Source organism: Lactobacillus sp. UMNPBX12 (assembly GCF_002553955.1).
In the GTDB taxonomy this organism is placed as follows: Bacteria; Bacillota; Bacilli; order Lactobacillales; family Lactobacillaceae; genus Lactobacillus; species Lactobacillus crispatus.
In genome coordinates this window covers 1-50,008 of sequence record NZ_PCYY01000014.1, presented here as the reverse complement: position 1 = coordinate 50,008, position 50,008 = coordinate 1, and the positions used below count along the sequence as shown (strand labels likewise).

Below are 50,008 nucleotides of genomic sequence, written 5' to 3'. Positions count from 1 at the left end.
GGACTTGAGCTTTTTAATTATTTATTCAACTTACCGCAAAAAATTATACACTTAGCTATTTTTATTTATGGGATGAATAACACTTATTCTTTGCAATCTTTCATGGCAAGAACTAATCTTAGCTTGTAAGCGTTTGTCAATATCAAGCAATCAAGAGGGTGAAAACAATGCCAAAAAACAGTTACTCCCAAGAATCTTTCGTTCATGTCTATTTACTTCTTGGGAATTAATGGGGTAATTGGGTCCGGTGCCTTTTTACTACCTCAAACAATCTATAAAGATATGAACTTGATGAGTGTTTTCGTAACAATTTGTGCTGCTCTTACAGTAAGTATGGTTGCTCTTTGTTATGCTGACTTGTCAAGTCGTTTTACTGGATCAGGCGCAGCTTGGCTTTATTCATATCACGCCTTTGGGCGATTTACTGGCTACGAACTTGGAATATATACTTGTTTTTTAGGATGCTGTACATATGCGGCAGAAATAGTAGCTTTGTTAACTATTTTAAAGACTTTGTCCCCTGTTTTTAGTAATCACGCTGTTTACTACGGGATAGCTATTGGAATAATTGTGCTGTTTACGATTATTAACTTATTTGGTCGGACAATTGTAAAATTAGTCGATAACTTATCCTCTGCTGCCAAAATGATTACTATTCTGATTTTTATCATCATTGGTGCCTTTTTTATTCATAAAATGAACTTTACACCTGTGATTCCTAAAGCAGCAACCTTAGAGGTGTTGGCCCTTACTTCAAACATTTTGGTGCTGCATTTAGTGTTGTGTTCTACATGTTTACTGGATTCTCCTTTATTCCAATTGCTGCAAAACAGATGAATAATCCAGAGAAAAATATTCCCAAAGTATTGATCACAGTGATGATCACTGTGACTATTTTATATGCATTAATGATGTTAGTAGCTATCGGGATTTTAGGATCCAAGATGGTTAATTATAGTACGCCTATTGCTGTAGCCTTTCAAAAGGCCGTTGGTGATTGAGGCTACGTTCTAGTAATTGCAGGGATGCTGATTAGTGTTATCGGCGTTGCTTTTGCAGGATCTTTTAATACTCCATCGTTGATTGCTTCTCTTGCTAATGAGCACGCAATGTTGCCTAAATGGATTGGCAAAAAGAACAAACATGATGCTGCTTGGGTAGCTATTTTACTCAGTGCAATCATCACTATGATTTTAATCACACAATCATACCTCTTCTTGGTATCTTGCATTGTATTGGCTTCATTTATTCAATATGTACCATCTATCTTAGCAGTAATCAAATTCAAGCATACTAATGAATTTCCAAATAACGGTTTTAAACTCCCATTCAGCTATGTTATTCCAGCTTTGGCATTAATTATTTCATGCTACATGGTAACCAATTTCACTTGGAAAACTATTTTGGTCGGAGTAGTCGTAGGGGTATTAGCCGCAGTAGCTTACTTCTTCATTGAAAAAGATGAAAAAGTTGAAGAAAAGCATCAAAAGTATTTGTCAAAAATGCGCAATAAATAATTTTCAAGTTATAAGGACGATGACTATCGAATATCGCCCTTATTTTTTTGATCAATTAAGACTTTTTAGTCTGCTTTTAAATCTATTTTTCAACTTATACATTATGAAAGCCCATCTCCTCTCATAATATTTAGTGCTAAACTGTTAGATAGATTAGTATTAGAAAAGAGCAACAACAAATGAGTAATCATAAAGCTAAAATAAATAACGCTGAAATTAAAACTAGAGTACCCCGCTTCAGACCAAGCCAGTAAAAAACTTAAGTTAACACAAAAGGAAAAACATATGTCTGAAGAGATAATTAACACAGTCACAACAAAAAATGATTTTAAGAGTGCATTGAGAAATGCGGGTATTAAAGATGATGATACCGTATTAGTTCATACTGCACTAAGTAAATTCTATTACGTTCCTAATGGTCCAGAAACCATTGTCGAAGCCTTAAAAGAAGCTGTGCCTAATGGAACAATAATGATGCCCTCACAAGTTTCCACGAATTGTGATCCAGCCACTTGGGAATATCCACCAGTACAAAAATCTTTGATTCAAGTAGTTAAGGATGCTATGCCACCTTATAATCCTACAACATCAATGACAGAAGGCTTAGGGGTTACGCCAGAGTATTTCAGAACTTTGCCAGATGTTGTTCGAAGTACTCATCCTTACTTGCCAATTGCTATTTGGGGCAAAAACAAAGTAAAGATTGCACAGAATCAACCTTTAAATATTCCTTATGGAATCGACAGTCCTTTAGATTATTTGTACCAGAATAATGGCAAAACTATCTTTTTAGGAACTGATTATGAAACGTGTACAGTTTTGCACTATGCAGAATCCACAATTGGTAGAAAAACCGAAACATGTTCTGCTGCAACTAGTCTGGATGAAAGCGGCAAAACTATTTGGACTGAATATCAAAATATTGATATGGATTCATATGATGACTTTAATGAATTAGGGACAGAGTTTGAAGCAAAGCATCCCTCTGCTATCAAAAAGGTTAAGTTAAACAATGGTGTCATCAAAGTAATAAATGTAAAATCGCTAATTGATTTTGCTAGAAAATGGTTTACAAAAAAAGACAATAATCATTCAATTTAATAATAAAAGGAAGAAGTTACTTTCAACTTCTTCCTTTTTCTTTATTTAATCTTTGTTAAAACCTTTGCACCTATATTTAAACCTACACTATGCGATTTACCGCCCCAATCACGTTCATCATAATTATCCATATCAGCTAAAGTATCTGCAGTGAAAAGAAATTGTGCAAAATCAATCTTTCTAAACTGAGCACATGCTGCTAAAGCTGCACATTCCATTTCTACAGTTGACGCGCCTAACTGACGAAATTGTGCCACTTTTTTAGGCGTTTCTCTAAAGAAACCATCTGTTGTCCAAGTCGTTATCTCGTCATATTCTATATTTAGCTCAACTAAAATCTTTTCTACTTCCTTCAAAAATATAGAATCTAGTTCCACAAATTGTCCAGGATTCATATAGTGAAAAGATGTACCTTCATCTCGAATTGCACGTGTTGGAAGTAGCATCGCATTTTCAGGTAAATCTACTAAGGCACCTGCTGTTCCAATGGTTAACACCTTTTCTACTCCATAAGCAATTAGCCATTCAAGCAACTGTACAGCTGCCGGTGCTCCCAAGGGCGCTTGACACAAAGTGAAAAATTCGTTATTAATTTGAACTTCATAAATTTTAGGATTAAAAGAACATGACTCAAATTCACCTAAAGTACGGTGAAAATGGTGATCTAAAAATGCATTAATTTCTTTTTCCGGCACGAATGCGTAAAGCAATCTTGGATGAAAATGAAATGGTTCTTGATCGTGATTTGGTTCAAGAACTGCATGCTTATTTTTGTCAAAGTCTAAAATGAATGGTTGTTTGTTCATGTATACCCTCTCCCTTAATCAATAAATGGATAGTCTTCATTAAAGTAATGATCAATAAAAATTTGATGTTACTTGTTAAAAATCTTGGGTAATTTATCTTTATAAAAATACTTCAGATCAAGAGTTTCAGAGCTAATCTCTTTTGACATTTTTTCTACTAATTCAACAACAAATTCAACAGTTACTGCCTGTGCCACATCTTGATTAGGATAATGCTGGATAAAATTAGTTGAAACGCCTAATAGTGACTTAGTTCTTACTTTTAAGCCAGTTTCTTCTAAAAATTCTCGAACGCATGCTTTTGGGGCTGATTCTCCAAATTCTAAAGCACCACCAGGTAAGCCCCATGCATTAAAATCTGATCTTTTTTGAAGTAAGATTTCATTCTTGCTATTAGCCAAAATTTAGAATAATTGGTTCATGACCAACTTTTTGACGTAAGGTCTTAATATAGTTTTTAACCATCGCTAGTCCTCTACTTGAATATCATTCATCACAATTTCAACTTCATCGTCTAAATTCATCTGACTAGTAAAAGCATACTCGGGAATAAAACCAAGATAATCTTTTTCATTCCACCATGAGCGCATTTTTTCTTCACCAAAAGAATGTTCATGACGAGTTTTATGGCGTTTCATTGTTTCTTCAAACGGAATATCAAAATAATAGGCATAAATTTGATCACCAAAAAGCTGCTGAGATTTTTTGAATAAATCAGCATACCATTTCGCATTCAATATACCTTCTAAAATAGTGTAAGAACAGTGATGATAACCATACTCAAGCAAGTTTTCTAATAATGGCAAAGCAAATGTCTTTTCTCCGTCTTTAACATTCAGCATTTCTCTTCTAACTGTATCTTGTGGAATCAATAGTGTATTGTGTGGCAATCGACGATGAATTTCTTTAGACAGTGTAGTTTTGCCACTGCCAGAGTTTCCTCGAATTATAATTAATTTTGATGTCATCATAGAAATCTTCACTTTCTTAAAACTAGTTCACTGCATCCCTAATTGTTGCAAACTTATCAAATGTATAATCTATACCATGAATTTTAACAATAGGCAGCATTTTCCCTTTTTGCCCCATCAATAATCCTGCAGAGGCGGCTAACATGTCACAGATAGTTTCAACATTAGTTTTATCTTCATGCTGACTTTTTCTTAAACCAGAAATACCATACAATCCAACTGCTACTTGAGTTGCACCTTTTTTATCAATTCTTCCATCGCTATCAGTAATTATAATAGCTACTCTGACTTTTAATTGATCAAAAATATCATCACTAATTCTCTTAGCAATTTCATCACAATTTTTAGGTAAAACTATTGCAGTACCAGCATCAATTTTATCTACACCTGCACTAGTTAAAAACAAACCATTCGGCAGCCACCCGCCAATAAAGTTCTTAGATATCTGCAGCTTCTTACCACTCTTATCACTGGTTTGATCAATGATAATTTGAATTAATCTTGGATCTTTTCGGGGTATTTGCTGATGCAAACGTAAGGCTAATTGACTTGGACTAATAGAATTTAAGTCAACAAACAGACCTTCAGATTTAGAAATCAACTTAGAAGCAATACATAAAACATTATTATTATGTATAGTAAAAGCTTATTTTTGAATTGTTTTAATTATTTCTGCACTTAAATTGCACTTTTTCTCTATCTTTGGAAAATTATGCAATGCTTCAATTGTAATCATGACTATAACCACCAATCAGGAGTTAATTCACCAAGAGTAACAATCTTTTCATTTTCATAATCAAGCATGACTTCAACATCTTGATAGTGTCCCTCCATCAATTGCGCCATAAATTCACGGCAGGCTCCGCATGGTGCACCAGTTTTACCATCTGGCATAATTGCCAATACGCGTGTGATATTTGACTCACCATTAGTAACCATATTAAAAAGTGCATTGCGTTCAGCGCATACTCCTAAAGTACTCGCAGTATCAACACAAACCCCGGTATAGGTTCTACCTGAATCAGATAAGACTGCAGCTGCAACTCCACCAGCTTCCATATGGCTTGATATTTCACGAAATCCTTGAACTGCTTTAGCTTTTTGATACATTTTTTGCCATGTTTTGTCTAACATCTTTGTTCTCCTTTATTAATGGTATGGTTAATAAAACAATTCCAAAATATATTGCTGATACAAAGAACATCACATTTAGATTTTCAAATACTTTCATAATACTATTACTTATGAACAATGAAACACTAACCAAGATCTCTGCAATAAATGAAATAGTCGAAAGCATAGTTGACTTATTGCTTTCCCCATAAATAGCCTCATTACTAGTAGCTGAAATTTGTCCCGACATCATTCCCATCAATAGTTCAATTAATAGAAAAAGACAAAACAGTATATATTTATTTTCTAGAGTTCCACTTAATACAAATGCACCAATCATGCACACAGTATTCAATAAAGTAAGATTCTTTGAATTAACAGAAGTAGAAATTTTACTAAATAAAACTGATCCTAGAATTAATGCATACATAAATAACGTGTAAACCAGTGAAAGATTAAAACCTAATTTTTCAACATAAATAATTGACCAATAGATAAGGATAAATTGCGTTCTTCAATCATAGCCTACATTCAGCAACAGTAATATCCAGAAGTTTCTTTTCCTAAAAAAACTAACAATATTTTTAGCGCTACATTCAACTTGTTTTTTATTAGAAGCTCTATTATCTGAAAAGGATAGGATACTTATCATAAACCAAATAAGGGCTGGATATAACGCAAGTCCAAGCATTGCGAACCATATCGGTGCAGTATCTTTAATTCCAAATAGCCAGTCCCAATATTTCCACCGATTAATGTGGTTAAATTCAAAATAATTATTTGCATCCCCATTAGTTTGCTACTAGGGGCAATTTTATTTTGTTCCTGTAAGTCAGTTACATAGGCAAGTAAAGTACCTGAATTAAGAGCTAAGCCAATACCATATAAAAGCTCTGCCATTGAAAAGAAAAAGAAGTTTCTAAATAGAATTAGAATGAAAAAAACTCGTGGCGATAACTAAAGATGATAAAGCTAGAACTTTCAGTCTTCCAATTCTATCAGCTAAATATCCTGCTGGAAGAAGACCAAATATAATACCGATATTTTGAAAAGATTTTATTGAACTAATATTTGCATCCGGGATTCCATTTTTAGCATAAAATAATGAAAAAATTCCTGACATTGATGATCGGAAAAGTGTAAAAACTGCTGTAAAAACTAAAAATAAAACTGCAATTTTAAAACTTACACTCTTTAACCTCATGATCATCAACTCCTATTGTTTTTTCTTAAAAATCTATAACCTCTTCAACTATTTCTGCAATTTTCTTTGGATATTCAAAATGAATATAATGTGAATCACCCATAACTACAACTTTAGATTGCGAATTATTTGAAACGTATTCTGACCGCATATATTCATTTTCACGATACTTCTCTGTAATAACAACACTTGGTGTTTTATCACTTATCCTGGTAGTATTTTTCCAAAACGAATCATTTTCGTAGGCTGCTTGTGCTTTTAAATTATCCTTTTCATCAAATTTCTTCGCATTTTGCTCTGTAGTTGTCCAAAACTTTTTATTTTCTTCTGGAGTAAAAATTTCTCTAAGATCAGCTTCAATTTTTTCTTGAAGTTTTGCCATGTTTTTATTTTTCTCAATATAAGCCGGTTCCTTTGGAGGATTTAACATGATTTCTCTAGTAGTTGGCTCAATTCCTACAAAAGCCTTCAAATTATTGATTTTATCTTTCATTTGCATAGCATACACACCGCCAATGCTATGAGCCAAAATTATAACTTTTTTTGCATTAAAATCGTTAATAATTTTAGCTAATTTAGTAGCTTCGTCTGATACTGTATAGTCCTTTAAAGACTTGCCACTAAAGCCACTATTCAAATAATCTGATGCAAAATAGCCATACTTATTGGGCAAAGCTTCAATTACTTTTGAAAAAGATTGTGCTGTATCAAAACTACCAAAGCCATTCAAAAAAACAACTAATGGATCTCCCTTTCGATAGGCAAAATTAATCTTGCCTAATTCAGTTTCAATATCGCTTCTTTGCATAAATTTCTCCCTTTATTAAAACTTTGAAGTCGTTATATTTTAATTATTTCTTAGCACAAATACCTTATGCCCATTTTCATCATCTTTTAAATACACGAAACTACTTCGCTTAGCTACATTCTGACTAGCGGAATTCTTAGGATGAGTTCTTAAAATCAAATAATCAAGCTTCAACTGTTCAAATGCGTATTTCTTAAGAAATTCGACAGATTCAGTCATAATTCCTAAATGTTGAAAATCATTAGAAAGCCAATATCCTACTTCGCCAGATTCATGATTCAAATTATGTAAGTCAATCATGCCAGCTGGCTGTCCATCAACTAAAATAACTAGGTTGAATGCTGTACCATCAACCATTTTTTGTTGAAACATTTTAATTGAATCGGCTTCTTTTTGAACAGAATCAATTTTGTTGGCCCAAACTAACCATTTAGAAAACTCAGTAAGATTTTTTTGAAGTTGATCAAATAAGTCTTTTGCTTGCCAAGTCTCTGGAAGAACTAATTCGATTTCTTTATTTTTAGTTAGAAATTTATGTAAAACAAAAGCAGTATGACACATTTCGAGTGCCTCCTTTCCTCCAAAATACGTTGTATTAAATATTACTTAAATAAATTTAATATTTCAAGAGGATATTTATAATATTTTCACACGTAAAAAACCAGGAAGATAGTTTTTCTCCCTGGTTTCTCCAGCATATTCTTAAATTAAATGATTTTCTTTATACCAACTAATAAAATTGGCCAAAAAATAAGCAGAGACCTCTAAAATCTCTGCCTATTAGCCACAAATTTTTCATAGCCAAAAATAATTATACTTAATTACCAGCTGGTGTTACGTTTACCGTTACTGTCTTTATATCAGACCATGGACCAACTATATTACTGTTGAGGCCACGGACACGTATCTCATATGTCTTACCTTTTTCGAAATAGCAAATACTATTTTTATCAGAGCTGGATGTAATTTCATCACCATTACTTGATGATGATAAGAAACTTTGCCATTCACTCTGATCTTTTAAGCGATATTGAACTTCATAACTACTAATATTTTTATTAACCGGCCATTTAATATCGATGTATGGTTCATCACTACCATTATCATCATAATAGCTGACATCAACTGGGATTTTATCTGGCACATTCTTATTATCCGTTACAGCATGATAATCGATCGTCTTTGCATCAGAAAGTTCACCATTAATATCAAATCCGTTCGCACGATTGATAGGTAAAACAGCGACTTGATATGTCTTACCATTAACAAGGCTCTTATATGGAATTACCGTGCTTAATGATTCACTTGCTTTAATTCTTGGCACAGCAGCAGGAATATAGCCACTGCCACTATTTATATAGATGACATATTCAGTCGCACCTTCAGACTTAGTAAAATCAACTTGCAATCCGTCTTTTACTGGTGTCAACTTTGTAACTTCATTTTTGACTGGTACTTGGTCAGTATTTTCACCTGTTATTTTGAAATTAAATAAACCACGAGTTTGAATGTTTAATTTGTACTCACCTTTTGCGACATACCAAGTTATCTTTTTATTATCTTGTCTACCATTGAACATTGAAGATGGCAGGTAATAACTAAAGCCATTCTTACTTTGCATAGTAATGATTGTTCTATGACCATTGTAATAAACCGGCATCGAGTTCATGCCCATAGTTAATTTTTGTGACTTATCAACTTTTAATGTGTAACTATGATACGTGCTATTTTTATAGCTACTAAACATGTCAGAAAATCCCTTTACCTTTTGTCCTAATGAAATTTCAGGACTATAAGTATAGCTGTTTGTAGTGCGGTAAATTGGATAATCATCTAACTGTTTTCTAAGTTTAGTCAATTTAGTATAACTAATTCTAATTTTTCTTGATCCCGGATTCTTAGCAACTACTTTGTAATTTCCGGATCTAAGATAATACTCTTTAGTATTTTTCTTATCGGTTGAATAAGGAATGGCCTCCCAATCAATACTATTGTAGATTCTGATCTTGGCATTTGTATTAACTGTTACTCTACCAGCTTCTTTTAAATGAAGCTTATAAGTGTTGCCTTTGCGTACATAACTTGTGCCTTGAGTCGGAATTTGGATCGTAGCAGCTTGAACAGTAGAAGAATTTGTATTTAAAAATAGTACAAATGCTCCTGCCAATGAAGTTGCAATCAGATATTTATTAATTTTCATAATTGTTGTCCTTTCATAAGCTATTATAATGCTTTATTGATTTTATACCCTAACTAAAAATATCCCACCTATATTCCTTGCTTACATCTTCTAGCAGACTCAGGCCAGCAATACTATTACCAACTTCATCAAGTGGTGGACTAAAAATGCCAATCCCAGCTTTATTAGGTACTGAAGAAACAAGCCCACCTCCAACACCACTCTTAGTAGGAATACCAATTTTAGCAGAGTATATTCCTGATGCATTATACAAGCCTGTTGTCATCATTAAAGACTTAGCAAAAGTCGCGGCAGTACCTGAAACGATTCGCTCATTGTCCCATGGCTTAATTCCATCATTGGCTAAAACAGCACCAAAATTAGCTAAGCTGCGCGCCGTTACCATCATTGAACATTGTTTGAAGTAAGTAGTTAAACTGTCTTCAACATCGGCTTTCAAAATTTCCTTAGCTTTCATGTAATAAGCTAAAGATTGATTCATATCGCCTGTCTTTTGTTCAGACTTAAAGATCTCTTCATTCAATTTAATTAGAGGATCATTGCAAATTTCTTTAGTAAAATTAGAGTCAAAGCTAAATCCTGTTTGTCTTGCACCGACAACTGAGTTAACAAAATCTAAACCCAAAGTTTCAATTGAATAAAGTAATGTAATGACTTTGGAGATGCTTTCAATTGCAAAGTAAGTTTCACTATCACCAGCTACTGAAATTTTTCCATCGTTCAAATTATAAATTGCTATTCCAAGTTGTTCTGGTTCTACTTCCGCCAATGCTGGAATGTACGTTGCAACATGACCATTCACTACTTGTGGTAAATTTTTAGTTACTAAGTTTGCTAAATCAGTCATACTCTGCATCCCCTTTCATTCTTATTTTACAAAAAAGACAGATTTCTCCATAAGAATCTGCCTCACGTTCAATATTTAATCTTCAAACTTGTCTAAATTTTAATTCCATGACATTATTTCTCTAAATAAAGTTCGCGTAATTTATCTTCTAATTCAGAAGTCACATTTAAAACATCCCTCACATAGGTTTCAAAATCTCCATACTCTTTCTCAATAGTCAAAAGAATTGTGTCAAAAAGTGAATCCGACGCTGAACTTAAAACCCGCATATTAGCTCTAAAGGTTAAACCTTTACCAGCTTCTTGGAATTCCTTATCCCTAGCTGCGCGATATTCAGTCAAAATTTCATTTGATGCCAGATAATCCTGTCGTATTACTTCTAAGTCAACGCCTAAAATATATAAAACAAATAAGGCAACAAAGCCTGTCCGATCTTTTCCTTCAGTACAGTGAAAAATAACTGCTCCTTTTTCAGTTTCAGACAATATTTTCAATACTTGACGAACAGTTTCTTGATCATGTGCTGCAATAACATGATCTCTATAATGATCACACATCATTTTAAATGCAGCATGTGGATTTTCATTATATGACTTTGCTTCTTGTTTTAAGTTATTTTCTCCCCCTAATGTTCCTTCTTCACTGGAAAGAGGCAGAGAAATATTTTGAATGCCATCAATTTGAGGATCAGGATGAGAAATGCTTTCTGATTTTGAACGTAGGTCAATAATTTTAACAACACCGTAATCCTTTAGAAGTTGCCTGTCTTTTAGCGACATTTTACTAAGATCGCCTGTTCTAAGCAGACGATGCATCTGTATTTTACGATTATTAAGACCAGTTAATCCACCTAGTTCACGCGGATTAATGGCTGTTGTGATTGGTAATAGATTTGAGTACATATTGTTCCTCTGCTATTTGCTATGCTTTAAAACTGCCAGCCAAATTAGATAACAGATTAAAATGATTAATCCAAATACTCCCCAGATAATTAAAGTAATATTTCTCATTTCAGGTGTTTGTACTACACCTGCTCCGTCAACTTTTCTAACGCAAAGAAATATACTAATCACTATAAATAAGATCAATACAATACTGCCACTAATTTTCCATACTTTCATTTATTTTCCCTTTATAACTTTTTCAACAGCCGGTGCAACCAGACTCTCTTCCAATTTCATATCAACTGGCTTATAGCCCATATCGATACATTCATCCCAATATTCAAGATGTTTCTTATCAATATAGCTTTCTGATTCTTCGACGGCATTTCCGCCTTCTCCTTGAACCGAATACCAGTAAAAATATGTATATCCATCTGGATTTTCTTCTTTAAAAACGCTCTCCACGTACATCTTTTCACCAGCCATTGTCGCTACAGTATCATCGTGATGTTCATTTAGAAAGTCCATCCACTCTTGCGCTTTAGCTTCTTTTCCTTTTCTAATTCTAAAACGCGTTAATTCTACCTTAGTCATCATTGATTATCTTCTTTCCATTAATGTATTTTCGCTTTGCATTAATCGCCATTTTCTTAACAATATCTTCTCCTAGATCACTGCCAAGCATTTCAGAAATTCCTAACAGAAAAATAGCTATATCAGCAAGTTCTTCATCGATGTTTTCTTGATCTTCTTTTAGACAAGCTTGAAACAGTTCATTTACTTCACCATACAATAATAGCAGTTCAAACTTAATATCAGTCGTATTAAAATTATGCTTTTTCTTGTTCTCAATAACTGCTTTTTGTAATTTTTCCGTATCTATAATCATAGTTTCAATCCTCAATATTCACTATTAAACTTTTTCTCTACTATTTCTTTCACATTAAGATCAAGCAATGAAATAGAATTTAATTTTACATATATATCTTGTAATAATGACTTCAGATTATTAAATCGATAATATTCTAAAAGTTCATCTGAATAAGGATCAAAAGCAAACGATTTTATCCAATTAACAAAAATATCTGAATTTATCTTATGTGCTTTAAATCCATTTACAAAAACATCGGCTAAACGATATTCTTCCCCGTCAATAAAACGTCCATCAACCTTATTCAACATTTCTTTAGTCGCTAATAAAAAATCGGCTACCATTCTTTGATCAAAATCATCACATAGTATACTATCTGCCAGTGCGTCCGAACAATGCGCAACTGCATGAACCCAACCATATTCCTTGGAAAAGCCAGTAAAATCATGCTCATTGGCTAAATAATGAATTAAGTTTTTAAAAATCTGCTTTTCTTTATTCTTATCTAAGATTTGATAATACTGAGATTTTTTATCATTATTTGTTCGAATAATTAAATCCCACAACAAGCACGTAAAAGACCTTGTTAATGTAGCTTCCCCATTTTCTTGAATTCTATAGAATAAAAGATTTCTTTCTTCAAGTTGATTTATCAAAAATAAAACTTGCTTATTGGTAAATTTTTCTTCGAAAAAGCCAGCACCCAAGCTATTGCATACTAAGTCATCTCGAATTTCACTTTTAGAATTGCCAATATTTTCTAAAAGCCAATTTACTTCTTCATCTAAATATTGAGCGTTAGAATTATTCAATTTTTGTTTTAAGATTTTTAAATCCATTTGCTCACCTTAATTCTTATTGTACCTTGTGCAACACTAAACTATTTATGATTAAAACAAAGTTTTCATATATTCCTATTTACATTAATAAAAATCTTATTTATTATTAATGTACCATAATTTTATAGCTTTTCAATAAACAAATGGAGATGAGCAAATGAAAAAGAAAATCAAATACACTCTTGCACTTATCGCATCCATCAGCTGTGTTGCTTTACTAAGTTTTGCGTCATATTTACAAATTCATGAACATATCTATAAAGGTCTTTTTTGGAATGTTTTATTGATCCTTTTCTTACTTTTTAGTTCATCAATATATCTAAAACAATTAATAAAGGGTCCTAATGATAACCAAGATGATGGTAATGATGCAGAAACAGTTCGTCTTGAGCAAAATGCCAAAGTAAAAACGATGACTATAATAGAAAATATTACTTTTTGGTGTGGCATGATTTTAATGGTTTATGCTTCCAGTCAACTAAAAGAAAATCCACAATTTTCATATGTTCTATTTGCAATTGCTGGCACTTTAACTTTAATTTGGCTATTAAGCTTTGTGATTGAGATTTTTTATATTTGCAAATCTGGAAAGCAACCAGACAAAAGAGAGGATTAAATAATGCTAAATCTGGAAAATTTTAACTCTTCATACTTAAAAGATATTTGGAAAGATGGATTCAAAGCAAACAATCCAGAATGGACTAAATGGAATGCGCCATATTTTAACGATTACATTCCCTATCAGTCTTTTTCTGACTTTAAAGAAAGTCCCATTTCTACCTATCTACTGAGTAAATCATGCAAAGCCATTATTAGTAATGACCAAGCAATAGGGATGGTTTCAAAAAACTGGATTGATAAAACAAACCTTTGGCTTGAAATTGGAATAGTTATTTATAATCCCAATTATTGGCATGGTGGCCTTGGAACAATAGCTTTAGAAAAATGGATTACTGATATATTTTCTGAATATCCTGATTTAGAACACATTGGTTTAACAACCTGGAGCGGCAATGTAAGAATGATGCATTTAGCTGAAAAAATTGGACTAAAAAAAGAAGCTCAAATTCGCAAAGTTCGCTATTTCCAAGGCTCTTATTATGACAGTGTAAAATATGGCATTTTAAGATCTGAATGGAAAAAATGCAAAAACAAATAAGGATGATATCTTGACAATTTACTGCCAGTTATCATCCTTATTTCAATTTGTATCAAATATTAAAAGTCATTCCTAGCAAAATAAGCAGTACAATTGCCCAAACAAATCCTGCAATCAATCCCAAAATCCAGGCTAACCACCGCTTCATCTTCTTACTCAATATTATTGCAGTCAGAACAAACATCGCGCTTTCAGAGATAATTACTGGATAAGTAACCCAAGATCTTAGATTAAAAATTGGTAAAAGAAAACTAATAATTGTGGCAGTAGCAACTATAATAGCCGGTACCCTTATAGAAATATTTTCATTAAATGAAACTGCAAAGCCAATAACAATTGCAATAAATAATGGTGAGATATTAATAAACGGCATCATACTTTCTTGCATAAGCATCCCCTCTAAATCTTTTTATTAAAATAATATCTAATACTATTTTAATTTTCAACAAAATATGCTATATTATTTTCATCAAAGAAGAAACGACTTAAAATAAGTCACTTTGATGGGGTCTAGAAAGGTATATTTATGTCACTGAAGTTTGCTAACAAAAAGAAGCTAGCACTTTATGTCTTTTTAGCCTGCATAAGTGCTTGTGGTAATGTCGTTATCGCTTATGTCACGAAGATCATGCTTAATAGCGCCCAATATCATCGTGGCTCATTAAAGCAATTAATTTTTATCGCTGCATTAGGAGCAGCATCACTAATCATTATCATGTTTCTCAACTTTGCTTATAGATACTTGCGCTCCGATATTACGCGTGATATTAACTTGAAGTTAAAAGAGAAAACTATTACTTATTTAATTGCTCAACAAAATGACTCGCAAAAAGATGGTCTAAATTTAATGACCAATGACCTAAAGCAAATTGAAACACTTAAAATTACAAATGAATTAATGATTATTTCCGAATTTTCTGCTTTTACAATCTCAATTTTTGTCGGTTTAATCAATTCTTGGCTTCTAACAATAATCTTCGTTATTGCTACGGTCATCCCGGGATTTATCCAAAAAATTTTCATTAAAGATATTCAAAACAAATCTGCTGTCTGGGAAAAGCAAAACGCTGAATATACTCAAGCTACTGTTGATGCTATTAACGGATCAAAAACTGCTATGCTATATGACGCACAGATTCTCGTTGTTTCTTATGTAATTAATCGGGCAAAAGAAATGGAAGATGCCTTGAGAGCATTAAACTACACCCAAGGTGCGATTTCTACATTAATTATTACCATTGCTGATATTTTCAGCTTTATCATTCCATTCCTAATCGGTGCAATTTTGATGTTCAATGGGCAAATTGGTGCTGGTACTTTAGTAATGATTGTTCAGCTTTCAAATGACTTCATTAATCCAATTACAATGATTTTTGACCAGCTCAATCAAATTCGCTCAACTAAACCAATTTGGGATAAAGTCGAACAAGCTCTTAAGTTTAAAGGATCTCCTACTTCAACTGAATCAGCTTCTACTTTTAATGAATTAAAAGTTAAAGACTTATCATACTCAGTAAACAATAAAAACATTTTAAACAAGGTTAACTTTAACGTTAAAGCTGGTGAAAAAATACTACTGATGGCACCAAGTGGTTTTGGCAAAACTACCCTCTTAAAGCTTTTAGCTGGACAATTATCTCCAAGTACTGGTTCAATTATCATTGACCAAAACAATTTAACTAGCAATTGGCAAAAATCTCATGAATACTTTGGCTACATCAATCAAAAGCCATTCATGTTTGATCGCAGTCTGTTCTTCAATTTAACTCTGGGCCAAAAATATTCCAACAATGAGTTACAAAATGCAATTAAATCAGCTGGATTAGCAGAGCTTGTTAAGGAGAAAGGCCTCGATTATCAAATTGGTCAAAATGGTAATAATCTATCCGGTGGTCAAATTCAAAGAGTTGAAATAGCTCGTGCAATCTTAGCAAAACGTCCAGTTTTACTAGCAGACGAAGCTACAAGTGCTTTAGATAATGATTTATCTTTGCAAATTCACAAAACTCTACTGGAAAACCCTAATTTTGCAGTAATTGAAGTTGCTCATAAAATTTCCAAACAAGAAAGAGCAATGTTTGATCGAATTATTAACTTAGACAACTAAAATTTAAAAATGACATTGACTGCAAATCATCGTCAATGTCATTTTTTATTATCAGTATTACTTTACATAATTTATATTATTGTTTAACTACAAAGATAGTTTTTTCTTTAGTTTACTGTTAAAATTACATTTGCAATAAACAAAAAATAAGAGGAGTTTTTATGATTTTAACCTGGGATATTATTCGCAGAACAATCGAGATTTTATGGATTATCAATATCGCCTTTGCAGTCTGGACTGTTTTTCGCAGTCATCGTAGCGTTGTTTCTACTTGGGCTTGGATGTTAGTATTAACTATTTTGCCCGGCATTGGCTTTATTCTATATCTTTTCTTTGGGCGTCAACTTTCACATGACGAAATTTTTGCTATTCAAAGTGCTCAAAAAGAGACGCGTAATCGTTATCTCAAAAAACAAAAAGCTATGTTGGCAGAACATGATCTTTTACCCGAAAAAGAGCGCAAACCACGTGCCCGCATGTTATCAGAGCTGAATTTAAACAACGATGATGCTATTTTAACTTTTGCCAATAAAGTTAAGGTTTTCACCAGTGGACCCGAGTTGTTTGACCAAATAATTGCTGATCTTAAGCAAGCTAAAACATCAATTAGTTTAGAGTTCTACACTTTTTATAATGATAATCTAGGAAAGCGTGTCTTACGGGCCTTAGAAGAGGCTTCTGCTAAAGGAGTAAAAGTCAGAGTTATTTATGATGTCTCTGGCTCACGTGGTACTAAACCTGCTTTTTTTAATCATTTAAGAGAGCTTGGTGGCGAAGCACAGCCTTTCATTTCTACTTCTAAAAAGCATTGGTTTACTACACCACGACTAAATTATCATTTACACCGCAAATTAATCGTAATCGACCATCATATTGGCTATATTGGTGGCTTTAACATCGGTGATCAGTACGTTAATCAATCTAAAAAATTTGGTCATTGGCGCGATACACATTTACGTGTTGTGGGTCAATCACCTATCCTAATGGAGACACGCTTTGCCATGGATTGGAATACTTCTATCAGACGAACTGCATTACCTAAATTTGATCTAAGCGAATTACATGCTTTTACTGTCGAACGTAAAGATCTTGACAACGATGATAACGTAGCAATGCAAATCGTTTCTTCAGGTCCCGATAACCAACATTATGGCATTCGCCGAGGATATGAGGGCATCATTGCTGGGGCTAAAAACTATATCTATATTCAAACACCCTATTTAATTCCTGAAGAATCCATTTTAGAAGCATTAATTATTGCTGCTAATAGCGGTGTTGATGTACGCATCATGATCCCTTGCATGCCAGATCATCCCTTTGTTTACCGAGCTACCGAATATTATGCAAAATATTTAGTTGCTCATGGCGTTAAAATTTACAAATATAATGATGGCTTCATCCATGCCAAAACAATGGTTTCTGGCTCCAATATCTCATCTGTTGGTTCAGCCAATCAAGACTTCAGAAGTTATACCTTAAACTTCGAGGTTAACGCTTTTAATTACAATCTTCAATTAACTCAAGAACTTAAACAAATTTTTGAAAAGGACCTAGCTAGTTGCAGTCTTCTAACTAATGAATACTTTAATCAGCAATCTAAATGGCTTAAGTTTAAACAATACTTTTCACGTCTGTTGGCACCTATTTTTTAGAAATAATAAAACCACGAAGCAAAAACTTCGTGGTATTTTTTTACAGATTATTATAAAGATCCTGCATTTCATCATCTTCTGGAGCTAACTTAAGATATCTTTCTAGCAGTTGTTTTGTTATTTCATCATTATTTTGTACATTGAAAAAGATTATCATTTGGCGCAAAAAGTCTGGATTATCCTTGAAATCCGGATAAGCTAGTAAAAATTCGCTCTGTGCTTTCTGAATATCATCCAAATCCTCATATGATAATGCCATATTCCAATGTGCCTGTGGCTCCACGCTTTCCTCATCTAAGTTACTAAATAAGGCAATATTCTCCTTAGCCTGGTGTTCATGAACATATAGGTTAGATAGCTGCATACGTAAATCACTATTGTCTGGCGCTACTTTTAACCCCTTTTCAAGTAAGTCACGAGCTGTATCCAATTCATTCAAATTAGCTGCTGCACGTGCTCCCATTGAATAAAGTGTTTCATCCAGTTCATTGTACGCTAATCCTGCTTGAGCAGTCCTCAATACTTGTTCATTGTCATGCTGATGATCATAAGCTTGTGCTAATAATGGATACGCATTTACATAGTCAGGACTTTGCTCAATCACTTCATCTAAGAACTTAATTGCCTGCTTATCATCACCTACAGATAAGAGAACTAATCCTGCTTCATACTTAGAATCAATATCTAAAATACTATTTGCATGTTCACGAATAACTTTGGCAGCTTCTTCATAATTACCTAATTTGGCAAAAGTCGCAAATAATCTTTGGTACAGATTTACTTCACTAAAAGTACTTTGACGTTTGATTAAATCTTGATATAACTCAAGTGCTTGTTCATAATTACCACTTAAATATTCAATCTCTGCTAAACCAAATTTAATAGCATCTTCTTCTGGAGCTAATTGTAGTGCTCGTATTAATTTGTCCTTAGCTGTTTCTATTAAGCCGTTAGTTTGGTAATAATCAGCTTGTACTAATAGACTATCCAAATAAGCTGAAGAGCTCTCAGGGACATTATATAAAAGCGACAGACCATCGTCATCATCGCCATCATTTAACATAATCTCTGCCAAGTAAACTTTAAATAAATCTTCTTTAGGAAATTTAGCTATTAAAGCTCGATATATTTCTTTTGCTAAATCTGTAAAACCTAAGCCAGTTAGGTTTTCTGCTAAAGATGACAAGACCTCGGGATCATCATTATCTAAAGCTTCTTTTAAAAGGTGTTTGTTTTGTGAAAAATCATGATTTTGAATTGCATCTAGTAATTGTTCAGAATAACTCATAATACCTCCAATCAAGTTACCATTGTACTAAAAAAAGACGCCGGAACAAAGTCCAACGTCCTATCACATTAGTTAAGCTATTACTTAACGGCATCCTTAAGAGCTTTACCTGGCTTAAATGCAGGTACTTCACTAGCTGGGATTTCGATTTCATCACCAGTTTGTGGGTTACGGCCCTTACGAGCAGCACGGTGACGTACTTCAAAAGTACCAAAACCGATTAATTGTACCTTTTCACCCTTAGCAAGGTTTTCTTGAATTGAATCAAGGATAGCATCAACAGTATTTGCAACTTGCTTCTTAGTTAACTTAGTTTTTGAAGCAACTTCTGAAACTAATTCAGCCTTATTTGCCATGAATAATTCACCTCCTGAATTTGAACCTAATGTTCAAAAAATTTTTCTTTGTTTAAGCTAAACAAGGAAAAATGATCACAACTAATCATGTTCCCTAAAAACAAAAATATCACAAAAACCTTATAACAACAAGGTCTTTGTGATATTTTGCTTATCTTTTATTTACGTTTACGTGGCAAAATCTTGATTGGTGTACCCGTAAAATCAAAGTTTTGTCGTAATTGATTAATCAAAAATCGTTCATATGAGAAGTGCATCAGTTCTGGGTCATTCACAAATACAACAAAAGTCGGTGGATTCGTACTTACTTGGGTCATGTAATAAACACGCAATCTCTTACCCTTCACCATTGGAGTTGGAACTAACTTACTTGCTTCAAGCAACAAGTCATTTAAGACACTAGATTGAATTCTTTGATTTTGATTATCATAGACTTCTTTAACCATATTAGGAATTTGATCTAATCTTTGACCTGTCTTGGCAGAAACAAAAAGAATAGGAGCATAGTCCAAATATTGAAATTCATCTCTAATTTCACGTTCAAATTCTTTAGCGCTTGTACTATTCTTTTTCGGCAAATCCCATTTGTTAACGACAATGATGATTCCACGACCCGCCTCGTGAGCATATCCAGCCACATGCTTGTCTTGTTCCCTAATGCCTGTACTTGCATCGAGGACAAGTAAAACCACGTCTGAGCGCTCAATAGCACTCATAGCGCGCATTACAGAGTACTTTTCTGTCTTCTCATACACTTTGCCTCGTCTTCTGATTCCGGCAGTATCAACGACCTTAAATTTTACACCATCATGGGTAAACGGCGTATCGACAGCATCACGAGTTGTTCCTTCTTCATTAGCAACAATTACCCGATCTTCACCAAGTAATTTGTTAACAATTGAAGACTTACCTACATTTGGTCGACCAATCACGCTAAAAGAAATAACATCATCAGCTTCAGTATCTTTATCGTCAGGAAAATCATTAACAATCTGATCAAGCAAATCACCAATACCAGTACCATGACTACTTGAAACAGGAATCGGATCCCCCAATCCTAAACTATAGAAATCATAAATATCGCTTCGCTGTTCAGGATTATCAGCTTTATTTACAGCTAAAATAACTGGCTTTTTAGTACGGTAAAGAAGATGAGCTATTCTTTCGTCTAAATCTGTCACGTGATTTACCACATTGGTTAACATCACGATAACATCTGCTTCTTCAATTGCAATTTCTGCTTGAGCTCTGATTTCTTCTTCGATCTTGCCACCTTCCCAGGTAATACCACCAGTATCGATCAAATCAAACTTATGCCCCATCCATTCGGCTTGAGCATAATTACGATCTCGGGTAACACCCGGTTTGTCCTCAACAATAGCTAAACGTTGATTAATTATTCTATTGAAAAGTGTTGATTTACCAACATTGGGTTGACCAACAATTGCAACAACTGGTAAAACCATTTCTCGCCCTCCTTTACTAATCTAAACATAAATAAAAAAGCCGACTCAAGTCGGCTTTTTTATAAAATGACTACTTACGGTCCTTTAATTGGTCACCAATGATGTCACCTAATGCAAAGCCGTTGTCGTTATCACTCATGTACTTCTTGTTTACTGAATTTTCGTTACGTGAACGACGTGGACGAGAATTATGATTTTCTGAAGAAGCGTTTGAGTCAGCAGCCTTGATTGAAAGTGAAATTCTCCTATCACTTGGGTCAATGTTCAAAACCTTAACCTTAACACTTTGACCAACCTTTAAAACATCGCTTGGCTTGTCAACATGCTTGTTTGAGATTTCTGAAACGTGTACCAAACCTTGAATACCATCAGCAACTTCAACGAAAGCACCAAAGTTAGTTAATGACTTTACTTCACCTTCAAAAATATCGCCTTCGTTTAAGTCAGCTGTAGCTTGTTCAAATGGAGAAGGTTCAGTTTGCTTAATAGACAGGGAAATACGATGTCTGTCATTGTCGATACCAATGACCTTAACCTTAACATCTTGACCAACCTTTAAAACATCGCTTGGCTTGTCAACGTGCTTGTAAGAAATTTCTGAAATATGAACTAAACCGTCAACACCACCAACATCGATGAATGCACCGAAGTTAGTCAAACGTGAAACCTTACCTTCAACAACGTCACCAACAACTAATTGTGATGCAACCTTGTCAAATGCTTCTTCACGTTCTTCTTCAACTAAATCCTTGTGTGAAAGGATTAAGCGGTTCTTGTTAGGATCAATTTCGGTAATCTTAAGTTTCATAGTCTTACCAATGTAAGGCTTAAGATCTGAAACGTAACGGTTTGAAATTAATGAAGCTGGTAAGAAACCACGTGTACCAACATCAACAATTAAACCACCACGAACTGATGAAGTTACAGTACCTTCGACAGCATTTCCGTCTTCGAAGTCTTTTTGTAACTTGTCGTAGGCTTCTCTTTCCTTTAAGCGGGTAACTGAGAAGAAGAATTCACCATTTTCCTTGTCGCCACCGGCTCTTCTTAATACTAAGGCCTTAAACTTGTCACCAGGCTTAACTAAATCACGTAAGTCTGCGTTACGGTCTGAAGTGTATTCACGACGAGTAATGACACCTTCAACACCAGCGTTTTCAACACCAACATCGATTTGGCCGTCTTCAATGTCTAATACTTCGACATCGACAATATCTCCGACCTCAACTCCTTGCATTTGCTTTAATGCGTCTAAAAATTGATTACTGTTTTCTGACATATGTACCTCCCAATATCATGTCCCATTTTATAGGAAACCGAGATATTTTTCTACTATTTTGTGCTATTTTTTCTAATTTTTTTGTTTTTTTTCGATTTGAGCTAAAATTGCCTCTACAACTTCGTCAATCGACATGTTTGTGGTGTCAATTTCAATTGCATCATCTGCCTTTTTTAGCGGTGAAATTTTGCGGTGAGAATCTTTATAATCTCTTGCTGCAATATCTTTTTCAATTTCATCAACTGTTTGGTCAGATTTAATACCACGCTCTTTAAAATCTAATAAACGACGTTCAGCACGTGATCTTGCTGAAGCAACTAAAAAGATCTTAACTTCAGCGTTAGGTAAAACAGTCGTACCAATATCGCGACCATCCATAATGACATTTGTCTTGCCTGCCATTTCACGTTGCAGACTTACCATTTTTTCTCGTACTTTCGGCAAAGCGGATACTTCCGAAACATTAGCTGAAATTTCAGGCGTTCTAATTTCTTTAGAAACGTCCTTTCCAGCTACATATACTTTTTGCTCACCATTTTCAGATTTCAATTCAATTCCATCTTCATCAATGGCATTCAAGATACCCGCTTCATCACCATAATCTAAGTTATGATTACGAGCAATCACTGTACATGCACGATACATTGCCCCTGTGTCTATATAGACAAAGGATAATTTACTTGCAATGATTTTAGCAACTGTACTTTTACCTGCTGATGCAGGACCATCTACTGCTACTTGCATTCTAATAAAAAAGAGATCTTATCATCGACCCCTTTTATCCTTTCTGAAAGATTATTTCAACTTAAGTGTCTGACCTGCTTCAATATTTGAAGAGTCTTTAAGATTATTTAATCTGGCTAATTCATCAACAGTCAAGCCATTCTTTTCTGCTATTTCATTTAAGGTATCTCCACTTTGGACTAAATAAGTCTTAGGAGTAGCAGAACTACTAGATGAGCTTGAACTAGCCTTTTCAGACTTTTTCTTGCTAAAAGAAGATGATGAGGTTTTCTTAGTCTTAACAGACTTGGATGATTTAGAAGAAACCTTCTTAACTGTTTGAACTTCTTCAGCTTTTTCTGAATGGCTTGAAGCCAAACGATGAACAACTGGGATAAGTGCAATTAAAATAACCGCTAAAATTATAATAACTGCTATCCAACGTGCTGATCCACTAGGCTGACTATCTTGTGAGCTTCGCTTTTCAGTAGGTCGTTCATAGTGCTGATATGGCCCGGTTGACTTTTTATCCATCAAAAATTCCTCCATTCACTTAACGGATTAATTTTAGCATATTTTAGGATGCTTTGAATATGAAAAATCCCATCAACTTAAAAAATTGATGGGATGATAACTTAATTCAAATTAAATCTCTTACGAACGAATGGCTTAATTGTTTTCAAGGTAGCTTCAAACAATAAGTAAACAGCCACAGCGTTAATTAATCCTTTTAACAAGTTAAAGGGCATGATAATACTAAAAATGTAGGTTGACATTGATGGTAAATGCAATAACTGACCCAAGTAAACTTTCTCAGTAAAGCTTAACAAGGCACTATAGCTATTAATAGCAGGCAAGTTTGGTACCGCTGTTACTGCGTAAATAGGAGTCAAAACGAAGGCATTAGCCAATGACATCACTGCTGCCATTGCGATAATCCCAATTACCAAACCACAAATTGGTTTAACTCTGCCCATCATTGTCTTGCGGTTATCCGCACTCACATTTTTACTTAATAAATAAAATGGAACTGCAAATGACATTGAAGCTAAGAATGCTGCTAGATTTCCAACAAGGCTTGGTAATGCAAAACCACTAAAAATTAAACTAAGCAACATTCGAATTAAAGCAATAATAACTCCCGGTACAATGCCAAAAATAAACATTCCAATTGTAATAATGACATCTGAAAAATCAAACTTTAAGAAGGCAACTCCAGGCATGATTGGAAATTCAAATTTCATAACTACAAAAGCAATACAGCCAATTAAAGCATATGCAATCACATTAGTTAAACTACTATTCTTGGATTTAGCTTGATCCATAACTTACTTTCCTTTCCCAAAACAAAAGGTCTATTGCTTCAGCAACAGACCTTAAAAAGTGTAGTAAGTTTTTTTAGCCTGTCTTCTTCCATCTAGACTTTAACTATCGGTATCTAACGATTCAACCACTGACGTGGGTCGCGGACTTTCACCGCCGGTCGGGACTTTCACCCTGCCCTGAAGACAATAACCTTGAATATTTAATTACAGTTATAATTTAGTTCAATTGCATTAATTTGTCAACTTCATGCTTCGATAATTCCCGATATTGTCCTGATGTAAGCGAATCCAGAGTTAAAAAGGCATATTTTTCACGAGCAAGCTTATCAACTAAGTGACCTACTGCTTTAAACATTCGCTTAACTTGATGATAATGTCCCTCATGAATTGTAATTTGGACAATTTGTGTGTCTTTCTTATGATCAGTTTTCAATACTTTGACCTTGGCAGGCGCAGCCTTAAAATGATCCAACTTTACTCCTTGAGTCAAGGTTTTAATTTCATCAGGAGTTAAAATCCCTTTAATCTTGGCTACATAGACCTTAGCCACTTCATTTTTAGGGTGCATCAATAAATTTGCTAATTTGCCATCGTTAGTCATTAGCAATAAACCTGACGTATCATAATCTAATCTTCCTACTGGATACAAACGATATGGTAAATCTTCGAAATAATCAACTACAGTTTTTCTACCACGATCGTCTTCTGCAGTCGAAACAACGCCGCGAGGCTTATAAAACAAATACGTGTGTAGGCTTTCCCGCTCAATTGGTTCATCATCGACTGTAATATTACTAAAAGTATCGACTTTAGTACCTAGCTTAGTAACAACATGCCCATCTACTTTAACTCGACCGGCTACAATCATTTTTTCAGCTTTTCTTCTTGAAGCGATTCCTGCTTCCGCAATTACTTTTTGTAATCGTTCTGCCATTTTCTATCCCTCTTTTTCTAAATGTTTGTCTGCGCTACCTTTTGAATCGAATAAGTCAATCTCCTCACCATCAGTTGTATCCTCAAAGTCTTCGATTAACGGTAAATCAGCCAAACTTTGATAATTAAAATATTGTAAAAAATAATCAGTTGTAACATACAACTTAGGATGACCTGGAGCATCTTTTTTGCCGTCTTGTTTAATTAATCCTCGCCAAATCAATGTCTGTAAAGCTCCTGATGAATTTACTCCACGAATATCATCAATTTCTATTCTAGTAATTGGTTGTCGATAAGCAATAATTGAGAGAATTTCAAGTGCTGATTGACTCAAATTCTTAGTTAAATCTTTTTGAAAATACTTTTCAATTATCTTAGCTGTCTGTTGACTAGTTGTCATCTTATAAGTATTTGCAATATGAATTATTTGCATTCCCGAGTCTGGATCAGCCTTCATTTTTTGCTGCAAACGAGTGACTAACTGACCTAGCTCTTCACCATCAACTTCAAGTAGTTCAATTAGATTTTGCTCCTCAAGCCCATTGTCACCTGCGACATACAAAAGAGCTTCTAAATTTGCTAGTTTACTTGCCATTCGTATCAATTCTTTCTAAATTTAAATCACCGAATTCACGTGCTTGTGTAATCTGAATTAATTGTTTTTTACACAATTCTAGTGTCGCTAAAAATAAGCCAATAACATCTGAGATATTCTGCATTTTGTCCGCGCAAGCAAAGAAACTAACTTGCCTTTTTCGTTTCAATTGTCCATGCAAAAAATCCATCATCTCATTGATCGGCGTTTCTGCTACTCTAATTGAAGCGGTATCTGGTTGCTGCAACTTCAAACGATGTAAGACCATCGTAAAAGTCGTCGCTAATTCTTGTGCAGTTATCTGACCCTTAGGCAGCGGTTGAACTTTAGCAGTGGTTGATACACTAGCTTCTTTAGCAACTGTAATCGGTACTTCTTCATTACGTTCTTTAAAATAAGCAGATATTTTCTTAAACACAGAATATTGTACCAATTGTTGCACTAATTCGTCTCTTGGATCTTCATCAGGTTGAATATCATCTACAAAATCGTTTTGAGGCAACAAATACTGTGATTTAATTCGCAATAAAGTTGATGACATGACAAAATACTCGCCTGCAATTTGTAAATTTAAGCTTTGCATTTGGCGCAAGTATTCTAAATATTGACTAGTTATTTGGGCAATTGGGATATCATAAATATCAATTTTTTGCGATTGGATCAAATGCAGTAATAAATCAAGTGGTCCTTCAAAATTCGGTAATTCTAAAGTTAAGTTACTTTTGTCCATTATCTTCTTCTACCGTTTTTAATAAATTTGTATATTCTGGTACAGCAGTTATTCGTTTATCTGGATATTCGTGCTTTAGTTCATCAACAATTTTCCGTTCATAACTAATCTCACGAAAACCAGGAGCTAAAGACAAATATCTAATAATTACAAACTGATTAGATACTTGGGTTCCTATTACGCCCACCATATTATTTTGACTATTACGATAAAGATACAAAATAAAGTCATTTTCATCCTGATTAAGCGTGATTTCTTCTTTTAAGTTTTCGATATTTTTAAAATCAGGTAAATAGGATAGTAATCCCATTGCTATCTTCTCATAATCTTTTTTATATTGTATTAGCATTTAATCACCTAAAGACGAGGATGTGTCTTCTGATAAACATTTAAAATTTGCTTTTGTGATAAATTGGTATAGATCTGTGTCGTGCTAATATCAGAATGTCCTAATATTTCTTGCACTACTCGCAAATCTGCGCCGTTTTCTAGCAAATGTGTTGCAAACGTATGACGTAAAGTGTGTGGCGTGACATCTTTAGTAATTGCCGCCATTTGACAATACTTTTTGATCATCTGCCAAATAGCCTGTCGTGTAATCTTTTTTCCTCGATTATTTAAAAAAATATGTTCATCGCTTTTCCCTACTTGTAAAATTAGCGGATCACGAACTTCATTTTCATATTTTTTTATCCAATCAAGAGCAACAGGACTAATTGGAATCAATCGTTCTTTTTCGCCTTTACCAAGAACCCGAACTAAGCCTAAATTGTCATGTAAATCCTGCAACTCCAAATTAATTAATTCGCTTACTCTCATTCCCGTGGCATATAATGTCTCTAAGATAGCACGATCACGTATACCTAACTTTCGTTTAGTATTTGGCTGCTCAAGTAGCCTATTCATTTCAGCTTGAGAGAGAGCTGTCGGCAAACGACGTTCTTTTTTAGGCAAATCGATTTCCAACATTGGATTTAACTTTTGAATATTTTGCCGAGCTAACCATTGATAAAATTTACGCATGCTAGAAATAAGTCGACTAATTGAGCTGGTTGCTTTGTTCAAATCACGCTGCCGAGCTAAAAACGCATCCACATCGCTTGCTTCAGTTGGCCATGAAGCCATACCTTCATTTTCTACAAAAGTTCGAAATTCTTCTAAATCTTGACGATAAGCATTAATTGTATTATCACTTAATCCTCGTTCAACTTGACTGTAGCGTAAATAATCATCAATTTGATCTTTTAAATTATTCTTCTCCATTATCGTTCTCTTCTGGATCCTTAATTAAAGTAATCGTACCTGCTGTTTTATCTTCTTCAATTAATCCAGCCTTGAGCAAATGACCGACCGCACGTTTAAAAGCTGATTTTGAAATACCAAAGTATGATTTAATTTCTTGTGCACCTGATTTGTCATAGAAAGGTAGAGTCTTGGTTTCTCTTCTCCGCAAACTCATCAAAATCATTTGCGCATCATCATCAATTTCTTCAAAAGCACGAGGCAAAGCACTCAAATTCAAACGTCCATATTGACTGACACCGACTACTCTACCCTTGAATTGCTCACCTAGTCTCATAGGACGTGGCATCTGCGATTCATGTACAAAGCCAAGATAATAATCACTAGTTAAAACAAATGCTCCTATCTCTCGTGTAGCATAAACCGTTGCAAAGACATTTTCATTATTCATTCCACGTGGAAAGTTAGCAGCTAATTGGTCAAAAATATTTTCATCTGCTAGCTTAGCCCAAATACGATCTTTTTCGTCAGTTTCTAATCTTACTAAAAGTCGATCATCACGTCGAGGCCATCTTTCTTTTTCTCTAGGAAGATCATCCATTGATAAAACAACGTCTTTATCAGGTAGACCTACATCAACAAAGACGCCTAAGCCTGGACGTACCTCGGTTACTTTTCCCCAACCATATTGATCGGGTTGCGCGAATGGCAAAAATTGTGTCATTTCTCGATCATGACTTTTATTATCATAAATAAAACCTTCGACTTCATCTCCAATTTTAGGAATATCATCTTGCGTAATCTCGATCTTCTTCAATTCATAAGTCAGTCCATCAATTTGAACATAATAAGCTTTATCGTTTTCGTCAGTAATTTTTCCTTTACGAACTGTTCCAAGCATTTAAAAATCTCCTACTTTACATATTCTTACATATAAGTATAAGAGATTTTTATGCAAAATAAAATAGCCAGCACTTAAGCTGGCTATTTTTTGATTAGCTAATCTATCTAAATTATATTCTTAAAATTAAAGGTTTGAGATTTCGCCTTGGTAGATAGCACCACGACGAGCGTCAACAGTAATAGTTGAACCATCAGAAATCTTGTCAGTAGCGTCAGTAGCACCAACAACAACTGGGATACCTAATGATAAACCGATAACTGCGGCATGTGAAGTTAAACCTGAAGCTTCAACAACTAAACCTGAAGCCTTCTTGATAGCTGGGTTGTAGTCTGGGTCAGTAGTCTTAGCAACTAAGATGTCGCCTTCCTTAACCTTGCTGTTTGCTTCTTCAGCTGAGTTAGCTACAACAGCCTTGCCGATAACTGAACCGTTACCAACACCTAAGCCTTGAACTAACTTGTTACCGATGATTTGTAACTTCATTAAGTTAGTTGTACCTGAGTCACCAAGTGGAGTACCTGCAACGATAATTACAAGGTCGCCATCCTTTACGTAACCCTTTTCCTTAGCTACCTTAGCAGCCATTTCAAACATGTCATCAGTTGACTTAGGCTTTTCAGTCAATACTGGTTGTACACCCCAAACGATACCCAATGAGTGTTGAATCTTTTCGTCAAAGGTCATAGCAATAATGTCAGCATTTGGACGGTACTTAGAAATCATACGTGCAGTGTAACCTGAGTTAGTTGCAGTAATGATAGTCTTAACACCTAATTCTTGAGCAGTACGTACAACTGATTCACCGATAGCTTCAGTTACGTTTGAACCCTTGTAGGCTTCGAATCTTTGAAGAGCTAAAGTATTACGCTTAAGCATTTGCTTTTCAGTACGTTCGTCAATTTCAGCCATAGCCTTAACAGCCTTAACTGGGTAAAGACCATTTGCTGATTCACCTGAAAGCATAGTTGCGTCAGTACCATCAAGAACAGCGTTAGCAACGTCTGAAACTTCGGCACGAGTTGGACGTGGGTTTTCTTGCATTGAGTCAAGCATTTGAGTAGCAGTAATAACTGGCTTACCAAGTGCGTTAGCCTTGCGGATTAGGCTCTTTTGTACAAATGGAACTTCCATAAATGGAATTTCAACACCCATGTCACCACGAGCAACCATTAAACCATCTGAAACTTGCAAAATTTCGTCTGCGTTGTCGATACCTTCTTGAGATTCAATCTTTGGGAAGATCTTAACGTAGTCTGCACCTGCTTCTTCACAAAGCTTACGGATGTCTAAGATATCTTGAGCCTTACGTGCAAATGAAGCAGTAATGAAGTTAATACCATAGTTCAAACCAAACTTAATGTCATCAGTATCCTTTTCAGTAATACCTGGAAGGCGAATTTCAACACCAGGAGCGTTAACACCCTTCTTTGAACCGATTACACCAGTGTTTTGAGCTTCACAAACAAGTTCTCTCTTTGAGTCGTCCTTTTCCTTGATCAAAAGGTCAACCAAACCATCATCGATTAATACGTGACCACCAACGTGAGTATCATCGTATAAACCGTCGTAGGTAACGTGGATCATGTCCTTGTTACCCTTCTTAGTGGCATCCATTGATACACGGATCATGTCACCAGTATTAATAGTGAACTTACCACCTTCTTGTTCAGTGGTTCTGATTTCAGCACCCTTAGTGTCAAGGTCGATACCAAGAAGTAAACCAGTATCCTTTTCCACTTGACGAACCATCTTCATACGAGCAAGGTGTTCTGGGTGGTCACCGTGTGAGAAGTTGAAACGGAATACGTTTGCACCAGCCTTAGCTAAAGCAGTAATAGTTTCAATATCGTTTGAAGCTGGCCCTAAAGTACTAACAATCTTAGTTTTCTTCATTATTAAAAAAATCCTCTCCAAAAATCAACTAAATTAATATTTAGTCATTTCTTCATTTACATCCAATAACGCATAATCACCTTGGTGTTTACCGTCAAACAAATCAAGAATGTCGTGGGTATTAAGTTCACCATTCTCCATGCCGACAGCTAAACCGCCCTTCCCATCGAGAAGTAACTTAACAGCATAATTACCCATCTTAGTAGCATTAACTCTATCTGTAACAGTAGGTGAGCCACCACGTTGCATATGCGCAAGGACATTAGCACGAGCATCAAAGTCACCATATTTAAGGAGTTCGTCCTTAAACTTATCAGCAGCCATAACGCCTTCTGCTAAAACAATGATACCATGATCTTTGCCATCTGCAAAACCACGAGTAAGAGTTTCTGCAATTTCCTTAACATCGTATGAACGTTCAGGAATTACAATTGCGTCTGCTCCACTTGCTACACCGACACGCATAGCGATATCACCACATTCACGACCCATTACATTAACAACGAATACGCGGTGGTGACTGCTTGCAGTATCACGAATTTTATCGATAGCATCCATAGCAGTACGACAAGCAGAATCAAAGCCGATCGTGTAGTCAGTATAAGGAATATCATTATCGATAGTTCCTGGCAAACCAACTGAGTTTACGCCGTGGCGAGTCAAGGCTAAAGCACCATGGTATGAACCGTCACCGCCAATTACGATAACCGCATCAATACCATGTTTCTTTAATTGCTCAACACCCTTTTGTTGCACTTCTTCTTGTGCAAATTCAGGGAAACGAGCACTGTACAAGAAAGTACCGCCTTCACTAATCTTGTGGTCAACATTTTCCGTGGTAAGCGGAACAAAGTCACCTGCAACCAAACCAGCGAAACCATAACGAATTCCAAAGACTTCAAGCCCATGATGGATAGCAGTCTTTGTCACAGCTCTAATTGCTGCATTCATACCAGGGGCGTCTCCGCCACTAGTTAAAATACCAATCCGTTTCATGAATTCACCTCATCATGATTATTTTGTGTAATTTCTCACATCACATAAATATTAACATTTTTTAGGCAAAAAAGCTCACAAAAATTGGGCTAATTTATGCTTTCTTTCCGTATTTAAGTTTGTTAGCACTTACACCCATCGTCAAAGATAGCTTTGTAATTTGAACTTTATTCTTTAAAATTAACTTTTCGCAAATTGGTTAAGAAATACTGTTTTTTATTTTGGTCAAATCGATCACCTTGAACCTTGACTCCTAGTAAATAAATATCTCCTTCTTTTAAAATAGAGCCAAATTTTTCATAAGCCGGTGGAAAAATAATAATTTCTTGTTCGCTAGATGTATCAGCAAAACTAGCAAAAGCCATTGTTTTTCCATTTTTGGTCCTAATTTGCTTTAACTTCATTAATTTACCCACGCTAATACCACTATCATTTAACTGAAATTGATTCAATGGTCTAGCGTTAAATTTTTGTGCATATTTTTGTACAGCTATTAGAGGAGTAGTTGTTGTAGTAAAGCCTAAAGCTTTCTCTTCCATTTCTGCTTTTTGGGCAGCAGTCGGTGGCTCAGCAGGCTTAAGTGGTGCATCCCCCAGAATCTCAGATAAAGACATATTTTGTCCCGTTAATTGCACATTAGCAATTACATCTTTGCAGTTAAGCAATAACTCATTGCGATTATCTTCGATTGAGTCAAATGCTCCAGCCATAATCAATGCTTCAATTGCGTCTACTTGTAAGAACTTAGCATCGATTCTACGCAAAAAATCATTAAAAGACTTATACGGTTTAGTATTGGCAGCTATTTCCTTATCAAAATCAAGACGTAATCCTTTAATTGCTTTTAAACCAACTAAAATCTTGCCATCTTGTAAAGTATAGTCTAATTGGCTGTGATTGATATCAGGCGGCAAAATACGAACTCCAGCTTCCTGAGCTTGCATCGAATAGCTTTGCGCTTTAGCAGACGTTGATGAATTGAGCATCGCTGTGTAAAACGCAGCAGGATAATGAACCTTCAAATAAGCTAGCCAAAAGGCAATCTTGGTATATGCCACCGCGTGTGAACGGTTAAAACCATAGTTAGCAAATTGCTCTATATAATGATAAACTCGCTCACCTACTTCTTTAGGATGACCTTTTTTGACTGTACCAGCAATAAATTTTCCACGTTCTTGCTCAATGACATTCTGATTCTTTTTAGACATCGCACGTCGTAAAATATCGGCTTCACCCAATGAAAATCCTGCCAGGATTTGAGCTGTTTGCATGACTTGTTCCTGATAAACCAAAATTCCATAAGTTGATTGTAAAATTTGCTTTAAACTGGGATCAGGATAATGCACAGTAGCCGTACCATTTTTTCTTGCAACAAATGCGTCAATATTTTGCATTGGACCTGGACGGTATAAAGCGTTCACCGCTACTAGGTCCTCAAAATTGTCGGGATGCAATTTACGCAAAACACCACGAATCCCACCAGATTCAAATTGGAAGACTGCATCTGTTTTACCTTGTTGAAACAGTTCCATTGTTTTGGGATCATTTAACGGAATTGTATTAGGATCTAGCTTTACACCTTGCTGCCGCACTAAAGCTAAAATATTGCCTAAAACTGTCAAATTGCGCAATCCCAAAAAGTCGATCTTTAGCAAACCTAATGATTCAACATATTTTTTGGTTTGCTGAGTTACAGGAATGCCGAAAGGACCAGCCTGCAATCCCGAAATGCCAGCAATCGAATCATCACTAATCACCAATCCAGCCGCATGAATAGAATAATGCCTTGGCAATCCCTCAAGTCCTAAAGCAGTCTTAAATAACAATTTATTCTCAGGCGTTGCATCAACCAATAATCTTAGTTCTCTAGACTCTTGATATGCTTTTTTTAATTCCATTTTATCTTTAGAGTACGGGATTGCGTGAGTCCACTTAGTGATTTCTGGTCCTGTTAAGCCAAAAACCCGGCCAACGTCTCTTAATACTTGTTTAGCAGCCATTGTACCAAAAGTCAAAATTTGAGCAGCATGATCCATGCCATACTTTTGATACATATACTTAATTACTGTATTCCGTTGAATATCAGGAATGTCCAGATCAATATCAGGCATCTCATGACGAGCCGGATTTAAAAAACGCTCAAACAGTAAATTATATTGGATGGGATCAACTTCAGTGATACGCAAAGAGTATGAAACCAGTGAACCACAAGCTGAACCACGTCCTGGACCAGTAGTAATTTTTACTCGGTGACAATAGTTAATTACATCCCATACAATCAAAAAATAATCATCGAACCCCATCTGATTGATGACTCGTAATTCATAATTTAATCTTTTCTGATACTCGGCTGGAATACTTTTTTGACCAAAGCGCGCTTGTAAACCAGTTTGAGCCAAATAACGCAAATATTCTTCTGAAGTCGGGAACTTATCTTGATGATATTTAGGTAAGACCGGTTTTTGAAAGATCACTTCAGCATTACATTTCTGAGCAATTTTCCAAGTATTATTAATTGCATCATCCAAGTCATATTGATGATAGCGTTCTAAAACATTTTGTGCAGAATCCAAATAATGCGAACCAGCTTGCTTAGCTAGTGGCAATATATCTTGCAATTTATCTCCCTTAGCAATCGCACGCAAAGTTTTTTGTAAAAATTGCTCACGTGGCCGTAAATATTGACTATCTTCCACTGCAACTAAAGATAATTCAAATTGCTTAGCTAATCCACGGACATAATCAATGTAATCTATACTTGCTTTTGAAGCATATACACCCAAATAAAGATCAGACGTTAACTTCTTTAGTTGGCGAACATAATCACTGCCTAATGCCTGATTTGTATCATGCAGCGCCATTAATTCACTTTTTAGATTAGCTGGTACGATAATCAACAAATCATCTAAATATTTGGTTAATTCATTCAGCGTTAAGACCTTATCGTTTTGCCCATTTTCCGTTAACAAATTTACCGCGCTAGAAAGTCGCAATAAATTATGATAGCCCTTATTTGTTTTGGCAAAAACTAGCAAATCATATTTTTGGGTGCTATCAACCAAACCATTTAAACGCAGTTGCATCCCAAGAAGTGGTTTAATTCCCGCCTTTTTAGCCAACTCATAAAAACTGACCAAACCATAAGTCACGTTCACGTCGGCTAAACCAACCACAGGATAGCCCTTCTCTTTAGCGTCTTTTATCAAATCACTTACCTTGGTTGGACTACTTAAAAGCGTAAAGGAGCTTATGTTTTGAAGTGCTGCTACTTGCATAAATTAACCACCTTTCGTCATTACAAACATTAAATTAAGTATACCAAATTGAACCAATCAGGTTTGAATTTGCACTTCATTTTTGATAAAATCTTACACGAAAGAAGGAATCATTATGGGTCGTTATATCATCATAACTGTATGGAGCGTAATCTACATGTTAGTTGTAGGCTTTATTGCTGGTCCTTTAACCCGAAGTGCTTCATTCAACGGCACAGATTTAAGAAATTGTGTAATCGTTGGGATCATTTTTGGTATTCTTTTCTCAGCAATTATTGCGACTATTACTGCTCGTTCACACAAAGATAATAGTAAATACAGTAAGTTAAAATAATTATTCAATCTATTCAAAAAAGACGTGAGATGTTTTTATTCTCACGTCTTTTTCGTTTGGTTTAGTAAAACTTATAATTCTTTTTTGTATCTACTTCGACTGGTCCATGAGTCAAATATTCGCTAAACATTTGTACATAGTCCTTATCCAAAGTGGTTTCAATTTTGTCCATACTATATTCAGGATAAAATCCCCCACCCATAGCACGATAGTTGTTAACTGCTAAATGATAAATCTGATCATCTTTGATTGGCTTACCGTGCAAAGTTAGTTTAGTCAGCCGTTCACCTACTGGTCTGGATAAATCCGCTTCATATTCGACTGGATAAAAGACGTCAAAATGATACAACATTGGCTTAGGCTTAATCCATCGATCAATAAAGCCAATGTTTCCTGCTTCATCTTTCTTCAAAAAGCCAGCAGAGTGCTCAATAATATGACGTAATTCTTTACCAGTCAGCTTCACACGACACAACTGATTAGCATACGGATAATTTAACAAAACATCTCTCATAGTAATGGTCTTATCAAATCCCTTAGCTGTCTCACTCATCACTGCAGTTGCCGAAACATCAGCTTTAGTAAACCATAATTGCATTTGCTGGATTAAATTAATAAATGGCGCGCCTTCTATTCTGCCTTTCATTGCATTTTCAATTCGAGCAGGTTTATCTAAATGTGCAATTGGTTGATCTAGCCATTTTTGTGTTCTTTTATCCAAGTCAGATACAATATCAACAATTACAGGATCAGGATCATAATCTTTAGTGTCAATCAACTTAGTGGACATTGATTTGATTTTCTTAGTATCATCATCAATATCAAGAACCACTTCAGCTACAGCTTCACCGCGATAACCTGGTTGAACAATAGCAGTATCGCGTGTAACCAAATTTAAGCGCCGATGCTGGTGACCTGTCAATAGGACATCAACTTCTGGAATTTTGGTTAAAATCTGATAACCTTCATTTTCACCACGATTAGGTTCAGTCGCCTTACCAGTTTCAGGATCGCTTTCAAAGCCACCATGATACATCACAGCTAAAATATCAACCTGAGGGCGTAATATTTTGGCATAATGCTTAATTTTTTCGTAAGCAGAGGCAAACTTTAAGCCTTTTACATTTTCTTTAGGTTCCCAATGTGGGATATATTGCGTTGTAATCCCCAATAAACCAATCTTTAAGCCATTTCTCTTGATAATAGTGTATTCTCTACCAAAAAATGGAACTTCTGTTTCTGCATCCAGTACATTATCATTAATGATTGGTGCCTCATTGTTATCAACATAGTAGCTTAAATAATCTAATCCAAAGTTAAAATCATGGTTACCTAAACAGCGAGCATCATACCCCACTGCATTATAAGCTTGCGTAAAAATACGTAAATCACTATAATCACCAGTTGAATGAGCATAGGAAGCAAGTGGTGAGCCTTGCAAACAATCACCTGCATCGGTAACTACAACATTGTTATCACCATACTTTTTCTTTTCAGATTTAATAACTGAGCTAACTCTACTCAAACTAAAAGGAGCCTGATAGTCGGTTTTATTTTGGTAATCAGTTGGCAACAAAAATCCATGTGTATCACTAGAATGTAAAAATACTAACTTCATTATTTGTTTTTCCTTTTTCTAGGTATAAAAAAAGACACCATATCAAAGGTGTCCTTTAACTAGTTATTGCTGTTGTCGTTGTTATTTACAACTTGACGACCCTTGTAATAACCCTTTGGTGAAACACGGTGGCTTAAGCGGTATTCACCAGTAGTTGCATCATAGTGCATTGCTGGAACACTCAACTTAATGTGACCACGACGTGAACGTTTCTTTTGTTTAGAAGTATGTCTTGCAGGAACTGCCATTTAATTTGATCTCCTTTATTGTAGTCTTAAGCTTCAGGGTCATATAACCCCGAATCACTCACGTAGTTCAATCATACTATTCAATTGCTAATAAATCAAGATTTATTCTATTTTCTTCTCTTTTTTATTGAAGAAAGTGACCTTGTGATCCGTTTTTTCCTTAGTATCTCGTCCAAAGAACCAAGCAATAATCATCCCGATAATCACCATTACCACTAACACAACAATTAGTGGTAACCTCACCTTAAAAAAGCCAAAATTAATTGCGACAGGTGATGTATTTAAAACAACAAAAATTACTGCAATTAAAGCCACAACTGATCCAATAATTAAATTTCTTTGTTTTTCCATCTTTTTTTACTTTCTAGAAGCAAACTTTAAGGAAATCTCATCACCAATCGATGGAAATAGATTATACAATTTAGCCGCTACAGCTAAACTAAGTGGTAAATTTAATTCACGTTTATCACTGCCAAAGAAGTGAACTACTTGCCAAGCAACATCATCTGGATCCAACATAAATTCTTGAACATTTTTGACATAATTTCCAGTCTTATCTGCTACATTAAGGAAATTAGTATAAACTGGTCCTGGGTTTACAGTCATTACCTTGACACCAAATGGCTTTAATTCTAGCCGTAAGACATTTGAAAATTGAATTACGGCAGCCTTAGATGCACTGTAAGCGGCTGACTTGGTAGTTGGTACCTTGCCAGCAATTGAGCCAAAATTAATAATTTGACCAGTCTTTTGTTCCATCATGACCCTACCTACTAAACGAGTAAAGTACATCAAACCTAAAACATTAACTTGGAACATATTGGTAACGTCTTGCATTTTTTGGTCCATAAATTCTTCGAATTTACCAAAACCAGCACAATTAACTAAAAAGTCAATGTGTTTTACTTGTTTAGTAATTGCATTAAAGGTTTGTTCAATTTCTTCCGGCTTACCCATATCTGTTGGAAAAACATATGCTTCAGCACCGGATAGTTCTTTAGCTTCTGCTGCAATTTCATCTAATTGGTTCTTTCTTCTAGCAATTAAAATTACAGTAGCACCACGACCAGCACTTTCAAGGGCAATGGAACGTCCAATCCCACTTGAAGCACCTGTAATTACAACAACTTTATTTCTTAATGAGTCTTTCATTTTTCTGAGCCTTTCATTGGAATATTAATCTGATCAAAATCATTAACTAATACTGTATTAGAAAATACTTTTTTAGCCTGTTTTTCGAGTTTTTTCGCTTTAGCACCCATATAACGAGCAGAAATATGATTTAGACATAATAATTTAACATTATCTTTCCGAGCAATTTTGGCTGCTTCAACCGAAGTAGAATGATAATAATCATGCGCCAGTTTTTGTTCATCCCCTGCAAAAGTTGATTCATGGACTAAAACATCTGCATCTTTAGCCAAACGAGCAATACTTGGCGTGGAACGTGTGTCATAGATGACCGTCACAATTCTTCCCGATTTAGTAGGTCCTAAGAAATTTTTACCATCCAAAACAGTACCATCAGCTAAAGTTACTTTTTCGCCATTTTTTAATTTCCCCAAAAGTGGCCCATTAGGAACATTATACTGTGCTAACTTGTCAATTAATAATTCGCCTGGATGTGAAGCCTCCACTACTCTAAAACCAAAACTAGGTATCCGGTGGTCTAGTTGCTCCGTATACACTCGAAAGCCCTTATCCTCACAGATTAACCCTGATTTAGCTAATTCAACAAACCTTATAGAATATGAAATTTTAGTCCGAGATACCTTAAGAGCTGTTCTAACAAATTCTTCAATACCACTGGGACCATAAATAGTAATAGGACCAACATCACCTTGAAAAGAACGAGTTGACAATAACCCTGGTAACCCAAAAATGTGATCACCGTGATTATGTGATATAAAAATTTTGGTAACTTTTCGTAATTTAATATTTGTTCTTAAAATTTGATGCTGAGTTGCTTCACCTACGTCAAAAAGCCAGATTTCATTCAATTCATCCAGCAACTTAAGTGCAACACTAGAAACATTGCGTTGCTTTGAAGGTTGCCCAGCACCAGTACCTAAAAATTGTAATTCCATGAAAATCCTATTCTAATCTAAAATTTTGAATGCTTAACAATTGTTTTGGTAACTAATGCACTATAGTATTTTGAGCCCTCTAAATTAGGGTGAGTATGATCACCGTAGAACCAGTCAGGATGATTCTTCGAGTATGAATACCAATCAATTATTATAAGATTATGATACCGTTTTGCACCTTGCTTTAGCAAATTATTCACTGAATTTTGCCAATCTCTAGTTGGAACGTGAACATTGATCCAGAAAACTTTTCTCTTAGGTCCAGCCTGATGCATTATTCGATCAAGATCTTCCATTGAGAAAGGTCCATTAGTTCCTAACCCTATTAAGATATTATCTGCTAAAACTCCTTGACTTTGATAACTATCTAATAAGCCAAAAGCAACATTCAATTGTCTTGAAACAGCAGCATCAATTAACGCTTTAGGCATTAATTGTTTTAAATCGTTGCTCGAACCGGCCATTACCGAGTCGCCAATCGCAGTTACTTGAACATGTTGAGCCAATTGCAAATCTAACTGGGAAATACCATATTTAACAAAAGATTTGTTAATAGGATGCTTTTTAGTTTGAAGCTCAGCTTCACGAATAATTTTAGATTTTTTTTCTTTTTTCTTTTTTTCTTTTTTTAACTTTTCAATTAATTTAGCATTATCCTTTTTTTGTTTTTTAGAATTCTGATTAATTCGCTGTGCTAATTGGCTTTTATTAAAGTCTTCTGCTTTTACTCCTGGTGAAATAGCAATAGCTGCTGATCCTAAGATTAAAATCAAAGCTGCTAAGGCTGCTTGACCTTTCTTAAAGTAATCTTTTGTTTCAAAATTAAAAATTCGAGCAAAATATTGTTTCGTTTTATCCCAGGTAATCCTACCCATTGGTCTTTCAATCAAACGATAAGTAATTTCTGTAATCACTAAAATTAAAATCACTTCAATAAGGTGATACAGCATTGGATTATCACCAATATTTACCTTATCTTCAAAAAAGATCATTACTGGAAATTGATACAGATAGATGCCATAGCTTCGTGAGCCAATCCAATCAAATAACTTATTAGTTAGGATTTGATTCCAATGACTACCAGGATGAGCAATTACAGCTACTAAAATACATACATCTAAAGTAAATAACAACATCCCGCCAGAGTAAGTAAAGGCTTGTTGTGGATTCATCCACTTAGAGAAGAACATTGCTAACATTAAAGCAAATGAAGCAAGGCCCACCAAGTCCAGTATCCAGCCTACTTTTCGTTCAACTTGCTGATTTAAACTCTCTATCGGCCAAACAACTGCTAATGCTGCTCCTAATCCTAAAGAAAAGAAACGAGTATCAGTTCCGTAATAAATCCGATTAATATCAGCCTTTAAAAAGTATAGGATTGCCATTTCTAATGCAGAAACAGCTGATAGACCAACTAAAATCCAGAAAATATTTTTTTTCTTTTTAACCAATTTAACTAGTAAATAAATGACAATTGGCCAAACAATATAAAATTGGCCTTCAATTGACATCGTCCATAAATTAGTAAATGGTGATTCATTAGCTGCAAAACGCTCAAAATAGCTTTGACCATTATGAATTTGCCAAAAATTAAATACATTTAATAGATTTGCAAGTACAACCTGATTTAATTTAGCCAGTAAATTTCGTTGAAAGATAAAGATATAGGCTGCACTTAACCATAAAACAGTAATTAATTGTGGATATAACTTTTTTATTCGACTCAAATAAAAATGACGATTATTATATGATCCTGTTTTATCATATGAATTAAGCATATGATCTGTCACCAAATATCCTGAGAGCACGAAAAAAATCGGCACTCCCAGATATCCTCCCATAAAGGAATTAGGATCCAAATGATAAAGAATTACTCCGATAACTGCTAAGGCTCTAAGGCCAGAATACCCCGTAATAAACCTATTTTTTTTCATACCCTATCTCTACTCTTATTGTACGAATTCAAAGACAAACTTGCCAATAGCCACATCATCACCATTAACAGCTCCTTTTTCACGTAGTGCGTCATCAACGCCTAAACGCTTAAGCTTTCTTGCTAAACGCATAATACCGTCTTGGTGATCCAAGTTGGTCATTTGAACTAATCTTTCTAATTGTTCACCCTTAACGATAAATTCATGTTCGCCAACTTGCTCAACTGTAAATTCATTCTTTTGTGGTGCCTGATACTTATATTCTTTAATCTTTTGTGCTAGCTTAGGTTGTTCTTCAGCCTGTTCTTGTTCAACTTCAGTTACTAAGTTGGCAGTATCTGACATCAACTTATCTACGCCTTTATGAGTTACACTTGAGATTTCATAAATAGGTTCATTATTTCCTTCTGCTTTTAATGCTTTTTTAAACTCAGCTAGTTTTTCCTCAGCACCAGGAATATCCATTTGTGAAGCTACAATCAATTCTCGCTTCTTTGATAAATCTGTTTCGTAATTTTTGAGTTCTTTTTTAATGGTATGGTAATCATCAATTGCCTCACGACCATTATTAGGATCCATTGAAACTAGATGTAGAATTACTTTGGTTCTTTCAACGTGACGTAAAAATTGAATTCCTAAGCCTACGCCTTGACTAGCTCCTTCAATTAATCCTGGCAAATCCGCCATTGAAAAGTCACGACCATCTGGCAAGATAACCATTCCCAAATTAGGAGTTAAAGTCGTGAATTGATAAGCAGCAATTTTGGGCTTGGCCTTAGTTGTTACTGATAACAGTGTTGATTTACCAACTGACGGAAAACCAACTAAGCCGACATCAGCCAATAATTTTAATTCTAAACGCAAAACGCGATCTTCACCTGGTTCACCATTTTCAGCAATTTCTGGTGCAGTATTAACACTAGTTGCAAAATGGATATTACCGCGACCGCCGCGACCGCCTTTAGCAACGACTAGTTCTTGGCCCTTTTCAGTTAAATCACCAATCAATTCATTAGTGTCATAATCATATACAGTAGTACCAACTGGAACTTTTAAATAAAGATCCTTAGCTGCACGGCCATATTGTGATTTAATACGACCGTTTTCACCACTATCCGCCTTAAACTTACGCCGATAGCGAAAATCCATCAAAGTTCTTAAGCCGCTGTCAGCAACAAAAATAATACTGCCGCCACGGCCACCATCACCACCGGCTGGACCGCCATTAGGGACGTATTTTTCATGGCGGAAAGCCACCATGCCATCGCCGCCTTTTCCGGCTTGTACTTCGATTTTAGTTTGATCAACAAATGTAGGCATGTATATCTCTTCCTTCCGTCTTAATCTAGCTTTTAATACTATACCACAGAAATACGCATGATATCGCGTTTTCTCGGATTACAATGTTAATTTTACCGTTTGTGCTTGAGTAAGCGTTAATCCTGCTCTACGCAAGTCATCAATTGAAGCTTCTTTAATTTTCTTCAATGAACCAAATTCGCGCAATAATTTGTTACGACTTTTAGGACCAATTCCCTTAATCGAATCTAAACGACTGGACAAAGCATTTTTAGCATGGCGTCTTCTATGAAAAGTAATCGCAAAGCGGTGCACTTCGTCTTGAATGCGCGTCATTAAATAAAAGCCCTCTGATTTGGGATTAAGGGGAATCAGTTTCAAAGGAATACCGTTGATGGGATCGCCAAATAATAAATGGTTTGTTCTGTGCTTATCATCTTTAACCATCCCCGCAACTGGGATATTCAAATTTAATTCATTTCGTAAAACATCTAAACAAGCATCGACCTGAATTTGACCACCATCCATCAAAATCAAATCAGGCATTCTTTTATGCTCGCGCAACAGTCTACCATATCTTCGGCGGACAACTTCCCTCGTGTTGCGTACTTCGTCGCCACCATTTTGATGTTCAACCTCACCTTTTAGCTTATATTTACGATAAGCTGTTTTTTCGGGTTCACCATCTTTAAAAACGACTAAAGCAGAGACTGGGTCAGCACCTTGAATATGGGAGTGATCAAAACTTTCAATAAAGTGTCCATATGGTAAGCCTAAAGCATCAAAAATTTCTTTTTGAGCGCCTTTAGTTTTTCGATTACCTAGTTCTAATAATCTAAACTTATCATCTAGCTTTAACTTAGCATTATCCTTCGCCATGTCTAGCAATGACTTTTTCTGCCCTCGTTGCGGTGTTCTAACAGGTACCTTCAAGACCTCAGCTAAAGTAGCATTATCAAATCCTTCAGGAATCAGAATTTCTTTAGGCAAAACCCTATTTCTTTGCTCATAAAATTGCACAATAAAAGAAGTGAAAGCATCTTCTGGATCTGTGGCATCTGTCAAAGGAAACATTCTAGTTTCTCTACGCAATAACTTTGCTTGCCGTAAAAAGAAGATTTGAACAGAAATCCAAGACTTGTCAACGTAATAATTAAAAATATCACGCTGCGTATTATCATTGGAAATAATTTTTTGTTTTTCAACCGTTTCTTCAATATATTTCAATTGGTCGCGAATTTCGGCTGCTCGTTCAAATTCAAGATTGCTAGCTGCTTGAGCCATTTTTTCGGTCAAACTCTGTTTAACACTAGCAATATCTCCATTCAAAAAGCTCTTGATCTTTTTAATTTGCTCTTCGTATTCTTTTTGTGGCACTTTTTTAAAGCATGCACCTAAGCACTGCCCCATATGATAGTAAAGACAAGGTCTGCCTTGATAACCATGACAGCGCCTTAGTGGAAAAACTTTTTGAATAAACTTCAAAGTGGCCTGGGCAGCATATACATTAGGATAGGGACCAAAATAGTAGCCACCATCCTTATGAACGATACTAGTTAACCGAGTTTGCGGATCGTGTTCACGCGTGATTTCTATGTAAGGATATCCCGTACCCTGCTTTAATTGAACATTATAATAAGGTTGATACTTTTTTATTAATGTAATTTCAAGTAAAAAAGCTTCCTTATCAGTTGATACAGTAATGATGTCATAATCTCGAATTTCACGAACTAATTCAGCACGACGTCCAACCTGTTTACTCTTAAAATATGAGCGAACCCGATTTTTTAAATTTTTAGATTTACCAACATATATAACCGTACCGTTAATATCTTTCATCAAATAACAGCCGGGGTTTTCTGGTAAAAGTTTTAGTTTATTCTCAATTAATTGTGTTGCCATTATCTCATCTCACTGAAAAAATTTGCATTTAATAGTTTAACACAGACTGTTTAAGAAGATCTTAACTTTGCTTATAGAAATAGCTATTCGGTACAAAAGTTGATATATTAAAAGAAATAAAATTTGAGGAGAACTTTTGATGACTAATCTAGTTTTTGACTTAATTAACCAATTTGGCTACCTAGCCATCAGTTTGCTAATTGCAATCGAAAACATCTTTCCCCCTATTCCATCCGAAGTAATTCTATCGTTCGCTGGCTTTGCAACCCATCATTCTCAAATGAATGTCTTCGGTGTAATTATTGCTTCAACAATCGGCGCGGTAGTTGGTGCACTAGTTTTATATTGGATTGGCACTTTACTTAATCCAGATCGATTAGAAAAGTTGTTCGATCATAAGTTATTCAAACTACTTGGCTTTAAAAAGGGTGATGTACAAAAGGCTATCAGATGGTTTGATAAATACGGTACCGGTGCAATCTTCTATGGTCGGTGCATCCCTGTAGTTCGTAGCTTAATTTCAATTCCAGCTGGAATAGCCAAAGTTAAATTACCTAAGTTCCTTATTTACACTAGCTTAGGCAGCTTACTCTGGAATGCTATTCTAGTTGGTCTTGGTTCCTATATGGGTGAAAATTGGGAACAAATTGTGTTAATTTTTGAAGAATACTCATTAATCATTGGAGGACTTATTCTAATTGCTTTAATATATTTCTCCTGTAAATGGTATAAGCAAAAAATTAAAGCTGATTAATTCAAACGCTCTATAAAAAATATAGAGCGTTTTCTTCTTTTAAAAATTAAAAATATCATGTAAAATTAATCTAATCTATAATAAGGGAAGTTTGCGAATGAAATTTAATATTTTTAGGAAACAAAATGTTGAGAGCTATCTCGGTAAAGACATTAAGTTCTCCAAAACAATGAACGCCGTTGATTTAATGTCTCTTGGCGTAGGAGCTGTCATCGGGACCGGTATTTTCATCTTACCCGGAACTGTTGCAGCCACATTAGCTGGACCTGGCGTTAGTTTATCCTTTGTTGTTGCAGCAATTGTTTGTGCTTTAGCTGGAATGTGTTATGCAGAATTTGCTTCAGCGATCCCAGTAGCTGGTTCTGCCTATTCATATGGGAATATCGTTTATGGCGAATTTACAGGCTGGATTATCGGTTGGGCACTGATTCTGGAATACATGCTATCTGTAGCCACTGTGGCAGCAGGTTGGTCATCATACTTCAGTTCTTTCATTGCACCATTTGGTCTAAAAATTCCACACGCTATTTCTGGTCCTATGAATCTTAACAATGGCGTTTATTTTGACTTGGTTTCTGTTTTAATCATTTTACTTATCAGTATCCTGTTGTCACGAGGGATGAAGAACTCAATTAAAATTAATGTCGTAGCTGTTTTTATTAAAATCGCCATTATTTTAATTTTTATTTTTGTAGGCTTACAGTTCATTAAACCTAACAACTATCATCCGTTCTTGCCATATCATTTTTCAGGAGTCATCAAAGGAGCAACCACAGTCTTCTTTGCCTTTCTTGGCTTTGATGTTGTTTCATCATCAGCCGCCGAGGTTAAAAATCCTAAGAAAAATATGCCCCTAGGAATTATTGGCACTTTAGCTATTGCAGCTGTACTTTATTTTGGCGTTTCAATCGTTTTAACGGGTATGGTTAATTATACCAAGCTAAACGTATCTAATCCCGTTGCTTTTGCATTGCAATATGTTCATCAAAACTGGGTAGCAGAGTTATTATCATTTGGTGCTATGCTAGGAATGGCTACCATGATGCTGACAATGATCTATTCAAGCTCTCGCTTAATCTATGCTATGGCACGTGATGGGCTATTGCCTAGTGCATTCAGTAAATTAGATAAAAAACATAACTCTCCTCAAAATGCCTTAGTCGCTGTCACTATTATTATTGCAGCAGGTGCAGCATTCTTCTCCGTTGATCAACTAGCCAATTTGGTCAACTTTGGTACACTTTTTGCCTTTACTCTTGTTTCCTTTGGAATTCTAAAATTAAGAAAAAGAACAGATATTGTTAACGATGGCTTTAAAGTTCCCGGATACCCATATTTGCCAATCATTTCTGGTTTAATTTGTATCTTTATGATTTGCCATTTAAGTTCAGAAGTTTACTTAATGGCAGCTATTTGGTTAATCATCGGTGCTGTAATTTACTTTGTTTATGGCTACCACCATAGTCAGCTTGATCATGATTAACATCAGTAAAAATTATGTAAAGAAAAAGACGATTTGCATGAATCGTCTTTTTTAGCTCTGTTTGAACTAGTTAATTTGATTAATTGCCTGACCATCTTTAAAGAAAGACAAAACATTATTCGCAACTTCTTTAGACAAATTAAATCTAGCAATGTGAGTAGCTGAACCAACGTGAGGCGTCATGATCACATTATCCATTTCAACCAATTCAGGTCTTGGATGCGGTTCGTTTTCGAAAACATCTAAGGCGGCGCCTGCAATTGAACCATTCTTTAACGCAGCAATTAATGCATCCCCGTCAATCAACGATCCACGAGCAACATTAATTAAAAACGCTGTGTCTTTCATTTTCTTTAAAAAGTCTGAATTAACCAGATGATATGTTTCAGCTGTAGCAGGAGTATGTAAACTCACAAAATCAGCTTCTTTTGCCAAAGTATCTAAGTCAACATATTTAGCATCTAATTCTGCTGCAATTTGATCATCTACTTGATGACGATTATGATAAATAATTGTCATACCAAATGCTTTAGCGAACCTAGCAACTTGTTGACCAATTCGACCCATACCTACAATTCCTAAGGTCTTTCCTTCAATAGAGTACCCTTGGTTGTCGTACTCATCGGCATTTAAAAAGACGCCTTCACGCAAAGCATGGTCATAATAATGCAATCTACGAGCTGATGCCATAATCATTGTCCAGGCAAGTTCCGCCGTTGGACGCAACACACTCTTAGGGCAATTTGAAACAACTATTCCTTTTTCTTTAGCGTATTCAACATCAACGTGGTCAAAGCCAACGCCATAAGTTGAAATTATTTTTAAATTTTTCGCAGCATCAATCATTTCTCGATCAAAAGCCATCTTTGCTACGATCACACCATCATATTCTGCAATATGATCAAGCACCCACTCACGATCATCTTCTGGTCGATGTCCTACTGGACCGATATCAACTTGACAAATATTTTTTAAATCAGTTAAGGCATCATCTCTTATGCCACCTAAAACTAAAACTTTTGCTTTATTCATTATTTTTAGACCTCTATTCAATTTTCATCTTAAAGTAAAAATACCACTATTTGAAAGAGAAAACATCTACTTTAATATTTTATTGATTGCAACTGCAACACCGTCGTGGTCACAATCAGCCGTAACTTCGTCAGCATGTTGCTTTGTATATTCAACAGCATTTCCCATTGCGATACCTAATCCAGCATAAGTTAACATCGGCATGTCGTTTGCTTGATCGCCTAGGGCCATCACATTACTTCGATCTATTTTTAAGTAGTCACATAGTCTTTTCAGGCCAGTCCCCTTATCGACACCGGCAGCGGTTGCTTCATAATAAAAAGGCTCAGTCTTTGAAAATACAACTCGATCTTTCATCATTTCAAATAAAGGAGATTCTATTTTCTCATCTAAATAGTCTGGATCATCAACATACATACATTTGATGATTGGTATCTGCTTCATTTCTTCTTGTGTACGATATGAGACTTCTAATTTTACGACCCGTGAATTATAAATTGTATAATGTCCCAAATCACGGTTAGCTGTATAAATTCGATCTAACGATACGCTATGAAAATGTAAGTTTAGCTTTCGCGCAATTGTCTCTAAATCTACATAATCTTCATATTTTAGCCCCTGTTTGAAAATAACCTGCCCCGCGGTTGATTCTACAACTGCACCATTAAAACTAACTACATACTGATTTTCTTGGCCATTAAGCCCTAATTCATCTAAATAACGTTGAGCACCTGACAAAGGCCGACCTGTGCAAATTACGATTTGCTTGCCTTGTTTTTGAGCAGTTAAAATTGCTTTTTTAACTGCTGGTGTAATCTCCTTCTTAGAATTAACTAAGGTTCCATCAATATCTATCGCGATTAGTTTAATTTCTTCCATTACCTTTTCCCTTAAAACAAAGAAAGCACCGCTTATGCGATGCTTCTATTAAACAGCCATGGTCTGCGTATTTTCTTTTAACTTGACCAAATCAGCCATATCATCAGCACTGATTTCAAAATCGATGTTCAAGTTTTCCTGCATTTCTTTAACATTATCACTCTTCGGCAAAACAATACAACCTAGCTGTAAGTCAAATGATAACATTAATTGAGCTGGACTAACATGATACTTTTCAGCGTAAGTCCTGATTCTTGGATCCTTTAACAAACGACCATGTGCAAGTGGAGAATATGCTTCAATCTGAATTCCTAAATTTTTACAGTATTTCATCAAATCAGTTGGCACATTTCCTATATGAACTTCGATTTGATTAACTACTGGCTTAATTGAGCTGTTATTAACAATGTTAGCTACGTCTTCTTGTAAAAAATTTGAAACACCAATTGATCTAACTTTACCGGCTTTAAGTGCTTCTTCCATTGCTCTCCAGTTTTCCAGATTGCCTTCAAAGTGACGATCATTAATTCTATTCACTTCAATCCAAGGTTGTGGTGAATGAATTAACAACATATCAATATATTCCAAACTAAATCGATCTAAAGCGTCATCAATTGCTTTTTTTGTACCTTCATAGTCTTTAATCGAAGTTGGTAATTTAGTTGTTAAAAAAATATCACTACGCTCAACATCAGAGTTCTAAATACCTTTTCCCACACCACTTTCATTGCCATAGTCTTTAGCAGTATCGAAAGCGCGGTAACCAACATTAATCGCTTGACGAATTACTTTTCGTACATCATCGTTATTAATTAGCCAAGTTCCTAGTTGAATTCAAGGAACCTCTACTCCGTTATTGAGCATTAAAGTTTTATCAGAGTACATATATACACTTCTACATTTTACTAATATGTCTCTGTTTCTTAATTCCTGTATTTGTATAGCTAATAATAATTATTAAACAATAATTGTTTTTTTCAGCTATCTGTTAATAGCATACAACAAAATTGTTGCAAATCCTATACATACATTTTATTTTTTGTGGTTCTGTTATATTTTCTAATTAAAATAGTAGCATCAATCAATGCTGCTGGGTTTATAAAGATTATCAAATAATTTATTTTATTATTCTATACAAAATTAATATTTTCGTATAAAAAAAGAAAGGGCTGATGATGTCCTATCAACTCTTTCTCTTCAGTCTCTTAATTCCCAACACCTATAATACCAGCATTTATCATTTAAACAAGGATAAAAAACATCTTTTACTTACTAAATATTATTTTTAGTTTTCACATTATAGTTTTCATCACATTTTTAAAAAGCCTAGATGTTATATTACAAAATGATTACA

At 35.1% G+C, this 50,008-nt stretch carries 51 protein-coding genes, 3 pseudogenes and 1 riboswitch; of the genes and pseudogenes, 9 read left to right on the top strand and 45 right to left on the bottom strand.

From position 1 onward, the window contains the following. Positions 1–204 precede the first annotated feature (204 nt). Together CP363_RS10975 and CP363_RS06945 are read left to right on the top strand one after the other, a co-directional pair. Positions 205–1,517 (top strand): annotated as a pseudogene (locus CP363_RS10975) (APC family permease). A 285-nt stretch (positions 1,518–1,802) separates the two neighbouring features. After that, on the top strand, positions 1,803–2,618 hold the full coding sequence (locus tag CP363_RS06945; RefSeq protein WP_065990798.1) for an aminoglycoside N(3)-acetyltransferase: 816 nt from the start codon (positions 1,803–1,805) through the stop codon (positions 2,616–2,618). Positions 2,619–2,659: 41 nt separating this feature from the next. Here the strand turns inward: CP363_RS06945 and CP363_RS06940 are convergent, their stop codons facing one another. From CP363_RS06940 to CP363_RS06865, 17 genes and pseudogenes are all read right to left on the bottom strand, one after another. After that, the gene (locus CP363_RS06940) at positions 2,660–3,424 is read right to left on the bottom strand and encodes a nucleoside phosphorylase (RefSeq protein ID WP_098036042.1); all 765 of its coding nucleotides are present in this window, start codon (positions 3,422–3,424) and stop codon (positions 2,660–2,662) included. Positions 3,425–3,492: 68 nt separating this feature from the next. Next, positions 3,493–3,825 (bottom strand): NUDIX domain-containing protein, encoded by a 333-nt coding sequence (locus CP363_RS06935; RefSeq protein WP_304441054.1) that lies wholly within the window; start codon positions 3,823–3,825, stop codon positions 3,493–3,495. A gap of 66 nt (positions 3,826–3,891) precedes the next feature. Further along, positions 3,892–4,392, bottom strand: a complete 501-nt coding sequence (locus CP363_RS06930) for a kinase (protein WP_057726938.1) — start codon at positions 4,390–4,392, stop codon at positions 3,892–3,894. Between the two features lie 25 nt (positions 4,393–4,417). Then, positions 4,418–5,131: pseudogene (locus tag CP363_RS06925) on the bottom strand (coenzyme F420-0:L-glutamate ligase). A 2-nt stretch (positions 5,132–5,133) separates the two neighbouring features. Beyond that, the gene (locus CP363_RS06920) at positions 5,134–5,529 is read right to left on the bottom strand and encodes a cytidine deaminase (protein ID WP_057726934.1); all 396 of its coding nucleotides are present in this window, start codon (positions 5,527–5,529) and stop codon (positions 5,134–5,136) included. Beyond that, the gene (locus CP363_RS10970) at positions 5,489–5,848 is read right to left on the bottom strand and encodes a hypothetical protein (RefSeq protein ID WP_233187146.1); all 360 of its coding nucleotides are present in this window, start codon (positions 5,846–5,848) and stop codon (positions 5,489–5,491) included. Before CP363_RS10970 ends, CP363_RS06920 begins: the two co-directional genes overlap by 41 nt. Before the next feature lie 308 nt (positions 5,849–6,156). Next, positions 6,157–6,408: a hypothetical protein gene (locus CP363_RS10965; RefSeq protein ID WP_013086303.1), complete on the bottom strand. Its 252-nt coding sequence runs from the start codon at positions 6,406–6,408 to the stop codon at positions 6,157–6,159. A gap of 19 nt (positions 6,409–6,427) precedes the next feature. Continuing rightward, on the bottom strand, positions 6,428–6,712 hold the full coding sequence (locus tag CP363_RS10960; protein WP_233187145.1) for a hypothetical protein: 285 nt from the start codon (positions 6,710–6,712) through the stop codon (positions 6,428–6,430). 25 nt (positions 6,713–6,737) lie between these two features. Next, complete coding sequence (locus CP363_RS06905; protein ID WP_098036041.1) at positions 6,738–7,520, bottom strand: alpha/beta fold hydrolase; 783 nt, start codon at positions 7,518–7,520, stop codon at positions 6,738–6,740. A 39-nt stretch (positions 7,521–7,559) separates the two neighbouring features. Next, complete coding sequence (locus tag CP363_RS06900) at positions 7,560–8,081, bottom strand: GNAT family N-acetyltransferase (protein ID WP_005729577.1); 522 nt, start codon at positions 8,079–8,081, stop codon at positions 7,560–7,562. 256 nt (positions 8,082–8,337) lie between these two features. Continuing rightward, the gene (locus tag CP363_RS06895; protein WP_098036040.1) at positions 8,338–9,720 is read right to left on the bottom strand and encodes a fibronectin type III domain-containing protein; all 1,383 of its coding nucleotides are present in this window, start codon (positions 9,718–9,720) and stop codon (positions 8,338–8,340) included. Positions 9,721–9,769: 49 nt separating this feature from the next. Further along, positions 9,770–10,567 carry a glutaminase gene (locus CP363_RS06890; RefSeq protein ID WP_098036039.1) on the bottom strand — a complete coding sequence of 266 codons (798 nt, stop codon included), beginning with the start codon at positions 10,565–10,567 and terminating at the stop codon, positions 9,770–9,772. Positions 10,568–10,680: 113 nt separating this feature from the next. Then, positions 10,681–11,469: a tyrosine-protein phosphatase gene (locus tag CP363_RS06885; protein WP_061204678.1), complete on the bottom strand. Its 789-nt coding sequence runs from the start codon at positions 11,467–11,469 to the stop codon at positions 10,681–10,683. A gap of 12 nt (positions 11,470–11,481) precedes the next feature. Next, complete coding sequence (locus tag CP363_RS06880) at positions 11,482–11,688, bottom strand: DUF3923 family protein (RefSeq protein WP_061204677.1); 207 nt, start codon at positions 11,686–11,688, stop codon at positions 11,482–11,484. Beyond that, a complete protein-coding gene (locus tag CP363_RS06875) occupies positions 11,689–12,045 on the bottom strand; it encodes a DUF6176 family protein (RefSeq protein WP_061204676.1) in 357 nt (118 codons plus the stop codon). Further along, complete coding sequence (locus CP363_RS06870; RefSeq protein WP_098036038.1) at positions 12,038–12,340, bottom strand: MazG-like family protein; 303 nt, start codon at positions 12,338–12,340, stop codon at positions 12,038–12,040. Before CP363_RS06870 ends, CP363_RS06875 begins: the two co-directional genes overlap by 8 nt. Positions 12,341–12,351: 11 nt before the next feature. Then, positions 12,352–13,161: a DUF2785 domain-containing protein gene (locus tag CP363_RS06865; RefSeq protein ID WP_098036037.1), complete on the bottom strand. Its 810-nt coding sequence runs from the start codon at positions 13,159–13,161 to the stop codon at positions 12,352–12,354. A gap of 157 nt (positions 13,162–13,318) precedes the next feature. Between CP363_RS06865 and CP363_RS06860 the strand changes: the two genes are divergently transcribed. Then, entirely contained in the window at positions 13,319–13,777 is a 459-nt protein-coding gene (locus tag CP363_RS06860; RefSeq protein ID WP_013086295.1) for a hypothetical protein, read from the top strand. Positions 13,778–13,780: 3 nt separating this feature from the next. Then, positions 13,781–14,320, top strand: a complete 540-nt coding sequence (locus CP363_RS06855; protein ID WP_098036036.1) for a GNAT family N-acetyltransferase — start codon at positions 13,781–13,783, stop codon at positions 14,318–14,320. Between the two features lie 52 nt (positions 14,321–14,372). Here CP363_RS06855 and CP363_RS06850 read toward each other — a convergent pair whose 3' ends face one another. Next, on the bottom strand, positions 14,373–14,708 hold the full coding sequence (locus tag CP363_RS06850; protein WP_013086293.1) for a hypothetical protein: 336 nt from the start codon (positions 14,706–14,708) through the stop codon (positions 14,373–14,375). 138 nt (positions 14,709–14,846) lie between these two features. Between CP363_RS06850 and CP363_RS06845 the strand changes: the two genes are divergently transcribed. Further along, on the top strand, positions 14,847–16,427 hold the full coding sequence (locus CP363_RS06845) for an ABC transporter ATP-binding protein (RefSeq protein WP_098036035.1): 1,581 nt from the start codon (positions 14,847–14,849) through the stop codon (positions 16,425–16,427). 161 nt (positions 16,428–16,588) lie between these two features. Beyond that, a complete protein-coding gene (gene cls / locus CP363_RS06840; RefSeq protein WP_013086291.1) occupies positions 16,589–18,079 on the top strand; it encodes a cardiolipin synthase in 1,491 nt (496 codons plus the stop codon). A gap of 40 nt (positions 18,080–18,119) precedes the next feature. Here the strand turns inward: cls and CP363_RS06835 are convergent, their stop codons facing one another. From CP363_RS06835 to CP363_RS06760, 16 genes are all read right to left on the bottom strand, one after another. Beyond that, positions 18,120–19,367 (bottom strand): lipopolysaccharide assembly protein LapB, encoded by a 1,248-nt coding sequence (locus tag CP363_RS06835; protein ID WP_023488845.1) that lies wholly within the window; start codon positions 19,365–19,367, stop codon positions 18,120–18,122. Positions 19,368–19,447: 80 nt separating this feature from the next. Next, complete coding sequence (locus tag CP363_RS06830) at positions 19,448–19,723, bottom strand: HU family DNA-binding protein (RefSeq protein ID WP_005720183.1); 276 nt, start codon at positions 19,721–19,723, stop codon at positions 19,448–19,450. Positions 19,724–19,881: 158 nt separating this feature from the next. Further along, positions 19,882–21,189 (bottom strand): ribosome biogenesis GTPase Der, encoded by a 1,308-nt coding sequence (der, locus tag CP363_RS06825; RefSeq protein ID WP_005720181.1) that lies wholly within the window; start codon positions 21,187–21,189, stop codon positions 19,882–19,884. Between the two features lie 70 nt (positions 21,190–21,259). Further along, positions 21,260–22,468, bottom strand: a complete 1,209-nt coding sequence (gene rpsA / locus CP363_RS06820; protein ID WP_005720179.1) for a 30S ribosomal protein S1 — start codon at positions 22,466–22,468, stop codon at positions 21,260–21,262. Between the two features lie 72 nt (positions 22,469–22,540). Next, the gene (gene cmk, locus CP363_RS06815) at positions 22,541–23,212 is read right to left on the bottom strand and encodes a (d)CMP kinase (RefSeq protein ID WP_005729574.1); all 672 of its coding nucleotides are present in this window, start codon (positions 23,210–23,212) and stop codon (positions 22,541–22,543) included. Positions 23,213–23,263: 51 nt separating this feature from the next. Next, a complete protein-coding gene (locus CP363_RS06810) occupies positions 23,264–23,725 on the bottom strand; it encodes an SAG1386/EF1546 family surface-associated protein (RefSeq protein WP_005725874.1) in 462 nt (153 codons plus the stop codon). Positions 23,726–23,826: 101 nt separating this feature from the next. Continuing rightward, positions 23,827–24,516, bottom strand: a complete 690-nt coding sequence (locus CP363_RS06805; protein ID WP_005720173.1) for an ECF transporter S component — start codon at positions 24,514–24,516, stop codon at positions 23,827–23,829. A gap of 76 nt (positions 24,517–24,592) precedes the next feature. Continuing rightward, positions 24,593–24,705: riboswitch (FMN riboswitch) on the bottom strand. A gap of 28 nt (positions 24,706–24,733) precedes the next feature. Further along, entirely contained in the window at positions 24,734–25,450 is a 717-nt protein-coding gene (locus CP363_RS06800; protein WP_005720172.1) for a pseudouridine synthase, read from the bottom strand. Between the two features lie 3 nt (positions 25,451–25,453). After that, positions 25,454–26,044 carry an SMC-Scp complex subunit ScpB gene (gene scpB / locus CP363_RS06795; RefSeq protein WP_005720170.1) on the bottom strand — a complete coding sequence of 197 codons (591 nt, stop codon included), beginning with the start codon at positions 26,042–26,044 and terminating at the stop codon, positions 25,454–25,456. Further along, complete coding sequence (locus tag CP363_RS06790) at positions 26,034–26,774, bottom strand: ScpA family protein (RefSeq protein ID WP_005720168.1); 741 nt, start codon at positions 26,772–26,774, stop codon at positions 26,034–26,036. The genes scpB and CP363_RS06790 overlap by 11 nt, the downstream gene beginning before the upstream one ends. Continuing rightward, a complete protein-coding gene (locus CP363_RS06785; RefSeq protein ID WP_005720166.1) occupies positions 26,761–27,123 on the bottom strand; it encodes a hypothetical protein in 363 nt (120 codons plus the stop codon). The genes CP363_RS06790 and CP363_RS06785 overlap by 14 nt, the downstream gene beginning before the upstream one ends. 8 nt (positions 27,124–27,131) lie before the next feature. Then, positions 27,132–28,037: a site-specific tyrosine recombinase XerD gene (gene xerD / locus CP363_RS06780; RefSeq protein WP_013086287.1), complete on the bottom strand. Its 906-nt coding sequence runs from the start codon at positions 28,035–28,037 to the stop codon at positions 27,132–27,134. After that, a complete protein-coding gene (locus CP363_RS06775) occupies positions 28,024–28,917 on the bottom strand; it encodes a S1 RNA-binding domain-containing protein (RefSeq protein WP_013086286.1) in 894 nt (297 codons plus the stop codon). Before CP363_RS06775 ends, xerD begins: the two co-directional genes overlap by 14 nt. Positions 28,918–29,043: 126 nt before the next feature. Beyond that, positions 29,044–30,813 carry a pyruvate kinase gene (gene pyk / locus CP363_RS06770; protein ID WP_013086285.1) on the bottom strand — a complete coding sequence of 590 codons (1,770 nt, stop codon included), beginning with the start codon at positions 30,811–30,813 and terminating at the stop codon, positions 29,044–29,046. Positions 30,814–30,846: 33 nt separating this feature from the next. Then, entirely contained in the window at positions 30,847–31,809 is a 963-nt protein-coding gene (gene pfkA, locus CP363_RS06765) for a 6-phosphofructokinase (RefSeq protein WP_005720158.1), read from the bottom strand. Positions 31,810–31,976: 167 nt separating this feature from the next. Next, positions 31,977–35,084, bottom strand: coding sequence for a DNA polymerase III subunit alpha (locus tag CP363_RS06760; RefSeq protein WP_098036034.1), 3,108 nt, complete (start codon positions 35,082–35,084; stop codon positions 31,977–31,979). Positions 35,085–35,199: 115 nt separating this feature from the next. On the opposite strand from CP363_RS06760, the gene CP363_RS06755 reads away from it, so the two are divergent. Next, positions 35,200–35,418, top strand: coding sequence for a DUF2929 family protein (locus CP363_RS06755; RefSeq protein ID WP_098036033.1), 219 nt, complete (start codon positions 35,200–35,202; stop codon positions 35,416–35,418). Positions 35,419–35,479: 61 nt separating this feature from the next. Here CP363_RS06755 and CP363_RS06750 read toward each other — a convergent pair whose 3' ends face one another. The 8 genes from CP363_RS06750 to uvrC form a co-directional block, all read right to left on the bottom strand. Further along, complete coding sequence (locus CP363_RS06750) at positions 35,480–37,036, bottom strand: bifunctional UDP-sugar hydrolase/5'-nucleotidase (protein WP_098036032.1); 1,557 nt, start codon at positions 37,034–37,036, stop codon at positions 35,480–35,482. Between the two features lie 59 nt (positions 37,037–37,095). Next, positions 37,096–37,284 (bottom strand): 50S ribosomal protein L32, encoded by a 189-nt coding sequence (rpmF, locus tag CP363_RS06745; RefSeq protein ID WP_005720154.1) that lies wholly within the window; start codon positions 37,282–37,284, stop codon positions 37,096–37,098. 102 nt (positions 37,285–37,386) lie between these two features. Further along, the gene (locus CP363_RS06740) at positions 37,387–37,635 is read right to left on the bottom strand and encodes a lipopolysaccharide assembly protein LapA domain-containing protein (RefSeq protein ID WP_005720153.1); all 249 of its coding nucleotides are present in this window, start codon (positions 37,633–37,635) and stop codon (positions 37,387–37,389) included. 6 nt (positions 37,636–37,641) lie between these two features. Then, the gene (locus CP363_RS06735) at positions 37,642–38,436 is read right to left on the bottom strand and encodes an SDR family oxidoreductase (RefSeq protein WP_013086283.1); all 795 of its coding nucleotides are present in this window, start codon (positions 38,434–38,436) and stop codon (positions 37,642–37,644) included. Further along, complete coding sequence (gene rnz / locus CP363_RS06730) at positions 38,433–39,371, bottom strand: ribonuclease Z (protein ID WP_098036031.1); 939 nt, start codon at positions 39,369–39,371, stop codon at positions 38,433–38,435. Before rnz ends, CP363_RS06735 begins: the two co-directional genes overlap by 4 nt. A 17-nt stretch (positions 39,372–39,388) precedes the next feature. Further along, on the bottom strand, positions 39,389–41,305 hold the full coding sequence (locus tag CP363_RS06725) for an acyltransferase family protein (protein WP_098036030.1): 1,917 nt from the start codon (positions 41,303–41,305) through the stop codon (positions 39,389–39,391). Between the two features lie 15 nt (positions 41,306–41,320). Beyond that, positions 41,321–42,625 (bottom strand): GTPase ObgE, encoded by a 1,305-nt coding sequence (obgE, locus tag CP363_RS06720; RefSeq protein WP_005722345.1) that lies wholly within the window; start codon positions 42,623–42,625, stop codon positions 41,321–41,323. Positions 42,626–42,703: 78 nt separating this feature from the next. Continuing rightward, positions 42,704–44,506 carry an excinuclease ABC subunit UvrC gene (uvrC, locus tag CP363_RS06715; RefSeq protein WP_023488620.1) on the bottom strand — a complete coding sequence of 601 codons (1,803 nt, stop codon included), beginning with the start codon at positions 44,504–44,506 and terminating at the stop codon, positions 42,704–42,706. Between the two features lie 139 nt (positions 44,507–44,645). Here uvrC and CP363_RS06710 point away from each other — a divergent pair, with 139 nt between their 5' ends. Both CP363_RS06710 and CP363_RS06705 read left to right on the top strand, forming a co-directional pair. Further along, positions 44,646–45,260: a DedA family protein gene (locus CP363_RS06710; RefSeq protein WP_005724638.1), complete on the top strand. Its 615-nt coding sequence runs from the start codon at positions 44,646–44,648 to the stop codon at positions 45,258–45,260. A 97-nt stretch (positions 45,261–45,357) separates the two neighbouring features. Continuing rightward, entirely contained in the window at positions 45,358–46,743 is a 1,386-nt protein-coding gene (locus CP363_RS06705; RefSeq protein WP_061204668.1) for an APC family permease, read from the top strand. A 66-nt stretch (positions 46,744–46,809) separates the two neighbouring features. On the opposite strand, the gene CP363_RS06700 is transcribed toward CP363_RS06705, so the two are convergent. From CP363_RS06700 to CP363_RS06690, 3 genes and pseudogenes are all read right to left on the bottom strand, one after another. Continuing rightward, a complete protein-coding gene (locus CP363_RS06700) occupies positions 46,810–47,775 on the bottom strand; it encodes an NAD(P)-dependent oxidoreductase (protein WP_089143397.1) in 966 nt (321 codons plus the stop codon). Between the two features lie 66 nt (positions 47,776–47,841). Continuing rightward, on the bottom strand, positions 47,842–48,654 hold the full coding sequence (locus tag CP363_RS06695; protein ID WP_023488616.1) for a Cof-type HAD-IIB family hydrolase: 813 nt from the start codon (positions 48,652–48,654) through the stop codon (positions 47,842–47,844). A 48-nt stretch (positions 48,655–48,702) separates the two neighbouring features. Then, a pseudogene (locus CP363_RS06690) lies at positions 48,703–49,488 on the bottom strand (aldo/keto reductase family protein). Between the last annotated feature and the right edge of the window lie 520 nt (positions 49,489–50,008).

What these genes read in the sequence shown, in the direction of transcription:
- CP363_RS06945 (WP_065990798.1), top strand. Translation starts at nt 1,803, where the DNA reads ATGTCTGAAGAGATAATTAACACAGTCACAACAAAAAATGATTTTAAG.
- CP363_RS06940 (WP_098036042.1), bottom strand. Translation starts at nt 3,424, where the DNA reads ATGAACAAACAACCATTCATTTTAGACTTTGACAAAAATAAGCATGCA.
- CP363_RS06930 (WP_057726938.1), bottom strand. Translation starts at nt 4,392, where the DNA reads ATGACATCAAAATTAATTATAATTCGAGGAAACTCTGGCAGTGGCAAA.
- CP363_RS06920 (WP_057726934.1), bottom strand. Translation starts at nt 5,529, where the DNA reads ATGTTAGACAAAACATGGCAAAAAATGTATCAAAAAGCTAAAGCAGTT.
- CP363_RS10970 (WP_233187146.1), bottom strand. Translation starts at nt 5,848, where the DNA reads ATGATTGGTGCATTTGTATTAAGTGGAACTCTAGAAAATAAATATATA.
- CP363_RS10965 (WP_013086303.1), bottom strand. Translation starts at nt 6,408, where the DNA reads ATGGCAGAGCTTTTATATGGTATTGGCTTAGCTCTTAATTCAGGTACT.
- CP363_RS10960 (WP_233187145.1), bottom strand. Translation starts at nt 6,712, where the DNA reads ATGAGGTTAAAGAGTGTAAGTTTTAAAATTGCAGTTTTATTTTTAGTT.
- CP363_RS06905 (WP_098036041.1), bottom strand. Translation starts at nt 7,520, where the DNA reads ATGCAAAGAAGCGATATTGAAACTGAATTAGGCAAGATTAATTTTGCC.
- CP363_RS06900 (WP_005729577.1), bottom strand. Translation starts at nt 8,081, where the DNA reads ATGTGTCATACTGCTTTTGTTTTACATAAATTTCTAACTAAAAATAAA.
- CP363_RS06895 (WP_098036040.1), bottom strand. Translation starts at nt 9,720, where the DNA reads ATGAAAATTAATAAATATCTGATTGCAACTTCATTGGCAGGAGCATTT.
- CP363_RS06890 (WP_098036039.1), bottom strand. Translation starts at nt 10,567, where the DNA reads ATGACTGATTTAGCAAACTTAGTAACTAAAAATTTACCACAAGTAGTG.
- CP363_RS06885 (WP_061204678.1), bottom strand. Translation starts at nt 11,469, where the DNA reads ATGTACTCAAATCTATTACCAATCACAACAGCCATTAATCCGCGTGAA.
- CP363_RS06880 (WP_061204677.1), bottom strand. Translation starts at nt 11,688, where the DNA reads ATGAAAGTATGGAAAATTAGTGGCAGTATTGTATTGATCTTATTTATA.
- CP363_RS06875 (WP_061204676.1), bottom strand. Translation starts at nt 12,045, where the DNA reads ATGACTAAGGTAGAATTAACGCGTTTTAGAATTAGAAAAGGAAAAGAA.
- CP363_RS06870 (WP_098036038.1), bottom strand. Translation starts at nt 12,340, where the DNA reads ATGATTATAGATACGGAAAAATTACAAAAAGCAGTTATTGAGAACAAG.
- CP363_RS06865 (WP_098036037.1), bottom strand. Translation starts at nt 13,161, where the DNA reads ATGGATTTAAAAATCTTAAAACAAAAATTGAATAATTCTAACGCTCAA.
- CP363_RS06860 (WP_013086295.1), top strand. Translation starts at nt 13,319, where the DNA reads ATGAAAAAGAAAATCAAATACACTCTTGCACTTATCGCATCCATCAGC.
- CP363_RS06855 (WP_098036036.1), top strand. Translation starts at nt 13,781, where the DNA reads ATGCTAAATCTGGAAAATTTTAACTCTTCATACTTAAAAGATATTTGG.
- CP363_RS06850 (WP_013086293.1), bottom strand. Translation starts at nt 14,708, where the DNA reads ATGCAAGAAAGTATGATGCCGTTTATTAATATCTCACCATTATTTATT.
- CP363_RS06845 (WP_098036035.1), top strand. Translation starts at nt 14,847, where the DNA reads ATGTCACTGAAGTTTGCTAACAAAAAGAAGCTAGCACTTTATGTCTTT.
- cls (WP_013086291.1), top strand. Translation starts at nt 16,589, where the DNA reads ATGATTTTAACCTGGGATATTATTCGCAGAACAATCGAGATTTTATGG.
- CP363_RS06835 (WP_023488845.1), bottom strand. Translation starts at nt 19,367, where the DNA reads ATGAGTTATTCTGAACAATTACTAGATGCAATTCAAAATCATGATTTT.
- CP363_RS06830 (WP_005720183.1), bottom strand. Translation starts at nt 19,723, where the DNA reads ATGGCAAATAAGGCTGAATTAGTTTCAGAAGTTGCTTCAAAAACTAAG.
- der (WP_005720181.1), bottom strand. Translation starts at nt 21,189, where the DNA reads ATGGTTTTACCAGTTGTTGCAATTGTTGGTCAACCCAATGTTGGTAAA.
- rpsA (WP_005720179.1), bottom strand. Translation starts at nt 22,468, where the DNA reads ATGTCAGAAAACAGTAATCAATTTTTAGACGCATTAAAGCAAATGCAA.
- cmk (WP_005729574.1), bottom strand. Translation starts at nt 23,212, where the DNA reads ATGCAAGTAGCAGTAGATGGTCCTGCATCAGCAGGTAAAAGTACAGTT.
- CP363_RS06810 (WP_005725874.1), bottom strand. Translation starts at nt 23,725, where the DNA reads ATGGATAAAAAGTCAACCGGGCCATATCAGCACTATGAACGACCTACT.
- CP363_RS06805 (WP_005720173.1), bottom strand. Translation starts at nt 24,516, where the DNA reads ATGGATCAAGCTAAATCCAAGAATAGTAGTTTAACTAATGTGATTGCA.
- CP363_RS06800 (WP_005720172.1), bottom strand. Translation starts at nt 25,450, where the DNA reads ATGGCAGAACGATTACAAAAAGTAATTGCGGAAGCAGGAATCGCTTCA.
- scpB (WP_005720170.1), bottom strand. Translation starts at nt 26,044, where the DNA reads ATGGCAAGTAAACTAGCAAATTTAGAAGCTCTTTTGTATGTCGCAGGT.
- CP363_RS06790 (WP_005720168.1), bottom strand. Translation starts at nt 26,774, where the DNA reads ATGGACAAAAGTAACTTAACTTTAGAATTACCGAATTTTGAAGGACCA.
- CP363_RS06785 (WP_005720166.1), bottom strand. Translation starts at nt 27,123, where the DNA reads ATGCTAATACAATATAAAAAAGATTATGAGAAGATAGCAATGGGATTA.
- xerD (WP_013086287.1), bottom strand. Translation starts at nt 28,037, where the DNA reads ATGGAGAAGAATAATTTAAAAGATCAAATTGATGATTATTTACGCTAC.
- CP363_RS06775 (WP_013086286.1), bottom strand. Translation starts at nt 28,917, where the DNA reads ATGCTTGGAACAGTTCGTAAAGGAAAAATTACTGACGAAAACGATAAA.
- pyk (WP_013086285.1), bottom strand. Translation starts at nt 30,813, where the DNA reads ATGAAGAAAACTAAGATTGTTAGTACTTTAGGGCCAGCTTCAAACGAT.
- pfkA (WP_005720158.1), bottom strand. Translation starts at nt 31,809, where the DNA reads ATGAAACGGATTGGTATTTTAACTAGTGGCGGAGACGCCCCTGGTATG.
- CP363_RS06760 (WP_098036034.1), bottom strand. Translation starts at nt 35,084, where the DNA reads ATGCAAGTAGCAGCACTTCAAAACATAAGCTCCTTTACGCTTTTAAGT.
- CP363_RS06755 (WP_098036033.1), top strand. Translation starts at nt 35,200, where the DNA reads ATGGGTCGTTATATCATCATAACTGTATGGAGCGTAATCTACATGTTA.
- CP363_RS06750 (WP_098036032.1), bottom strand. Translation starts at nt 37,036, where the DNA reads ATGAAGTTAGTATTTTTACATTCTAGTGATACACATGGATTTTTGTTG.
- rpmF (WP_005720154.1), bottom strand. Translation starts at nt 37,284, where the DNA reads ATGGCAGTTCCTGCAAGACATACTTCTAAACAAAAGAAACGTTCACGT.
- CP363_RS06740 (WP_005720153.1), bottom strand. Translation starts at nt 37,635, where the DNA reads ATGGAAAAACAAAGAAATTTAATTATTGGATCAGTTGTGGCTTTAATT.
- CP363_RS06735 (WP_013086283.1), bottom strand. Translation starts at nt 38,436, where the DNA reads ATGAAAGACTCATTAAGAAATAAAGTTGTTGTAATTACAGGTGCTTCA.
- rnz (WP_098036031.1), bottom strand. Translation starts at nt 39,371, where the DNA reads ATGGAATTACAATTTTTAGGTACTGGTGCTGGGCAACCTTCAAAGCAA.
- CP363_RS06725 (WP_098036030.1), bottom strand. Translation starts at nt 41,305, where the DNA reads ATGAAAAAAAATAGGTTTATTACGGGGTATTCTGGCCTTAGAGCCTTA.
- obgE (WP_005722345.1), bottom strand. Translation starts at nt 42,625, where the DNA reads ATGCCTACATTTGTTGATCAAACTAAAATCGAAGTACAAGCCGGAAAA.
- uvrC (WP_023488620.1), bottom strand. Translation starts at nt 44,506, where the DNA reads ATGGCAACACAATTAATTGAGAATAAACTAAAACTTTTACCAGAAAAC.
- CP363_RS06710 (WP_005724638.1), top strand. Translation starts at nt 44,646, where the DNA reads ATGACTAATCTAGTTTTTGACTTAATTAACCAATTTGGCTACCTAGCC.
- CP363_RS06705 (WP_061204668.1), top strand. Translation starts at nt 45,358, where the DNA reads ATGAAATTTAATATTTTTAGGAAACAAAATGTTGAGAGCTATCTCGGT.
- CP363_RS06700 (WP_089143397.1), bottom strand. Translation starts at nt 47,775, where the DNA reads ATGAATAAAGCAAAAGTTTTAGTTTTAGGTGGCATAAGAGATGATGCC.
- CP363_RS06695 (WP_023488616.1), bottom strand. Translation starts at nt 48,654, where the DNA reads ATGGAAGAAATTAAACTAATCGCGATAGATATTGATGGAACCTTAGTT.